The sequence below is a fragment of the Colwellia sp. BRX8-4 genome, assembly GCF_014077345.1.
Lineage (GTDB): Bacteria > Pseudomonadota > Gammaproteobacteria > Enterobacterales > Alteromonadaceae > Colwellia_A.
The window spans coordinates 1-57,671 of sequence record NZ_JACGVS010000002.1; the positions used below are offsets into that span (position 1 = coordinate 1).

56 protein-coding genes and 1 riboswitch are annotated in these 57,671 nt (G+C 38.2%); of the genes, 35 read left to right on the forward strand and 21 right to left on the reverse strand.

The genetic code is table 11. The features are described from left to right. Positions 1-89 precede the first annotated feature (89 nt). Both H4J56_RS01800 and H4J56_RS01805 read left to right on the forward strand, forming a co-directional pair. Positions 90-1,244 (forward strand): acyl-CoA dehydrogenase family protein, encoded by a 1,155-nt coding sequence (locus tag H4J56_RS01800; protein WP_070374843.1) that lies wholly within the window; start codon positions 90-92, stop codon positions 1,242-1,244. Between the two features lie 145 nt (positions 1,245-1,389). Further along, positions 1,390-2,238: a tetratricopeptide repeat protein gene (locus tag H4J56_RS01805; protein WP_310733497.1), complete on the forward strand. Its 849-nt coding sequence runs from the start codon at positions 1,390-1,392 to the stop codon at positions 2,236-2,238. A gap of 99 nt (positions 2,239-2,337) precedes the next feature. Here the strand turns inward: H4J56_RS01805 and msrA are convergent, their stop codons facing one another. Further along, the gene (msrA, locus tag H4J56_RS01810; protein WP_182241780.1) at positions 2,338-2,883 is read right to left on the reverse strand and encodes a peptide-methionine (S)-S-oxide reductase MsrA; all 546 of its coding nucleotides are present in this window, start codon (positions 2,881-2,883) and stop codon (positions 2,338-2,340) included. Positions 2,884-3,046: 163 nt separating this feature from the next. Between msrA and H4J56_RS01815 the strand changes: the two genes are divergently transcribed. Together H4J56_RS01815 and H4J56_RS01820 are read left to right on the forward strand one after the other, a co-directional pair. Beyond that, a complete protein-coding gene (locus H4J56_RS01815) occupies positions 3,047-4,309 on the forward strand; it encodes a HAMP domain-containing sensor histidine kinase (protein WP_182213213.1) in 1,263 nt (420 codons plus the stop codon). Next, entirely contained in the window at positions 4,306-4,878 is a 573-nt protein-coding gene (locus H4J56_RS01820; RefSeq protein WP_182221171.1) for a response regulator transcription factor, read from the forward strand. Before H4J56_RS01815 ends, H4J56_RS01820 begins: the two co-directional genes overlap by 4 nt. Before the next feature lie 3 nt (positions 4,879-4,881). On the opposite strand, the gene H4J56_RS01825 is transcribed toward H4J56_RS01820, so the two are convergent. Next, positions 4,882-6,000 (reverse strand): DUF3083 family protein, encoded by a 1,119-nt coding sequence (locus tag H4J56_RS01825; RefSeq protein ID WP_182258778.1) that lies wholly within the window; start codon positions 5,998-6,000, stop codon positions 4,882-4,884. A 127-nt stretch (positions 6,001-6,127) separates the two neighbouring features. Between H4J56_RS01825 and H4J56_RS01830 the strand changes: the two genes are divergently transcribed. Together H4J56_RS01830 and rmf are read left to right on the forward strand one after the other, a co-directional pair. Next, complete coding sequence (locus H4J56_RS01830) at positions 6,128-6,370, forward strand: DUF3820 family protein (RefSeq protein WP_070374839.1); 243 nt, start codon at positions 6,128-6,130, stop codon at positions 6,368-6,370. Between the two features lie 245 nt (positions 6,371-6,615). Further along, positions 6,616-6,792 carry a ribosome modulation factor gene (rmf, locus tag H4J56_RS01835; RefSeq protein WP_070374838.1) on the forward strand — a complete coding sequence of 59 codons (177 nt, stop codon included), beginning with the start codon at positions 6,616-6,618 and terminating at the stop codon, positions 6,790-6,792. A 75-nt stretch (positions 6,793-6,867) separates the two neighbouring features. Here the strand turns inward: rmf and ung are convergent, their stop codons facing one another. The 12 genes from ung to moeA all read right to left on the reverse strand — a co-directional run bounded on the left by ung (position 6,868) and on the right by moeA (position 19,848). Then, positions 6,868-7,557, reverse strand: coding sequence for a uracil-DNA glycosylase (gene ung, locus H4J56_RS01840; RefSeq protein ID WP_182258779.1), 690 nt, complete (start codon positions 7,555-7,557; stop codon positions 6,868-6,870). A 66-nt stretch (positions 7,558-7,623) separates the two neighbouring features. Next, entirely contained in the window at positions 7,624-8,919 is a 1,296-nt protein-coding gene (gene thrC / locus H4J56_RS01845; RefSeq protein WP_070374836.1) for a threonine synthase, read from the reverse strand. A 39-nt stretch (positions 8,920-8,958) separates the two neighbouring features. Beyond that, complete coding sequence (gene thrB, locus H4J56_RS01850) at positions 8,959-9,906, reverse strand: homoserine kinase (RefSeq protein ID WP_182213220.1); 948 nt, start codon at positions 9,904-9,906, stop codon at positions 8,959-8,961. Further along, positions 9,906-12,362 carry a bifunctional aspartate kinase/homoserine dehydrogenase I gene (gene thrA / locus H4J56_RS01855; protein WP_182213221.1) on the reverse strand — a complete coding sequence of 819 codons (2,457 nt, stop codon included), beginning with the start codon at positions 12,360-12,362 and terminating at the stop codon, positions 9,906-9,908. The genes thrB and thrA overlap by 1 nt, the downstream gene beginning before the upstream one ends. 323 nt (positions 12,363-12,685) lie before the next feature. Continuing rightward, the gene (locus tag H4J56_RS01860) at positions 12,686-13,633 is read right to left on the reverse strand and encodes a sensor domain-containing diguanylate cyclase (RefSeq protein WP_182213223.1); all 948 of its coding nucleotides are present in this window, start codon (positions 13,631-13,633) and stop codon (positions 12,686-12,688) included. Further along, a complete protein-coding gene (locus H4J56_RS01865; protein WP_070374833.1) occupies positions 13,634-14,242 on the reverse strand; it encodes a chemotaxis protein in 609 nt (202 codons plus the stop codon). Then, positions 14,239-14,604 carry a response regulator gene (locus tag H4J56_RS01870; protein WP_070374832.1) on the reverse strand — a complete coding sequence of 122 codons (366 nt, stop codon included), beginning with the start codon at positions 14,602-14,604 and terminating at the stop codon, positions 14,239-14,241. Before H4J56_RS01870 ends, H4J56_RS01865 begins: the two co-directional genes overlap by 4 nt. Positions 14,605-15,130: 526 nt before the next feature. Continuing rightward, positions 15,131-15,841 (reverse strand): M48 family metallopeptidase, encoded by a 711-nt coding sequence (locus H4J56_RS01875; protein ID WP_182258780.1) that lies wholly within the window; start codon positions 15,839-15,841, stop codon positions 15,131-15,133. A gap of 58 nt (positions 15,842-15,899) precedes the next feature. Then, complete coding sequence (locus H4J56_RS01880) at positions 15,900-16,265, reverse strand: YebG family protein (protein WP_070374830.1); 366 nt, start codon at positions 16,263-16,265, stop codon at positions 15,900-15,902. Positions 16,266-16,441: 176 nt separating this feature from the next. Beyond that, entirely contained in the window at positions 16,442-17,857 is a 1,416-nt protein-coding gene (dbpA, locus tag H4J56_RS01885) for an ATP-dependent RNA helicase DbpA (RefSeq protein ID WP_182213229.1), read from the reverse strand. Positions 17,858-17,878: 21 nt separating this feature from the next. Then, positions 17,879-18,577, reverse strand: a complete 699-nt coding sequence (locus tag H4J56_RS01890) for an alpha/beta fold hydrolase (RefSeq protein WP_182221166.1) — start codon at positions 18,575-18,577, stop codon at positions 17,879-17,881. 35 nt (positions 18,578-18,612) lie between these two features. Continuing rightward, positions 18,613-19,848, reverse strand: coding sequence for a molybdopterin molybdotransferase MoeA (moeA, locus tag H4J56_RS01895; RefSeq protein WP_182250610.1), 1,236 nt, complete (start codon positions 19,846-19,848; stop codon positions 18,613-18,615). A 229-nt stretch (positions 19,849-20,077) separates the two neighbouring features. Continuing rightward, positions 20,078-20,228: riboswitch (molybdenum cofactor riboswitch) on the forward strand. On the opposite strand from moeA, the gene moaA reads away from it, so the two are divergent. From moaA to H4J56_RS01945, 10 genes are all read left to right on the forward strand, one after another. Then, on the forward strand, positions 20,215-21,186 hold the full coding sequence (gene moaA, locus H4J56_RS01900; protein WP_182213234.1) for a GTP 3',8-cyclase MoaA: 972 nt from the start codon (positions 20,215-20,217) through the stop codon (positions 21,184-21,186). It overlaps the preceding riboswitch by 14 nt. Position 21,187: 1 nt before the next feature. Then, complete coding sequence (locus H4J56_RS01905) at positions 21,188-21,841, forward strand: molybdenum cofactor guanylyltransferase (protein WP_182250592.1); 654 nt, start codon at positions 21,188-21,190, stop codon at positions 21,839-21,841. A 57-nt stretch (positions 21,842-21,898) separates the two neighbouring features. Continuing rightward, positions 21,899-22,441 carry a molybdenum cofactor biosynthesis protein B gene (gene moaB, locus H4J56_RS01910; RefSeq protein WP_182213237.1) on the forward strand — a complete coding sequence of 181 codons (543 nt, stop codon included), beginning with the start codon at positions 21,899-21,901 and terminating at the stop codon, positions 22,439-22,441. Further along, entirely contained in the window at positions 22,441-22,980 is a 540-nt protein-coding gene (gene moaC, locus H4J56_RS01915) for a cyclic pyranopterin monophosphate synthase MoaC (RefSeq protein ID WP_070374824.1), read from the forward strand. Before moaB ends, moaC begins: the two co-directional genes overlap by 1 nt. A gap of 3 nt (positions 22,981-22,983) precedes the next feature. Next, positions 22,984-23,232 (forward strand): molybdopterin converting factor subunit 1, encoded by a 249-nt coding sequence (gene moaD, locus H4J56_RS01920; protein WP_182213240.1) that lies wholly within the window; start codon positions 22,984-22,986, stop codon positions 23,230-23,232. 10 nt (positions 23,233-23,242) lie between these two features. Then, positions 23,243-23,719 carry a molybdopterin synthase catalytic subunit MoaE gene (moaE, locus tag H4J56_RS01925; RefSeq protein WP_070374822.1) on the forward strand — a complete coding sequence of 159 codons (477 nt, stop codon included), beginning with the start codon at positions 23,243-23,245 and terminating at the stop codon, positions 23,717-23,719. A gap of 11 nt (positions 23,720-23,730) precedes the next feature. Further along, complete coding sequence (gene modA, locus H4J56_RS01930; protein WP_259367987.1) at positions 23,731-24,528, forward strand: molybdate ABC transporter substrate-binding protein; 798 nt, start codon at positions 23,731-23,733, stop codon at positions 24,526-24,528. Next, positions 24,521-25,222: a molybdate ABC transporter permease subunit gene (gene modB, locus H4J56_RS01935; RefSeq protein WP_182250594.1), complete on the forward strand. Its 702-nt coding sequence runs from the start codon at positions 24,521-24,523 to the stop codon at positions 25,220-25,222. Before modA ends, modB begins: the two co-directional genes overlap by 8 nt. Beyond that, the gene (gene modC / locus H4J56_RS01940) at positions 25,222-26,310 is read left to right on the forward strand and encodes a molybdenum ABC transporter ATP-binding protein (protein WP_182244161.1); all 1,089 of its coding nucleotides are present in this window, start codon (positions 25,222-25,224) and stop codon (positions 26,308-26,310) included. The genes modB and modC overlap by 1 nt, the downstream gene beginning before the upstream one ends. A gap of 24 nt (positions 26,311-26,334) precedes the next feature. Then, complete coding sequence (locus H4J56_RS01945) at positions 26,335-27,084, forward strand: HesA/MoeB/ThiF family protein (RefSeq protein WP_182221162.1); 750 nt, start codon at positions 26,335-26,337, stop codon at positions 27,082-27,084. 71 nt (positions 27,085-27,155) lie between these two features. On the opposite strand, the gene H4J56_RS01950 is transcribed toward H4J56_RS01945, so the two are convergent. After that, positions 27,156-28,976, reverse strand: coding sequence for a DUF885 family protein (locus H4J56_RS01950; RefSeq protein WP_182250595.1), 1,821 nt, complete (start codon positions 28,974-28,976; stop codon positions 27,156-27,158). Positions 28,977-29,274: 298 nt separating this feature from the next. Between H4J56_RS01950 and H4J56_RS01955 the strand changes: the two genes are divergently transcribed. Next, positions 29,275-30,846 (forward strand): aminotransferase class V-fold PLP-dependent enzyme, encoded by a 1,572-nt coding sequence (locus H4J56_RS01955; protein ID WP_182258781.1) that lies wholly within the window; start codon positions 29,275-29,277, stop codon positions 30,844-30,846. Positions 30,847-30,880: 34 nt separating this feature from the next. Here the strand turns inward: H4J56_RS01955 and H4J56_RS01960 are convergent, their stop codons facing one another. Continuing rightward, positions 30,881-31,486 (reverse strand): GNAT family N-acetyltransferase, encoded by a 606-nt coding sequence (locus tag H4J56_RS01960; protein WP_083277934.1) that lies wholly within the window; start codon positions 31,484-31,486, stop codon positions 30,881-30,883. Positions 31,487-31,594: 108 nt separating this feature from the next. On the opposite strand from H4J56_RS01960, the gene H4J56_RS01965 reads away from it, so the two are divergent. Together H4J56_RS01965 and H4J56_RS01970 are read left to right on the forward strand one after the other, a co-directional pair. Then, entirely contained in the window at positions 31,595-32,965 is a 1,371-nt protein-coding gene (locus H4J56_RS01965; RefSeq protein WP_182213249.1) for an FAD-binding oxidoreductase, read from the forward strand. Between the two features lie 102 nt (positions 32,966-33,067). Continuing rightward, positions 33,068-33,862, forward strand: a complete 795-nt coding sequence (locus H4J56_RS01970) for an ABC transporter substrate-binding protein (RefSeq protein ID WP_182213251.1) — start codon at positions 33,068-33,070, stop codon at positions 33,860-33,862. A 377-nt stretch (positions 33,863-34,239) separates the two neighbouring features. Here the strand turns inward: H4J56_RS01970 and H4J56_RS01975 are convergent, their stop codons facing one another. After that, a complete protein-coding gene (locus tag H4J56_RS01975) occupies positions 34,240-35,157 on the reverse strand; it encodes a hydrogen peroxide-inducible genes activator (protein ID WP_182213253.1) in 918 nt (305 codons plus the stop codon). A 310-nt stretch (positions 35,158-35,467) separates the two neighbouring features. Here H4J56_RS01975 and ahpC point away from each other — a divergent pair, with 310 nt between their 5' ends. Continuing rightward, positions 35,468-36,031, forward strand: coding sequence for an alkyl hydroperoxide reductase subunit C (gene ahpC / locus H4J56_RS01980; RefSeq protein WP_070374813.1), 564 nt, complete (start codon positions 35,468-35,470; stop codon positions 36,029-36,031). A gap of 124 nt (positions 36,032-36,155) precedes the next feature. Then, entirely contained in the window at positions 36,156-37,721 is a 1,566-nt protein-coding gene (gene ahpF / locus H4J56_RS01985) for an alkyl hydroperoxide reductase subunit F (protein WP_070374812.1), read from the forward strand. Positions 37,722-37,800: 79 nt separating this feature from the next. Here the strand turns inward: ahpF and H4J56_RS01990 are convergent, their stop codons facing one another. The 3 genes from H4J56_RS01990 to H4J56_RS02000 all read right to left on the reverse strand — a co-directional run bounded on the left by H4J56_RS01990 (position 37,801) and on the right by H4J56_RS02000 (position 40,510). Beyond that, positions 37,801-38,745 carry a D-2-hydroxyacid dehydrogenase gene (locus H4J56_RS01990; protein WP_182250596.1) on the reverse strand — a complete coding sequence of 315 codons (945 nt, stop codon included), beginning with the start codon at positions 38,743-38,745 and terminating at the stop codon, positions 37,801-37,803. Between the two features lie 132 nt (positions 38,746-38,877). Further along, complete coding sequence (locus tag H4J56_RS01995) at positions 38,878-40,080, reverse strand: NnrS family protein (protein WP_182244156.1); 1,203 nt, start codon at positions 40,078-40,080, stop codon at positions 38,878-38,880. 184 nt (positions 40,081-40,264) lie between these two features. Continuing rightward, on the reverse strand, positions 40,265-40,510 hold the full coding sequence (locus tag H4J56_RS02000) for a DUF2164 domain-containing protein (protein ID WP_182213260.1): 246 nt from the start codon (positions 40,508-40,510) through the stop codon (positions 40,265-40,267). Between the two features lie 297 nt (positions 40,511-40,807). On the opposite strand from H4J56_RS02000, the gene iscX reads away from it, so the two are divergent. The 13 genes from iscX (at position 40,808) to H4J56_RS02065 (ending at position 54,374) form a co-directional block, all read left to right on the forward strand. Further along, a complete protein-coding gene (iscX, locus tag H4J56_RS02005; RefSeq protein WP_070374809.1) occupies positions 40,808-41,008 on the forward strand; it encodes a Fe-S cluster assembly protein IscX in 201 nt (66 codons plus the stop codon). Positions 41,009-41,151: 143 nt separating this feature from the next. After that, entirely contained in the window at positions 41,152-42,861 is a 1,710-nt protein-coding gene (locus tag H4J56_RS02010; RefSeq protein ID WP_182258782.1) for an NAD-dependent malic enzyme, read from the forward strand. Between the two features lie 77 nt (positions 42,862-42,938). Continuing rightward, positions 42,939-43,103 (forward strand): invasion associated locus B family protein, encoded by a 165-nt coding sequence (locus H4J56_RS19865; RefSeq protein ID WP_182229949.1) that lies wholly within the window; start codon positions 42,939-42,941, stop codon positions 43,101-43,103. Between the two features lie 84 nt (positions 43,104-43,187). Beyond that, positions 43,188-43,619 (forward strand): nucleoside-diphosphate kinase, encoded by a 432-nt coding sequence (ndk, locus tag H4J56_RS02020; protein ID WP_070374808.1) that lies wholly within the window; start codon positions 43,188-43,190, stop codon positions 43,617-43,619. Between the two features lie 339 nt (positions 43,620-43,958). Beyond that, positions 43,959-45,131, forward strand: a complete 1,173-nt coding sequence (locus H4J56_RS02025) for a bifunctional tRNA (adenosine(37)-C2)-methyltransferase TrmG/ribosomal RNA large subunit methyltransferase RlmN (protein WP_070374807.1) — start codon at positions 43,959-43,961, stop codon at positions 45,129-45,131. Between the two features lie 122 nt (positions 45,132-45,253). Then, the gene (pilW, locus tag H4J56_RS02030) at positions 45,254-46,477 is read left to right on the forward strand and encodes a type IV pilus biogenesis/stability protein PilW (protein ID WP_182250598.1); all 1,224 of its coding nucleotides are present in this window, start codon (positions 45,254-45,256) and stop codon (positions 46,475-46,477) included. Further along, entirely contained in the window at positions 46,474-47,472 is a 999-nt protein-coding gene (locus H4J56_RS02035) for a RodZ domain-containing protein (RefSeq protein WP_182221154.1), read from the forward strand. Before pilW ends, H4J56_RS02035 begins: the two co-directional genes overlap by 4 nt. Before the next feature lie 68 nt (positions 47,473-47,540). Further along, positions 47,541-48,659, forward strand: coding sequence for a flavodoxin-dependent (E)-4-hydroxy-3-methylbut-2-enyl-diphosphate synthase (gene ispG, locus H4J56_RS02040; protein ID WP_070374804.1), 1,119 nt, complete (start codon positions 47,541-47,543; stop codon positions 48,657-48,659). Positions 48,660-48,843: 184 nt separating this feature from the next. After that, positions 48,844-50,118, forward strand: a complete 1,275-nt coding sequence (gene hisS / locus H4J56_RS02045) for a histidine--tRNA ligase (RefSeq protein WP_182250599.1) — start codon at positions 48,844-48,846, stop codon at positions 50,116-50,118. A gap of 9 nt (positions 50,119-50,127) precedes the next feature. Next, a complete protein-coding gene (locus H4J56_RS02050) occupies positions 50,128-50,766 on the forward strand; it encodes a tetratricopeptide repeat protein (protein ID WP_182221153.1) in 639 nt (212 codons plus the stop codon). Between the two features lie 17 nt (positions 50,767-50,783). Beyond that, a complete protein-coding gene (bamB, locus tag H4J56_RS02055) occupies positions 50,784-51,989 on the forward strand; it encodes an outer membrane protein assembly factor BamB (RefSeq protein WP_182221152.1) in 1,206 nt (401 codons plus the stop codon). Positions 51,990-52,122: 133 nt separating this feature from the next. Continuing rightward, positions 52,123-53,583, forward strand: a complete 1,461-nt coding sequence (gene der, locus H4J56_RS02060; protein WP_182176297.1) for a ribosome biogenesis GTPase Der — start codon at positions 52,123-52,125, stop codon at positions 53,581-53,583. Between the two features lie 107 nt (positions 53,584-53,690). After that, positions 53,691-54,374, forward strand: coding sequence for a PilZ domain-containing protein (locus H4J56_RS02065; RefSeq protein WP_182213275.1), 684 nt, complete (start codon positions 53,691-53,693; stop codon positions 54,372-54,374). Here the strand turns inward: H4J56_RS02065 and xseA are convergent. Next, positions 54,371-55,714: an exodeoxyribonuclease VII large subunit gene (gene xseA, locus H4J56_RS02070; protein ID WP_182221151.1), complete on the reverse strand. Its 1,344-nt coding sequence runs from the start codon at positions 55,712-55,714 to the stop codon at positions 54,371-54,373. The two genes, H4J56_RS02065 and xseA, sit on opposite strands and share 4 nt — an antisense overlap. Before the next feature lie 440 nt (positions 55,715-56,154). On the opposite strand from xseA, the gene guaB reads away from it, so the two are divergent. After that, entirely contained in the window at positions 56,155-57,627 is a 1,473-nt protein-coding gene (guaB, locus tag H4J56_RS02075) for an IMP dehydrogenase (RefSeq protein WP_182213278.1), read from the forward strand. Positions 57,628-57,671 lie beyond the last annotated feature (44 nt).

Below are 57,671 nucleotides of genomic sequence, written 5' to 3' on the forward strand. Positions count from 1 at the left end.
TAATAATAAATTTAAATATGCGATTTAATTTTTAAATACGCATCTAAATACAAATAAATACAAATTTAATATATAAAAGTGAGTAACGAATGAATTTATCATTAACCGAAGAACAGATGATGATTCAAGATATGGCAAAAAAATTCGCTGAAAGCGAATTAGCTCCTGTAGCGGCCGAACTTGATGAAACCCAAGATCAAACACTTTTCCTCAACAACCTTGCGCAGTTAACTGAACTGGGTTTTATGGGCTTAAATATTAAAGCAGAATATGGTGGCGTTGAAGCAGGCACGGTTGCTTTTAGCTTAGCGATAACAGAAATAGCACGCGCATGTGCAGCAACCGCAGTAACAACATCAGTGACAAATATGGTTGCTGAAGTTATTCAAGCGGTTGGTAATGAAGAGCAAAAGCAAAAATATTTACCTAAAATATGTAGTGGTGAATATAAAGCAGGTGCTTTTTGTTTAACAGAGAATGACGCCGGTTCAGATCCTGCTGGCATGAAGACCTCTGCGGTACTCGACGGTGATGCATACGTACTCAATGGCAGCAAACTCTATATTACCAGTGCCAGCTTTGCTGACATCTTTGTTGTTTGGGCGGTAACGGACGCGACCGCTCGAAAAGGTAAGGGTATTTCATGTTTCTTAGTGGAAGCAAATACACCAGGTATTACGGTCAGTAAACCAGAAGAAAAAATGGGGCAAAAAGCATCACCTACTAATGAAGTGAGCTTTAGTAATTGTCGGATACCTGCTAGTGCCATGATGGGCAAAGAAAATAAAGGCTTTGGCGTTGCTGTCGGCGAACTTGCGGGCGGTCGAATTGGTATTGGTTCATTAGCGCTAGGCATTGGTTTAGCCGCCATGGATTACGCTCGTGCTTTTATCACTGAACGTAAGCAGTTTGGCCAAGCATTATCAAACTTCCAAGGTTTACAATGGAAACTTGCCGAACGTTACACAGATTTAGAGGCAGCCCGTTTATTGTTAATGCAAGCTGCTTATACTAAAGAACAAGGGTTACCCTTTGGTAAAGCCGCTTCTATGGCGAAGTTATTTGCCGCAGAAAAAGCGAATACTGCTTGTTATGACGCTTTGCAATTAATGGGCGGTGCCGGCTATATTAAAGAATATCCGCTTGAGCGCATGGCTCGCGACGTACGTATTACCACTATTTATGAAGGCACCAGCGAGATCCAAAAAATCATTATTGCTCGTGAGTTATTAAACGAAGTCTAATTATTATTAGACTTATATGATACGAAAGCTGAACGTCCCTTTATTGATAGGCGTTCAGCTTTTTGTATTAAGGCACTTGCGCTTTTTATAATTGCCCCAAAATATAGATTATAGACGCTCATCAATAAACTAAATGGAAGTGAATGTGACTACAAATGCCATTGAAATTACCCTAGAAAATTTTCAACAAATTATTTTAGAAGAATCAAAATCGAAGTTAGTCTTAGTTGACTTTTGGGCGGCACAGGTCCCTGAAAGTTTGGAGCTAAAAGATAAGCTAGCCATCGGCTTGCAGGGTTTTGAGCAGTATATATTATACGCCACGGTTGATTGTCAAACTCAGCAACAAATTGCCCAACAATTTGGTATTCAAGGTTTACCTACGGCGATTTTAGTGAAAGATGGCCAACCACTTGATGGTTTAACTGGACCACAAGATGACGACAATATAAAAGAATTTTTAGCGAATCATTTACCTAAAGAAGAAGACTTATTACTCATTCAGGCGCAAAAGTTATTAGCTGATAATAATATTAATGATGCCTTCACGGTCATTAATAGTGCTTATCAACTTAATAGTGAACGTGCCGACATTAAATTAATGATGGCAGATGTTTATTTACAAACGGGTAAAATAAGCGAAGCAGAATCTTTATTAACCACTATTTTAATGGTTGACCAAGACAGTCACTATCAAGCGCTTATCGCTAAACTTGAGCTTGCCAGTCAAGCCGCCGACTCACCAGAAATTAAAGCACTAGAAGCACAGTTAGTGGACGACGTTGACAACATTGCTTTACAACATCAACTTGTTGCGCAATACAGCCAAGTCAACCGACATGAAGAAGCGTTGACGTTACTGTTTCGTTTAATGCAAAAAGATAGTAGTGATGCGGCGAGCAAAGATCTTTATCTTGATGTGTTAAAGGCTTTACCTGATGGCGATCCATTAGCCAATAAATTTCGCAGAAAACTGTATACCTTAATGTATTAAATCAGTACTGGCAGTAGATGCGTGACACTGATTATTTCAGTGTTACGCACTTTGTGAAAGGTGAGGTTTAATTCTCAAGCTGACGATATTGCTTTAAGTCTATGATGATTTTAATTTATCCACGAACGTTTTTCTAAATTTTGCGAGCTTAGGCGAAACAATCGCCTGACAGTAAGGATTACCAGGATTATTATTGAAATAGTCTTGATGAACATCTTCACCAGAAAAGAACTCTGACGCTTGAGTTACTTCGGTCACAACCGCTGAGCTATACATATTGCTGGCGTCGACTTCTTTAATAATATCTTCAGCAATTTGCTGTTGTTCTTTGTTGTGATAAAAAATCCCTGAGCGATACTGGGTTCCTATATCGTTACCTTGACGATTTAATTGGCTGGCATCGTGTAGCGTGAAAAACACTTCTAATATTTCACGAGAAGTGATCGCTGCGCTATCAAAAGTTAACTGCACGACTTCTGCATGGCCGGTTTGACCTGAGCAAACGTCTTCATAAGTTGCTAACGCTGCGCTACCGCCCATATAACCTGATACGGCAGATTTAATGCCGATTAATTGGTTGTATGCACCTTCAATACACCAAAAGCAACCGCCTGCCAGGGTGATTTTTTCTTCATGTGATGACATTAAAATAAACCTTAATAAATTTGATTAAAATAACTGTATAACAATAGACGTTTAGATGTCTATATGTTTTTATCTGAAATTTAAAATAAACTGTTTTTGATCAGTTAAAATTATAAAAATTAGCGTAACATCAACAAATACGATTAACCAATATAAAAATATTATGTCTTTATTTTTTAGAAAGTTTAACCAAGTTCGCACCGTTCTTTTATTGCGCAGTGCAGCAATTATTATTCAGCTGATATTAATACTTTTTGTTAATGGCGTTTTAAACTATCAGCTGCCTTGGTTACCGCTCATTATTGTTATTTCAATTGAAGCTTTATTTACGTTAGTCAGCTATTTATATTATAAATCTGGGAAAGAAGCCGATAAGCTCGCCTTACTTGGGCAGATTTGCGCTGATATCTTATTTCTCTCACTTATTTTGTATTTTAGCGGCGGAGCAACTAATGCTTTTGTCTCGTTATTACTTATTCCTATTGCTATTGCTGCTGTGACGTTAACACCGCTGTTACTTGGAAGTGTGGCACTATTAGCGATTGCTTCATACAGTGTTTTATTGTGGTTATTACCCATGTCAGTAATGCATGGCAATATGCAAAGCCACTTTATTGGTATGTGGATCAATTTTCTTTTTTCTAGCATTGTTGTTGCAACCGTTGTTGGCCAAATGGCACGAAGAATTTCTCAAAAAGAACAGGCAATAGCTGCTTTTCGGGAAGAGCAATTAAAGCAAGAAAAAATTATGTCATTAGGGGTCGCTTCTGCGCAAATAACTCATCAGCTCGCTACTCCGATAGCAACTGTACAGCTGCTTGTCGATGAACTCAGTGAAGAGCTACCAGAGCACCCTGCGATTGTTGACCTACAAGGACAGTTATTACGTTGTAGTAGAAGTTTAGCTGAGTTTCGTAAAATGGTTTTCGAGATTAAAGAGCAAAAGTCAAAAGAGGTACTTTGTGCTGATATTGTGCAAGAAATGCGTGATCATATTAACTTAAATTATCCTGATGTTAGGGTGAACTTTTTGTCTGAGACGCACCAATCAATACTCAGTGAAAACGCTAAAGTATTGGCTGATGCTTCATTATTGCCAGCGATTTTAAATTTAGTTAATAATGCGATTCGAGCCACTAAAGCCAGCGGTAGTGATAAAATTGAGTTATCTAGCTTGTTTGATGAAAAAAATTGGCAACTCAGTATTCGTGATTTTGGTTGTGGTTTTACCCAGTTAACACTAAGTGAGTTAGGCGTTAAACCCGTAAACAGCAAGCAAGGATTAGGTATGGCGGTATTTTTGAGTCATGCAAGTTTAGAGCGATTAGGTGTGACACTTACCTTAACCAATCACGTTGCCGGTGGCGCATTAGTAACGTTGAAGTTACCGTTAGTGGTTAATGATATGCAGGAAAAAAGTGAATGAAATTATTAATTGTTGAAGATGACAGTACCTTTGCTAATACGCTTAAAAGGCGTATGGAAAAACATGGCTACAGCTGTTGGTTGGCCGATAATATTAACGATGCATTATTAACCTGTCATCGTCAATTACCTGAATTCATATTGCTCGATATGAAACTCCATCATGAAAGTGGCTTAAATTTGATTAATCCGATGAGGAAGCTATTGCCAAAGAGTCGTATTATTTTGTTAACCGGTTTTGCCAGTATCGCTACTGCCGTTGACGCAATAAAGCTTGGCGCAGATGATTACTTAACCAAGCCGGTCGATACACAGACTTTATTATCGGCTTTAGCTAAAAACGCTAACAGTTCGTCGCTAAAAAAATCAACATTGGCTGCAAATTCAGCAACAAACATTATAAATGAGCCAACGTTGTCAACCGAGCAGGTTGAATGGGAGTATATTCAACAAGTCTTAAAATTTAATAATGGTAATGTTTCAGCAACGGCTCGTCAGCTTTCAATGCACCGCAGAACGCTACAACGCAAGCTACAGAAAAAACCAACCGTTAATGGCGAAGTTGATTAAAGATTAGTTTTCAAGATTATAAGCAATATGCTGGTGAAACCTTAACGTTAATTCATCTTTATTAATGGGGATTTCGAGTTCTGTCGCTAATAAACGCATTGCCTGTTCTATTTGGTTAATAAACTTGCCATAGCCGCTGTGCTGGGAGTCTTCTGCGGTAGCCACGAAGATAAGTTGTACGTTATCAACTAACTCATCGGCTTTCCATTTACTCACCAAGCCACAGGGACTCTGTTTAGGGTTATAACCTAACATTTGTAACTCACCCATCTTAGAAATTATTTCATGCAAACTATGTCGGACAATGGGGACTAAACCATTAGCGATTAACGCCCCATTATTTAAATTAAAGCGCTTAGCCACCAGTGAAAAAGTATCAGTTAAATAAGTATAAAGCGGATTGTATGGATCTTTAGAATTGGCATCAATGTCGACTAAACCCAATAAACGATTATCAATCGTTAGATTAATTACCGCATAACTTATTGCCGATGCGTTCGGTGTTATAACAACGTTTTGTGATTTATAGCGTTCATCAATCGGCCGTAATTTATGTGCTTGTGTGCCTAAGCAGCCTTTATTTTTAGCAAATAAATCATAGGTAAGATGTTGATGATCACGTAAACGTATCGCTTGGTTAGGTAATTTTGTTTGCTCGATAAAACTATGCAGTAACCGAGTCACTTTTTGATGAAATGCCGCGGCATTAAAACGAATGTCGTCGCCAGAGGCTAAAAACAGCAGGGTGATCTTTTTTGCGCGAATACTGGCATCAAAAAAAGAATTTTGTAATTGATGATTTTGAGGATCGTAATAAAATAAAATTTGCTGGCTGGTTTGCCATTGGTGCATTTCTTGACTGTAGCGAACGCGAACTAATTTATCGTTAGCAATAAATAAGCTACTTTGTATCGCATAGTCATTACTTAGCGTAAATAATAATTGTGATAAACTTTGATAAAAATCATAGTAAGGTTGAGTGCTATGCGTTGAAATATTTGGAGAAATTAACTCTATTAATTCATCGGTAATGGCAAACTCAGCTAAAATATATTGGTTATCTCGCGCATTTGAAGGAATATAAGCTTTGTGCGCCGCACTGCGTTTTCTTATTATAGACATGTTCGTTCCCTGTTTGAAGTTAGTCGATAAACTTAGGATGATTATAAATAGACCTTGTGACACTTTTATGATGTTAAAAGGTTTTGAGTTATTATCCCGACAAGAAAATTTAATAAGTAGAGAAACTATGTTTTCAGATCAACAAGCTTTGCTCGATGCTGTAAATCAAATAATGCCTTTTGGAAAATATGCAGGTAGACCCTTACTAAAATTGCCAGAGCCTTACTTAGTGTGGTTCAAATCAAAAGGTTTTCCTGAAGGTAAGCTAGGACAGCAACTTGAATTAATTTACGAAATAAAACTCAATGGTCTTGAAGGCATGTTAGAACCACTGTTACGCTCAAGTCGCTTAGGTATTCCACAACATTAAAATAATTTTTTATATAAAAATAACTTTTAATAATCATAGGTAATAACGCTTGTTGCTAACAAATTGTTTTATTTATTTAATCTTATAATTAGGATTTCTCAGCTCTCAATCATTAACTGTCGAACACTTTTTAATCGTAATTTTACTTGATTTAGCCTCTTGCTTATTCTTAACTGAATTGTCGACTGCTGTTTTATTCGACAAGTATTAATAAGTATCACCAAGACAATGATGGAGAGTTATCGATGCAAACAAAGAAAAGAGATCGTCTAGGCAGAGCACATTCCAATGGTTATAAAGCAGGCCTCACCGGAAAAACAAAAGAAAAATGTCCTTATCAAAATACGGATGCAAAATCAGAATGGCTAGGGGGTTGGCGTGATGCGTTAACGGATAAAAATCTAGGACTATTCAAGTTATAAGTTAACATCTTATTTTTAATAAAAAGGAGCCCTTTGCTGATGTTTACTAAGGGCTGTATCTTTTTTTAGTTAACCTTATGCTTGTTCAGGCAACTGCCAGTTTATCGGAGTCATATTTTTTGATTGTAACCATTGGTTGGTTTTTGAGAAATGCTGACAGCCAAAAAAACCGCGATATGCCGATAAAGGTGAAGGATGTGGCCCGTTTAATACAAAATGCTTTTCGGTATTAATGTTTTTTCCTTTCTTTTGCGCATGAGCTCCCCAAAGTAAGAATACACAACCGCTACTTTCTTGATTAATGTGCTTTATTACTGCATCAGTAAATGTTTCCCAACCTAACTTAGCATGAGAATGAGCCTGTGCTTGTTTGACGGTTAAAACCGTATTCAGTAATAGCACCCCTTTCTCTGCCCACTGCGTTAAGCAACCGTGGCTTGGCTTATTAAAGTCAGCAAACTCATTAACAAGCTCTTTATAAATATTGACTAATGAAGGTGGGACTTTAATGCCGGGTTGCACAGAAAAAGCGAGTCCGTGAGCTTGATCTTCACCGTGGTAGGGATCTTGCCCTAAAATAACCACTTTAGTGTCTTTAATATCTTGATAACAAAAAGCATTAAAAATATCGTTTTGCGCAGGAAAGATAACTTCGCCCTTTGCTCGTTGTTGAGAAATTACTTGGTTTAGTTCGATGAAATATGGCTTGGCTTGTTCTTGATTAAAAAGTTGTTGCCATTGCGGCTTAATATTTTGATTTATCATGAGGTATAAAAATGGCCGTTAATCTAAATTAACGACCATTATAAACGTGTTTTTAACTGAACGAAATTAGTGATCGTTTAATAATAAATAATCACGTAAGTCGCTAAAGTTAGCGGCCATATCTTTTGATAAAATGGTTTCGCTGGCGCAGTCAGCAAGCTCTTTTGGTAGACCGATTGGTTGTCCTAAAATACTTTCAACCACCTCTTTGAATTTTGCTGGGTGTGCGGTGCCTAAAAACACACCAAATTCACCTTCATCTGCATTGTACTGTAACGCTTTATAGGCAACGGCTGCATGTGGTTCACTGATGTAACCCAGCTTGGCTAACTGTAAAACAGTTGACTGTGTTTGTTCTTCATCAATTGAAACTGAACTAATACAATCGCTAGGAACTATGCCAGACTTTAGCATATGTTCAACGCGAGGCCAGTTGTTAGGATCGCTAACATCCATAGCATTTGAAATTGTCGCTACAGTAGCATTAGGCGTCCACTCACCTGTTTTTAGGTAACGAGGCACAGTATCGTTGGCATTTGTTGCCGCAATAAATCTTTTTATCGGTAAACCGAGTGCTTTAGCAAATAAACCAGCGGTTAAGTTACCAAAGTTACCACTGGGAATCGATACCACAACATCGTTTAATTCGCTTTTACACTTTTGACGAGATAACTGTGCAAACCCTTCAAAGTAGTAACATACCTGAGCTAATAAGCGGCTGATATTTATTGAGTTAGCTGAATTTAAACCTATAGTAGTAGCTAGCTCTCTATCATCGAATGACTTTTTAACTAACGCCTGACAATCATCAAAACTCCCGTCAATAGCGAGTGTTTCAATATTGCCGCCTAAGGTCGTAAACATTTTTTCTTGTAGCAGGCTGATTTTTCCTTTCGGATATAAGATCACCACACGAATATTTTCAATGTTATGAAAAGCATGAGCAACCGCCGCGCCTGTGTCACCTGAGGTCGCCGTTAATATAGTGATCTTTTTATCTTTGCTAAAAACTTGCAAACATTTAGCCATAAAACGCGCGCCAAAATCTTTAAAGGCGAGTGTTGGACCATGAAAAAGCTCTAATATAGCTCTGTCTTTATTGATGGGTTGAATTTGTGCTGGAAAGTTAAAAGCACTGGTCACAATCTCAGTTAATTGCGCTTTAGTTAAATCACCTTCTACAAACGGGTAGAGGACATGTACACTTCTTTCAACTAAAGGCATAGCGAGTAATTCATCGATATTATCTAACACTGGGATTGTTTCAGGAAAAAAGAGTCCCTGATTTTTTCCTAGTCCTTGCTTAACCGCACCAGCAAAACTGACTTGTTCATCGTTTTCTTTTAAATTATAAAATTTCACAACATATTCCTAATAAATTTGGTATTTTTAATAAAGTGATTAAGCGGGCAATCTCTCAGCACCCGTTAAGTCAACCTGACAGACATGAACAAAACCTGAGTCTGTTTGTAAATAATTTTTTTGTAACCAAAGCGCGCTATCTTGGGCTTTTTCAAGCGAATCACAGACACAAAATAAGGTAGGCCCTGATCCTGAAATGCCTACAGCTAAATGACCTTGAGCGCTTAAATAGTCTTTAGCTTCGATAAATTTTGGTAACAAGTGCTGACGATAAGGCTCTGCAAGTACATCTTTGAGTACTGAAAATGCTTGTTGTTTATCATTACGGTGGCAAGCATCAACAAAAGTTGCTAAATTTTGTCCGAAAGTAATGGCGTCAGCACGACTGTATTGCTTGGGTAAAACATCGCGCGCAGCTTTCGTTGAGACATTAATACCTGGGTAAGCCATTACGTAGTAGCAATGATCAAATAGGGGCAAACTCTGGCTAATAAGCTGTTTGTCTGGCACCATTAATTGCAAACCACCTAAATAACATGGTGCGACATTGTCGTAATGCAAACTGCCACTTATTTTTGCCTCCATTTGACCCATCATAAATAACAGTGTTTTTTCATCAAAATATTGCTGATAGAATTCATTGAGTGCGACCAGAGCTGCGACTACAGAACAAGCACTTGAGCCCAAACCACTGCCAACCGGCATCTTTTTATCTAGTGTTAGTTGTACTTTTTTAACCGCTTGTTGCGCTTTTTCAAGTGCTAGGTTGTATAGCTCTAGACAATGCCAAACAATATTGTCTGTGGCCTTACCCGGTAGTTTATTGGCAAATTCACCAATCACAATCAGCTTATTCTCTGTGGCTGACTCTATAGTAACTACATCACCTAATAAAGTACCATCAATGGGCTTAACCGCTAGACCTAAAACATCAAAGCCAACGTTTAGGTTGCCTATTGATGCGGGAGCAAAAACAGATATAGTCATTAGTGCTGTTGCTCCCATGCTAATGTTCTTAATAGATCACCAAACACACCGGCGGCGGTAACCGCAGCACCTGCGCCATAACCGCGTAATACAAACGGTAGTGGTTGGTAATAACGGCTATGTATTGCTAACGCATTTTCACCATCTTTAACACTATAAAGTGGATGATCATTGGCAACAGCTTCAATGGCAACTTTACATTTTCCATCAACTATATTGCCGATATAACGTAAAACTTTACCTTCAGCTTTTGCGACTTTTACTCGTTGAGAAAATTCATCATCTATTTTCGCTAAGTTCTTCATAAATTCACTGACATCACCACTCGCATCAAAGTTTGCAGGTAACACTGACTCTATAGAGATATCTGATAACTCAAGCGGTATTCCTGCTTCACGCGCCATGATTAACAATTTACGCGCTACGTCCATACCGCTTAAATCGTCACGAGGGTCAGGCTCGGTAAAGCCATTTTCTTTGGCGATAGCGGTGGCTTGAGAAACGGTCATACCTTCTTCTAGTTTTCCAAACATATAGGAAAGTGAACCAGACAATATCCCTTCAAAACGTACTAATTCATCACCCGCTTTTAGCAAGCTTTGTAAGGTATCAATTACGGGTAAGCCAGCACCAACTGTTGTTTCATATAAGAAGCGACGGTTAGACTTCTGTGCTGCACTGCGCAACGCTTGATAGTATTGCCAAGAGTCAGTATTGGCTTTTTTATTTGGCGTTACAATATTAAAACCCTCTTCAAGGTACTCTACATAGCTCATCGCTAAAGACTCACTAGATGTTGAGTCGACTAATACCGGATTAATCAGATGATTCTCGCGGACAAAAGCCTTGATGTTTTCAACATTTACTGGAACAGCGTCACTTTTCATTTCTGCTTGCCAGTTATCTAAATCAATACCTTCAGTATTAAAAACCATACCTTTACTGTTAGCAATACCATACACCTTTAAAGAAATATTTTGCTTTTTAAGCTTAGGTTGTTGACGAGCAATTTGCGCAAGAAGCTCGCTACCAACGACACCACAGCCAACAAGGAATACATCAATCGTGGGTTTGTGGGTGAAGAAATTTTGATGACTGACTTTCATTGCATCAGTACATTTACGTTTTTCTACCACAACAGAAATACTACGCTCTGACGAATCTTGGGCAATAGCGATGACATTGACACGCGCTTGGGCTAATGAACTGAAAAACTTAGCAGCAACTCCTTGTTGATGATGCATACCGTCACCAACCAGAGAAATAATCGATAATTCATGTTGTAACTTCAACGGTTCAAGTAAACCATTGAGTAACTCTAGTTCGAACTCTTGTTGTAAGCTTAGTTCGGCTAATTCAGCATCGCTGGTGTGAATACAAAAACTGATACAGTATTCGCTGGAAGACTGGCTAATTAAGACTAAAGAAATTTTTTCTTGACTCATAGTGGCAAATACACGACTGGCCATGCCAACCATGCCTTTCATGCCCGGTCCTGATACATTGACCATGGTTAAATCATCAAGATTAGATATCGCTTTAACTTTTTTAGTTTGATCATCCTCGTTAGATATTAAGGTTCCTGGCGCAGCAGGATTACCGGTATTTTTAATCAAACAAGGAATATGAAATTGAGCGATGGGGCCAATCGTTTTTGGGTGTAGCACGCTAGCACCAAAATATGAAAGCTCCATCGCTTCTTGATACGACAAATAATCAAGTAATTTTGCTTCCTTTATTAGACGAGGATCTGCGTTAAACACACCATCAACATCCGTCCATATTTCACAACACTCAGCTTGAGCACAAACCGCGAGAACAGCGGCAGAGTAATCAGAACCATTGCGGCCAAGCGTTGTTACTTGTCCTTGTTTGTTAACACCGATGAAACCCGGCATTAAGGCAACTTTATTGAGATTGTTGTAATGGTTTTCGAAGTTTTCTTTTGATAAGACTAAATCAGCGACTGCATTAAGAGACGCATCGTTGGTGATTAAAAATTTTTCTGGTTCAATAACAGACGTTTTAATACTTTGTGCGTTCAACACAGATTCGAGCAAGGCAACACTTAAACGCTCACCTATGCTGATAATTATAGCGCGGATATGATCCGGGCAATAAGACAACATAGTCGCACCCTGTAGATAACGTGAAAGCTTATGCTCCCAGTTTATAAGGACTTGCTCTGCATGTAATGGGCTGAATTTTGGTAAACTGGCACCAAGATCATCAATAATGGTTATAATAGCTTTTCTGAAGTGTTCTAAATCATTCTGTAATTTTATTTCATCACTAATATTCTCTGCCATAGCCACTAAATGGTTGGTTACGCCTTGTGGGGCGGAAACAACGACGGCAACGGCAGAATCGTTACTTTTGTCAGCTATAATTTTGGCAACTTGCACAAAACGTTCTGCTGACCCTAGAGATGAACCGCCAAACTTTAATACACGCATTTTACTTCCTTTTTATTGTAAATTCTTTGCGAGCCAAAGAACTTGCAATGATTAAAACCTTAAAACAAAAAAAAGCCCGGAACCTAAGGGGTCACGGGCTTTTATTTATGTGTTTTTTACACGTCAGCCGATGACAACCATCCCATTGAGGGTGGTAGTGATAATAATAATGGTAATACGACGGACAAATGTTTTCATGGTTATAAAATGCCTGAGCAGTGTTTTACTGTCAATAGTTATTTATGAATAAAAAGTTATATTTTATTCATAAATAAGCAGTAAGAGGGTTTTATTTGGATAATAAAGCGAATATATTCAGTTTTTTAGGCTGGAATAGTCTCTTTTGCAGCGCAAACTATGTTTCTTCCAGAAGCCTTAGCGTCATATAAGGCAAGGTCTGTGCGGGATATTAAGTCTTCATAACGGGTGTCTGCTTCGGTGATGACTGCAACACCAACACTGGCGGTAACATTTATTTCGACTTCTTGAAAGTTAATGATATTTTTGCTGATCGCAACACGGATCCGCTCAGCAACATCTAAAGCGCCAACAAGATCGGTATTAGGCAGAATAATTGCAAACTCTTCACCGCCATAGCGACCGAATAAGTCACCTAAGCGCAGTAGTTCACTGATCACTTTAGCGGTTTCTATTAATACTATGTCGCCACCTAAATGTCCGTAAGTATCATTAAGTAATTTGAAATGATCTAAATCGAACATAATAAGCGCTAAACCATGCTGATAACGACGTGCGCGCGAAAATTCTTTTTCGAGACACTCTTCCCAATGCTTGCGGTTAAAGACTTGTGTTAAGCCATCGATACGATTGGCCTGTGCAAGCTCTTCAAGTGTTTTGTTTAGCTTACTTTGGTAATGGCATACATCGGTAACATCTTCGATAAGAATACAAACGTGCTCGTTAGCCTCTTTATTTTCAAGCGGCAAAAAGGTACAGTTTTGAGCCATAAAGTGACTGTCTGTCGTCATAGGGCGGGTATGAGGCAATTCAAAAAGGTGATGTCTTTGTTCCCATGAGCAAAAAGACTGGGTTTTTAGTTGAAAGACACTTTCAATTTTTCTTTTGAACCACTTTTCTGGCAGCTCGGGAAAGACAATAAAAATATCTTGTCCGATAACATTTTCAGGCTTTTTGTTAGCATGAATTTGTAAATACCGATTCCAAAATACGATATTGTATTGACTATCTATGATGAGAATACCGGTATTTAATTTGTTGGCAATATCAGGACAAATATCATCAGCAAGCATTTAGAACTCTTCCAAAATTCTGTCAATAACTGTTTTTATATTAATAATTGCTGACTCAGGAATAAACAAAACCATATCGCAATTAAATGAATAGTCAGTAACTTGATAAGTTATTTTAACTTTTAAAGCTAAGTCCCAATTAAATGATTGTTGGGCAAGATGATCGGATATTGCACTTTGTGAACCCGCTAATAAACGCGGCGCACTGTAAGACATTTGATTATCTATTTGTTTAGCAAAAACATTTAAGAAGGTGGTGGTTAAAATAGAGCTTAGGTCGATAATTTGTTCTTCAACAGATAATTCATCAGGCTCATAGCCCAGTAAATCTGCAAGTCGATCAGAATCTTTTGGCTTGTACATAAGCAGTGCTTCACCGCGAATGCCTTCGTAACCAAAGAAGCCTTGACTTACTACCGCAGCAGAATTTTCATCACTGTTTAACGAGTTAAGCAGGCTTAGCGTACTGACTTGTTCAATACTAGGTACTTTTAAATAAACAAAGGTATTTAAGTATCGGGCAAGTTGGTCACTTGCTTGACCCATAGCAACATTAATTATTTCTTGTAAACAATCTTGCTGATCTTCATTTAAGTTGAGGTCGCTCATAAAAAACCATGATTTCTTAGGTTAGTGTTAAGGACTTCTAATTCAACTGGTTTACGTAAAAAAGCTTTGGCACCGAGTTCAAGGACTTTACTTTGCATTTCTGGTTGTATATCGGCTGATATAACAAAAATTGCCGGTGTAATGTTTTCATCTTTTAGGGTTTGGAGTACACCTAAGCCATCTAGAACAGGCATGGTAAGGTCTAGAAATAGAATGTCAAATACTTGACTGCGTAAAAGTTCAACAGCTTCTTGACCATTTTTTGCTAATTGTGCATTAGCTGATAGTTGCTCTGGTAAGCTACGTAAAACTTGTTTACGGGCCATATTAGAGTCATCACAAACAAGAACTGAAAAGCTCATGTAATGGGTAATCCTTTATTTTTTTTATTTTATGGCGTTAATCTACCTTAAATTAGCGGTACTGTTAATTAATAAAGTACAAAATGCTGATTTTTTATGCTTTTAATGAAGATCTCTCTAATAATTGCACAATATAACAACAAGCTAATAATAATACGGTCAAAAATTAGTGATAATTTTACCGTGATACTTTTATTTTTTTACCTAATTAGAAGGTGATTATTAGGTTAATTAACACGATAGACATTATTGTCGAAAGGGTATAAATCGCAATAGCTTTCCAGCTGTATGTTTTGAATTTCATCATTTATCTCTTCATCTATTGATTATAACAATGGCTAATAAATTGTCATATCCTGTGAATTTAAATTAGTATTCAAATACTAAGCGATATTCGTGCCACAATATAATGTAAGTTGAAGAAATTGTTGATAATTTTATTAGTCTAATACTGAGTTGATTTTATCTTCTTTATAAAAAGATTTATTTGTTCGCTCATTTATCCCCTACGAGGATATTATGACCATTAAAGAGTCGGCCATTGTAATTGGTTTTGGTGGGATTTTAACCACGTTTTAGCTGAAGCGTAGTTAGGGTAGTTAAGCGCAACTAATTGCCAAAACTTAGTTGAATGATTCATGTGCTTAAGATGACAAAGCTCGTGAACTATTACATAATCGATAATCCATTTAGGCGTCATGGCTAATAAAGAACTGAAACTCAGTTCACTTCTACTATTACAGCTGCCCCATCTAGACTTATATAATCTGACTTTAAACGATTTGGGTAAAACACCAATTTTTTCCGCATAATGAGATAAGTTTTCATCAATATAAGCATAAGTTTGCTGCTTTAACCAAGCTTCAAGTTGTTGCTTTACATATTTATCTTGGTTCTTTATATCATCAGCTACTTTGATTTTTAATTTACTAGCGAGAGTCGCTATGATGATATCTTGATGAAGCGTTATTTCTGGAAATAGACCATAATGAATATCAAGTGTTTTAAGTTCGCCATTAATAAGCAATTGGCTATCTTTTTGATAATGATTATTTTGAGTTGCAGGTTGTGCGTTTTGCTCGGCAATTTTTCTGTGCAGCCAAAGGCTTTTTGATTTAACAATGTTCGCTATATCATCTTCAGAAACATATTTTGGCGCACGGATTATAATTTTTCCGTGCTTAACTTGTAAGCCAACCGTTTTTCTTTTAACGCTACGAATGAGCTGATATGACAACATAATTCAATATTATCTAGTGTTAAGTAAAGATAAATTCAAACCCGTACAGCGCACTTTATTTACTTGTGCTCGCTTTAGCCTTACGTGGCGCTTTTACTTTTGCTGTTGCTTCAATTTCTGGCGACGAGTCAGTGCTATTTACTGTTTCAACTGGTGCTGTAACGTTCTTTTTAGCAGCAGTCTCTGGCTTAGCTTTCTTAGCTTGCAAAGCAACAAGCACATCTTCACGATTCTTAGCTAGATAAATACAGAGTTCTTCACGCACTTTTTCATCAATATTAAAGCTGCTGGCTTCAAACATCTCGGCTAAGCTGTCAGCCATATCAAGCATTTTGTCATACTCGTCTGCTGCTTTTTTATCCATGAATGTTTCTACCTCCACACCTTGTCTAATGACGACAAATCGACTTTCAACTGCCATTTTTTTTCCCTTATAGGATCAATATTACGCTTGATGGTTTTATCATATACGATTTAAAACCGCTTATACAATCAAAATTAACTGTACAAAACAACAGTATCATACGAGGTTTTCATTAAAATACAATCATTTTATAAAACCTCGTTATTGATAAATACTGTTTTAACCGATAGTAACTATAGTAATCTCACTCTAAATTTACGACCTTTTAACTTGCCATCACTGAGTTTTTTAAAGGCTTGTTTGGCAAACTTTCGACTTACAGCTACATAAGCCCAGTTATCTGATAATTGAATTTTTCCCACTTCGCTAGCTGAAATAGTTTTATCGCCAGTTAGAGCGCCAAGGATATCGCCCGCACGTACTTTTTGCTTTTTACCGCCATCTATTTGTATTGTTGCCATTTTCGGAGAATACACCGAGGCGTTTAATACACTAGCGTCTGGCAGTAATTCACCTTCGATAGTTCGGTCAAGGTAATCTTCTAATAAACCTATTTTGTAGCTTTCTTTTTCACTGAAAAAAGAACAAGCAATACCTGTGCTACCCGCTCGGCCTGTGCGGCCAATACGGTGTACATGAATTTCGCTATCACGAGCGATATGATAATTAAATACTGCATCTAGCGCATCAATGTCTAAACCACGCGCGGCAACATCGGTGGCGACTAAAATTGAAATACTCTTATTGGCAAAGCGAACTAATACTTCGGTACGATCTCTTTGCTCTAAATCGCCATGTAAATCTTGAACATTAAAACCGTAATTACGTAGTTCATTGACAACAATTTGTACGTCTTTTTTGGTGTTACAAAAAACGATGCTTGATTCGGGTTGATGCTTTAATAACAATAAACGGATACCGTCGATACGCTCGCTGTCATTCTCTACCTTATAAAAATGCTGTGATATGGTGCTTTCTTCGTGATTCCCCTCAACGGTTACCTTGGTCGGTGATTGCATTATTTTTTTAGCAATATCGGCAATTTCTGCCGGGTAAGTTGCACTAAATAATAAGGTTTGTCGTTGTTGAGGAATTTGGCTAATAATAAAGTCAACGGAGGCTTGGAAGCCCATTTCTAGCATACGGTCGGCTTCATCGAGCACTAGCATATTCACATCGTCTAATTTCAATGTGCCTTTACCTAAATGATCTTCAATTCTTCCTGGCGTGCCAACAATGATATGAGCACCATGCTCTAAAGAACCGACTTGCGGGCCAAAAGGCATACCGCCACAAAGGGTCAATATTTTTATGTTATGGATGGCACGGGCTAATTTACGAATTTCTTTCGCTACTTGGTCGGCTAATTCACGTGTTGGACAAAGGATCAGTGTTTGAATACGAAAACGTTTTACGTCTAGTTTTTCTAAAACACCTAGGCCAAAGGCAGCGGTTTTACCAGAGCCTGTTTTACCTTGGGCAATAACGTCACCACCGGCAATAATAGTTGGCAAGCTTTGGGCTTGAATGTCGGTCATCTGTTGATAACCCATAGACTCTAAATTTTGAATTAACTCAGGTTTGAGTTGTAAGGTGGAAAAACTAAGCTGGCTCAACGGGAATTCCTTGGCATAAAAATAATACGTCATTTTACCTTGTTTAAATGCTTATTACTCGATAAAAAAACGAATCATATTGCCAGCACACTTTTCTGGTTGTTCAAGCGGTAACATATGGCCGGTGTCGGCAAGTGTTATTAAAGAAATCAGCGGCGATTGCGTTAAAATAGCGGTAATGCGCGTTAACTTAACCAGCGAGTCATTATCACCAATTAAGAACTGAATGGGGATGGCAAGCGTAGGAAGTTTTACTAATAAATTCTCGCGTTGGGTGGTCACTGTTAATTGATGGATAAGTGTATCCTTACCCAACTCAATATCCATTGCTCTAATACAGTTAATGATGCCTTGATTGTTGTGTTTGCTTGCATGCAGCAGGGCAGTTATACGTTTGCTGGTGATGCCTGAGTAACCATGCAATTTAACATAAGCAATCGTGCGGCTGCGCTCTTTTAATTGAGCAGGTGGCAACAAATAAGACATATTAGAAATAAGCAGTAGTTTGTTAATTTTATTAGGATATTTCAGCGCAAAAGCCGACGCGATATATCCCCCTAAAGAAAAACCCGCTAAATTTATTTTTCCTACTGGGAATTTTTGTTCAAGCGCAGTGACTATTTTATCAATACTATTTTCTACGGGGATGGCAATGTGGATAAGCTCCACATTTTCAGGTAAGTAAGTGATGCAAGCCTGCCACAGACGTTGATCGCACATGGTACCCGGTAGGCAATATATTTTAATCGTCATATTGTGTGTTCATAACAAGCTAAAAATAGATAACGCTACTGAATAACATCATCAAATAGTTGCACGTTAACCATTTCATTAGCGGGAACGTTGCCTTGGTTTGCCGGTAAAACAATATAACAGTTGGCCGTCGACATGCTGGTTAAAATTCCTGAGCCTTGACTACCTGTACTGGTAACTATCATCTCGCCTTGGTGATTGGTTGACAATATCGCCCGTTGAAAGTCCATGCGTCCGGCGCGCTTATTTAATTGGGTGGCTGTTTTTACTTTTAATAGCGGTAACTTTTTAGCTTGAGCATGCTGTAATTTTAACAATGCGGGTACAGCCAATTGATGTGCGGTGACCAAGGCTGAAACAGGGTTGCCGGGTAAGCCAAAAAAGTAACTATTAGGTAATTTTCCAAAAGCAAAAGGCTTACCGGGTTTCATGGCTATTTTCCAAAAACCAATTTCGCCTAATTGTTCAAGTATCAACTTAGTATAATCGGCGTCACCTACAGAAACACCTCCTGAGGAAATTACAACATCGGCTTGCTGATCGGCTTGTTCAAATGCAGTGCGTATTGCTTGTTCATCGTCAGCGATAATACCAAAATTAATCACCGTAACATTCAGCTTAGTCAACATCGCAATTAATGCATGGCTATTACTTTCATAAATATCACCGTCATTAAGGACTTCGCCCGGAGATTTTAATTCATCGCCGGTTGCTAATACAGCAACAGTAATTTTACGATAGACTTCTACTGTTGGTACACCTAAAGATGCCAGTACACCAATATCTATCGCCGAAAGTTTTTTACCTCGGCTAAAAACGGGTTGGTCTATTGCGATATCTTCACCGGTAAAGCGAATGTTATCGTTAAATTCTCGGTTTTCTAGGAATGTAATGCCGGTATCTTTTGCTTGGCAGTTCTCTTGCATTTCAACGGTATCACAACAACTTGGTAATTTTGCACCTGTCATTATACGAATACATTCACCGATTTTACATTCACCTTGAAAAGGCGCGCCAGCCATTGACCGGCCAATCATAGTTAATGTATCGGTCGTTTGTAAACTTGCCCATTTAAAGGCATAACCGTCCATAGCTGAATTATGATGAGGAGGAACATTTAATGGGCTCGAAATGTTGAGAGCTAACACACGATTTAAACCTAATGCTAAAGAAACCGACTCAGTTTTATCGATCGGCGTAATCGCCGACAACATTTTTTCCATCGCTTGTTCGAAAGGTAATAATCCAGGAGCAGAACAACAATCAACCATAAGTAACTCTTCTTTTATATTTATTTTTACACGGCAAATTAGCACCGCCTGCTTGTTATTCCCATTCGCGTCTATTGCAATTTACTTAACGGCATAGGAATACGTTATTATGACGTAAATTTACTCATCAATAATACGTGTAAAGTGATGACTTTTTGATGCAAATCAAAATTACTTATCGTCTAGCCGTATTTTAATAGTGAAATAGTTTACTATACTTGTATTCATTAAATGAATTATTCGCCGAGCTTTTCTAGCTAAATCTTTTTTTAGAATGCTATTTAAGCCGTGGTTAATAGTAATTTTGCTATAACCACCAGGGTTAACAGGGAAACTTGTTAGCCTCCCTACATTTGGAAAGGTGAGATGTTAACAGACAACTTCGGTCGCAAGTTTTATTACTTGCGCCTCTCTATTACTGACGTTTGCAACTTCCGTTGCACCTATTGCTTGCCTGATGGTTATTCATGCGACCATGATCGTGATTTTCTATCCTTTGACGAAATTAAGCGTGTTGCCAACGCTTTTGCTCAAATGGGTACAGAGAAAATCCGTATTACCGGTGGCGAACCTTCATTGCGTAAAGACTTACCTGAAATTATTGCTGCTTGTAAGCAAACGCCCGGTATTAAAAAAGTCGCGATAACCACTAATGGTTATAAATTACCTGAACATCTGCAAGGCTGGCTAGATGCTGGAATTGACGCGATTAATATCAGTATTGATAGTCTTGACCCGCGCATGTTCCATTCAATCACCGGTCATAATAAGTTACCCCATATTTTAAAAGGCATAGATATGGCGTTGGCAGATGGTCGTGCAACAATTAAAATTAATACCGTATTAATGCGCGAATACAATGGTCACGACATTAAAACCTTTCTTGATTGGCTGAAAGTGACTCCGGTGACTTTGCGCTTTATTGAATTAATGCAAACGGGTGATAACCAAGAATTTTTTGATGCACAACATGTACAAGGTGCACGTATTAAGCAAAATTTAATATTAGATGGTTGGTTACCTGTAGTTAACGATAAAGCAGCAGGCCCAGCACAAGAGTTTTATCATCCTGATTATCAAGGTAAAATCGGTTTAATTATGCCGTACAGTAAAGACTTTTGTAATACTTGTAATCGTTTGCGGGTCAGTTCATTAGGTAAATTACATTTATGCTTATTTACCGAAGAAGGTTTACCGTTAAAAGAGTATTTACAGCAAGATGATATTGAGCCATTGAAAGCACAGATTCGCGCGATGATGACCGATAAAAAAGCCACACATTTTCTGCAAGATAAACTCACCGGTGCCACCAAAAATCTTGCGATGTTGGGTGGCTAAGATGAATGCAGCTTTGTTTAATCAAGGATGTTTAGGCGTAGTGCTAGCGGGTGGGAAATCTTCTCGTATGGGTAGCAATAAAGCTTTGTTAATGCGTAATAAGACTGCAGTAAATGGCAAAGAAAATATGCTCAGTTTTAGTAAGAACTTGCTGAAAAATATTGGTATAAATAACATTGTCGTCAGTGGAAACATTGATGGGGCTGATGTTAACAGCGAAAATTTTGTTACTGACCAATTTGCAGAACTTGGCCCAATGGGGGGTATTTACAGTGTTATTAAAAAATACCAACCTAAATCATTATTGATATTACCGGTTGATTTACCTTTAATGACCAAGGAAACACTTGCGCAGTTAAAAATAAAAGGTGAGTTAGCTCAAAAAGCCTGCTTTTTTTCTGATCATTTTTTACCACTTTATTTACCTAACAATGCTTTTGTTGAGCAATTCTTTACCACGCATTTTCTCCAGTATTTGCAAGGTAATAAAGGTGCGTTAAGCGAAAAAAATAACCCTAAGAAAAATGGTCCGTCTATTCGTTCGATGTTTGCACAAGTGCCACATCAAGTTTTAGCTGTAAAGTCACCACAGTGTTTATTTAATACCAATACACCGCAAGAATGGCAACAAGCGCAGCAACGCTTTTCTGTGTGAATTTTTGCGTTTTTTATTTAACAATCAACAGAAAACTAATAAAATTTAGGAAAAATCATGAGCTCTTTACATAGCGGTAACGCTTTTATTCCCTTATCAATTGCGGTATTAACTGTTTCTGATACCCGTGATGAATCAAATGACACATCAGGGCAAGTACTTGTTGAACGCTTAACTGAAGCGGGTCATAAACTTGCCGATAAAGTGATTGTTAAAGATGATGTTTATCAACTACGCGCCATTGTTTCAAAATGGATTGCTGACGATAATGTCCAAGCGATAATTTCGACCGGCGGCACCGGATTTACTGCTCGTGATAATACTCCTGAAGCCTTAGTACCTTTATTTGATAAAAATGTCGAAGGTTTTGGTGAAGTTTTCCGGGCTATTTCGCTTGATGAAATTGGCACGTCGACAATTCAGTCGCGAGCGTTTGGCGGCATTGCTAATAGCACAGTTATTTTATGTGTGCCGGGCTCAACTAATGCCTGTCGTACTGCTTGGGATAAACTCATTAGAGAGCAACTTGATGCGAGCCATCGCCCTTGTAATTTTGTACCTCATTTAAAAATGGCAGAAGTTTGTGAGACGCGCGACTAATGACTACTTTAGCAAATAATAACCATGTTAGCGCCTTAAGCCATGTCAACAAACGTGGTGAAGCAAATATGGTTGATGTCACCGATAAAGCGCTGACGTCACGGTCTGCGACGGCCGAAGGTTATATCCAAATGTCGGCACATACCTTGTCGTTAATTACCCAAGGTGATAATAAAAAGGGTGATGTATTTTCTGTCGCTCGCATTGCAGGTATTCAAGCAGCAAAAAAGTGCAGTGATTTAATTCCTCTTTGTCATCCGTTGATGTTAACTAAAGTAAATGTTGATTTCACCATCGATGAAGAACGTAGCCAAGTGCATGTGACAAGTTTATGTAAACTAACCGGACAAACGGGTGTCGAAATGGAAGCCCTAACAGCGGTTGCTGTTGCGTGTTTAACATTATTTGATATGTGTAAAGCCGCTGACCCTTTAATGGAAATTCACGGTATTCGTGTAATGACTAAGGAAGGGGGTAAATCAGGCTCTTGGCAAGCAAAAGCAGAGCAAGCTTTAGAAGATTCAAAGAATAAAGGATAAGCTATGATCAAAGTAATATTTTTTGCCGCGTTGCGAGAACAGCTCGGCTCTGCGGGTACTGAAATAAGTGCTGACCTTGCCACTACCGTCGCTGAAGTTAAAGTGGCGTTAGGTGAAAAAAATAATGATTGGCAACATTACCTCACCAATAATTCATTACTTTGTGCGGTTAATCATCAAATGGTTAATAATGATTTTTTGGTGAAAGCAGGAGACGAAGTGGCTTTCTTTCCACCCGTCACCGGAGGATAAAATAGTTAATATGGCGAGTCTCAATAATAAGTACCCAGAGATCAGTATTCAAACCGAAGACTTTGATCACGGTGTTGAAGTTAATCTGTTAGAGAATGATAATGTTGAAGATGGTGCCGTTGTTACCTTCAGTGGTCGAGTGCGCAATAATAACTTGGGTTTGAAAGTTAAAGGATTATTCCTTGAGCACTACCCTGATATGACTGAAAAGCTATTAGCTGAAATCATTGATACGGCAAAAAAACGCTGGGATATTGGCCGTGTAAAAGTCATTCACCGAATCGGCCAGTTAGCCATAGGTGAACAAATTGTTTTTGTTGGTGTAACTAGTAAACATCGTCAAGATGCATTTGCTGCTAATGAATTTATTATGGATTTTTTAAAAGTGGCCGCGCCATTTTGGAAAAAAGAACTCACTGAACTTGGTGAAACCTGGTTAGCAGCGAAAGCCAGTGATAAAGAAAAAGCACAGGCGTGGAGTAAATAGCTTTGGCATTAATGCTGGCGAGTATATCTACTCGTTTTTTATTGATAGCGCTACTTATGTTACCGATAACTTTAGTTGCGGCTAAAGACACGGTAAGTGAGAATGAAGCACCCTTGCGCATTGCCGTTGCTTCGAATTTTGCACCGACATTAAAACAGTTACTAGCTCGCTTTAATTCAAATCAAAAACAATTTTTATCACCAATTCTTATCGCGGCATCCAGTGGTACTTTATTTCTACAAATTGAACATGGCGCTACTTTTGATGTGTTTTTATCTGCTGACAGTGAACGACCACAATTATTATCAACAAGCGGCTTAGCGGTGAGTGGAAGTCTGCAAACCTATGCTTTTGGGCAGCTAGCTCTCTGGTCTGCAAAGGGTAATATTGACAGCGATCTCTTGGTAGCCCTTAATAATAATAAACATCGTCTTGCCATTGCTAACCCCAGGATTGCGCCCTACGGTAAGGCTGCTAAGCAAGTATTAGAAAATTTACAACGTTGGGATGATTATAAAGACCGATTAATTCAAGGAATTAATATTGGCCAAACGTTTCAGCAAACACGTTCGCAAGCGGTAAACTTAGGCATTGTCAGTAATAGTCAATTAGTGCTCAATAATTTTAAGGGAGTATTGATCCCCTCACATTTACATCAACCAATAAAACAGCAATTAGTTATTTTAAAGCACAGTAAAAAAATAGCCCAAGCCGAACGTTTTGTTACCTTGTTGATGAGTAAGCAAGCTCAACAGTTTATTACTGAATCAGGTTATGCATCGTCGAATGAGATCAATGCCAATGAGTAATACCCACCCAGATATGCTGGCGCTGATCACTACATTAAAAATGGCGGGCTTAACCACGGTTATTTTAATGTTAATTGGCACGCCACTCGCTTGGTATCTCGCTAAAATGAAAAGCCGTTTGAAAGTTTTTATTGAAGCATTAGTGGCTTTACCTTTAGTGCTACCACCGACAGTACTGGGATTTTATTTATTATTGTTGTTTTCTCCACAATACCTTCCAGGACAAATTTGGCAACAGGCAACCGGTCAACAACTAGCGTTTAGCTTCTCTGCTATTGTTATTGGCTCTGTTTTATACTCTTTACCCTTTGTTGTGCAACCATTACAAAAGGCATTTGAGCAATTGGGCGATGACTTATTAGAAGCAGCAGCTATGCTTGGTGCTAGCGCTTTCGATCGATTTTTTACTGTTGTTATGCCAATGACTAAAGCCAGTTTTATTACCGCAGCCAGTTTAGGCTTTGCTCATACGGTTGGTGAATTTGGTGTGGTCTTAATGATTGGCGGTAATATTCCAGGTGAAACCCGTGTGCTGTCAATTGCCTTGTTCGATCATGTTGAAGCGTTCGATTATGCACAAGCACACCTTATTTCAATAAGTTTAGTTATCTCATCGCTTGTTCTATTATCTTTAATTTATTTACTGAATCGGCCTGCTAAAAATAAACGAGTTAAATCAAAGAGGTTTAATTAATGGCTGAGCTAGCACTAAATTTCACCGTTGAGCATGACGAGTTTTCATTAACAATTGATGACAAAATATCTTTAACCGGTATCACAGGGATTTTTGGTCATTCTGGCTCTGGAAAATCAACCTTATTAAAAGTGATCGCCGGATTAGAACAACAAGCACATGGCAAGGTATTACTTGATGATGAATACTTATTTAATAGCGAGGCAAAAACGTTTGTTGCGCCACATCAACGTCGCATAGGTTTAGTTTTTCAAAATAGTCGCTTGTTTCCTCATTTAAATGTCGAAGAAAACCTACGTTTTGGGCAAAAGCGACATAAGAATTGTCGGTTAAGTTTTGCAGAAATAGTTGAACTCACCCAGCTTGAAAGCTTGCTCGATAAAGCGGTTACTCAACTCTCTGGGGGCGAGCAACAGCGTGTTGCATTAGCGCGCGCCATATTAGCTGAGCCAAGATTGTTATTACTTGATGAGCCCTTGAGTGCACTTGACGATAAAAATAAAATTATCTTGTTAGCTTTACTCGACAGGGTCAAGAGACAGCTTGATTTACCAATGTTATATGTCAGCCATTCTTTAGATGAGCTTCAACAACTAGCCGATAAGCTATTGGTTATTTCTTCAGGAAAAGTGAGTCATCATGGTGATATTCACCACGTTATTCATCAACTAACCACCAATAACGAAATATTGCATCAAACCAGCTTATCATTGATGGTGAAAGAGCATTTACCCGAATACGGCTTAACAAGTTTACGTTTAGGCGAGCAACAAATATTTATTGCTTGTGACAGTCCATCAGACAAAAAGAAAAAAGTGCGCTGCATTATTGCCGCTAGTGATATTAGCATTACTTTACATGAACCTATCGAAAGCTCTATTGTTAATCACTTACATGGCGAAATAACAGCAATTAGTCATATCATATCGTCTGATGGCGCTAATGCTCAAATGCTAATAACGGTTAATTGCTCAGCACAACCCTTTTTTGTCACCATTACGACTTGGTCGGCTAAGCGCTTATCGTTAATGCTGGGTCAAAGTATATTTATTCAATTTAAAGCGAATGCAGTACGTTCACTGCGTTAACTTTCTTTAGGAACTATTTAGCTGATGTTATCTCAACACGAACAACTACGTTACAGCCGTCAAATTATGCTCAATAAAATAGGTGAGCAAGGGCAGTTAGCCCTGCGTGAAGCCAAAGTACTAATCGTTGGTGTTGGTGGGCTAGGTAATCCGGCCAGTTTATATTTAGCGGCCGCCGGAGTAGGAACTTTATTTATTGCCGACGGTGATAAGGTTGAGATGACCAATTTACAGCGACAGATATTATTCACTGAAAATGATATCGGTAATAATAAAGCTGATGTTGGTGCTGAGAAATTGCAACAGCATAACAGTGACATTACTATTGAAGTCGTTGATGAGATGCTTGATGAAGAATTAGCAAACTATTACATTGAACAGGTCGATGTGGTCCTTGATTGCACCGACAATATCACCACACGTTATTTATTAAATAAAATCTGTGTTGAGCAAAAAACACCATTAATCGTTGGGGCGGCTACGGGGTTTGACGGTCAGCAATTAGTCATTGATCCTCGAAATCCAGCAAGTGCTTGCTATCAGTGCTTATTTCCTGAAAGTGAAAAAGCGCCGACCCAAAATTGTCAAACCCTTGGTATTGTCGGTCCGGTATTAGCGATTATAGCCGGTATGCAATCGTTACAGGCCATTAAATTATTAACAGGCAACACCATACATATTAATCAGTTAAATCTCTTTGATGGTTTATCAAATCAATGGCAACAATTTACCCTAAATAAACAGGACGATTGTCCGGTTTGTCGAACGAGCTAGATAATTCATGCTCATTAACGACACTGAGTTAAATGAACTAACTCAGTGTCGCTTCATATGGCTATGAGTGTCTACTCACTTGCGATGCTTTTTTTCTTATCTTCTGCTGCGATTGTTAGTAACGTTGTGGCAATATAGGCGTTAATTTGGTCTTCAAGTACGTTTAGAGGGACGGAACCATTTTTCAAAATTTGATGATGAAATTCGCGAACATCAAAATTTTGTCCCAATTCAGCTGCTGTTTTTTTACGGAGATTTCTGATGGTTATCTCACCAATTTTGTAAGATAACGCTTGTCCAGGCCATGATATATAACGATCAATTTCTGTTTTCACATTGTGTGATGAAAGTGCGGTGTTATCGGTCATAAAGTTTATGGCACGCGCTCTTGACCAGTCCATAACATGCATGCCGGTATCAACAACAAGACGGGCTGCCCGCCACATTTCATAGGTCAGGCGACCAAAATTACTATAGTGGTCTTGGTATATGCCGGCTTCAATACCTAACCATTCAGCATACAAGCCCCAACCTTCACCAAAAGCTGAAATATAGGCATTTCTTCGGTATGAAGGTAGGTTATCTAATTCGCCATTTAATGATATTTGCAGATGATGCCCAGGGACACCCTCATGTAAGGTTAAAGCGGGTAATACATAAAGTGGACGTTTGTCTAACGCGTAGGTATTAACCCAATAATAACCGGGCTGAGTATCATTTTGCGCACGAATGTAGCGCCCAATAGTATACTTAGGTGCGATGCTGTCTGGTACTGGTGCAACGCCATAAGGTGTGCGGGGTAAATGCTTAAAGAGTGCGGGTAATTTAGCATCCATTTGTTTGGCAATATACGCAGCTTCTTTAAGTAACGCTAACGGCGTTTTTGCATAAAACTGTTCATTAGTTCGTAAGAAATTGGTGAACTCAGAAAAAGTCCCTTTAAAACCAGTTTTTACAATGATTTCAGCCATTTCTTGACGAATACGTTTTACTTCACTCAAACCTAAGGTATGAATTTGCTCAGGTGTCATATCTGTTGTGGTGTAGTGTTTAACTCTATTGCGATAAAATTCATTACCGTTAGCTGTCGCTGAAACGCCAATATTTTTACGGGCATTTGGAAAATACTCTTTGGTAAAAAATTGATAGTAGTGCTGATAAGCAGGAATAACTTTAGTTTTTAATAGCGCAATAAGCTGGCTTTTTTTATCAGAAAGCACGTCAGGTGCAATTAAATTTGACGCTGTGCTAAAAGGCTTAAGAAATTCAGAATTTTCAGCATGCTCAGGAATAAAGGCAAGTATTGACTGTTCATAGCCGATTAATACCGCTTGAGGTTGAGTGATCCCTGTCGATAATCCCTGCTGCATCCAATAAATGTTTTGATCAAAATATAGCGGAAGCGCCGATAATTTATTCAAATAGAAGTCGATATCTTTTTCTTTATTAAATGCTGTATTGTTGATGAAAAAACTTAAATTAGAGTGAAAGCCTGATTCAGCATTGAATGGCATGTAATGAGCTTTAAAATAATACTCAGCAATACTATTATCAAGTTGGGCTTTAATAATTGCATAATTAATTTTATTATCGTCTGACAGTGACGTTTGATTTATCTTTTCAAATGCTGCCGCGATAGTGAGGCGTTGTTGGTATTTTTTTTCCAACATTTCTGGTGATAAATCAGGCCAATAGCTTTCTTCGTTTAGTGCTGCACTTTTTTGATAAATACCTTTACTGGCACGATGATCTAACAGGGCTTTAACCGTACTATCAAATTTTTCGTTAGCGGTGGTCTGTGGCGAGTTTTTGCTATTCATGGTGAGTTGACAAGCGCTAAGTGAAACAAGAATAGCGGGCACGACCAGAAACTTACACAAAGAAAAATTCATATTTTATTAAATTCCTACGGTTATAAACAGCTAATAAAGTAACGTAATTTTATCCAAGTAAATAGTATTGTACGACGAATTGTTCTTCTTATCCGATCAAGCACCTGACAAGTACAGCATTTGCGCGAAACTGAGTTTTCGTTATCTTAACGAAAAGCAGTTGAGTTTAGAGTATTTTTCTATAAATTGCTTTTATATGAATTAATTTTGCGTATTGGTTGTTTTAATTGGTTTTTGATTGCTCATTAGTGCGGTTTTGCTAGAATTATTTATCGAAACAACGTACGAGCCGTCAATCATGTCACTTGAAAATCACTTTCTTCCTTTTAGAAATAATATCATTGGTCAATCATTAAGCCATGAAATCAATGGTAAGCAATTAGATATTGTTTATGCTGATTGGACTGCAAGTGGTCGACTTTATGCGCCAATTGAACATTATATCAGCCATACCTTAGGGCCTTTTGTCGCTAATACCCATACCGAAACTAATTTAACCGGGTGTGCGATGACGAATGCATATCACGATGCGCAAAAAATAATAAAACGCCATGTAAATGCCTGCGATAATGACGTATTGATCACGGCAGAAGCAGGAATGACCGGTGTTATTAATAAGTTTCAACGTATTCTAGGTCTACGTATTCCTGAGCGTATGCAAGAGCAAGTGAAGTTCGATGACTGTGATAAACCCGTTGTTTTCATTACCCATATGGAACACCATTCAAACCAAACTACTTGGTATGAGTGTGATATCACGTTAGAGATTATTGACCCTGACAGCCATGGTTTACCATCGCTTGAACATCTACAATTATTGTTAGAAAAGTACCAAGCTAGAAAAGTAAAAATAGGCTCGTTTTCTGCTTGTTCCAATGTCACTGGCATTAAAACCCCTTATCACTTGTTAGCAGAAAAAATGCACGAACACGGCGGCTTATGTTTTGTTGATTTTGCTTGTTCAGCTCCTTATGTTGATATTGATATGCATCCAACAAACTCCAAGCAAAGTTTAGACGCCATTTATTTCTCTCCTCATAAATTTCTTGGTGGGCCTGGCAGTTCGGGAGTGCTTATCTTCAATAAAGCGCTCTATAAAAACAGAGTACCCGATCACCCCGGAGGTGGAACAGTCACTTGGACCAACCCATGGGGAGAGCACAGCTTTTTCAATAATATTGAAATGCGTGAAGATGGCGGAACTCCTGGGTTTTTACAGTGTATTCGTACTGCCTTAGCGATAAAAGTAAAGAACGCTATGGGCGTTAACAACATTACCGCCCGTGAAAAAGAAATTACTGATTATGTAATGACTGAATTAGCCAAAAATGACAACGTAGTGATGCTAGAAAAGAATGTTAAAGACCGTTTAGCTATTGTTTCTTTTTACATACCTAATGTTCATTATAATTTAGTGGTACGATTGCTCAACGATAAGTTTGGTGTTCAAACGCGTGGTGGTTGTTCATGTGCGGGCACTTATGGTCATATATTATTGAATGTTGATCATGATACGTCTAACAAAATCACTGAAAAAATTAATAGGGGTGATTATGCTGAAAAACCTGGTTGGATACGTGCGTCATTTCATCCTACGACCTCTGATAAAGAAGTCAGGTATATTGTTGAAGCGATTAATCAAGTCACTGAAAATATTGTTGAATGGGCGAAAGAATACCGTTTTAACCCTGCTACAGGAGACTTTGAACATAAAAATTCTGCGGTTGAATATCCAAGTCTCAATGACTTTAATGCCTTAGTGCTACCCGATGTTGCAAGGATAGACACTCAATGTCAGGGGGATCTAGTACAAAATCACGTGGCTGAAATTAAAACACCAGGTTCATTATTTAAGAAAATATTTGGCTAGTTACTGAATGTCATCCGAATGAGTGGTGTAATGATTATTTTTCAAAGTGAATGATCATTTCCGCAGCCACACAATGACATTCGTCTGGGCATTCTGGGCATTCATAGCCTTGCTTACTGAGTTCATTCCAGCGTTCTGGATGTTCTTTAATTAACACGCCACCACATTTAGTGAAATATTTTACTGCGCTATTACCGGGGCTTTGTTTCCATAAATGACTAACACCCGCATTTGCACCTTGTTTAATTGCTGCTTGTGTTGATAATTTGAGTAGCTGACTGCCAACACCGTAACCACGATAATTCTCATCAACGGTATTACATTTGAAATAACAAACTTTTTCGCTGGGTTGTTGCCATAATTCAGGGCTGCACCAAGCGTCAATTTCCCATTGATTAATGGCGTAAGTTAAGCGAAAACCTATCAGTACGTTATCTAGATAAGCGACAAAGTTTGCATTGATTTCGCTACTATCAGCTATTTTTAATATACCTTTTCTATACCAGACGCCCATGTTTGAGTCGTCAATATAACCAGCACCATGAACAGCTGTGCCTAAGGCAATTATTGCTGAAAAATCGCTGGGTAACATTTCACGATATAAGACTTGAGACTTTACTGAATTAAACTGTTTTTTCATTTTTTATATTTGTTTAAATAAAGTGATTTTTAGAAAATTGATCTTAGCAAATTTCCTATAAATACGGTAAAGTTTCTGTGGTTTTCTTTCTTAAAGTAGTTTTGAAAAATGTACGATCCTTTACACGATAAATCTCCTGGTTGTGGTGCCCCATACCCTAAAAGTTACTGGGCTGAAAATGCAGATGTTGAAACAAATGCCCCAGCAAGTGATGGACAAATTAATCAAGACGTAGATGTTGATGTTGCTATTATAGGCGCTGGTTATACCGGGCTTTCTTGTGCGCTACATTTAGCGCGTGAACATGGTATTAAGGCGCATGTGTTAGAGGCAAATCAAACGGCTTGGGGTTGTAGTGGGAGAAATGCTGGCTTTATTCTCAAGTCTTCAGGACGTAAGTCTTATAGCGATATGGCGCAAAAATGGGGTGAAGAAGTGATGCGCGGCATTTATGATGAAATGTGCGCTGGCGTTGAAACGGTAAAATCACTGATCGCTGAAGGTATTGACTGTGACGTACAAACGCGTGGTTTTTTAAAAGTAGCGCATAAGCCGAGCAAATTAGCTGAGCTTATTAGCCAAGCAAAACTGCAACAAAAAACCTTTGCAGGTATTAAAAATAGTGATGTGGAGATTTTAACGAGAAACGAAGTTCGTCAACAATACATGGACGATAAAAATGCTTATGGCGCGATTCGCTATCAAGACGGTTTTGGTTTAAATCCGTTGAAACTGGCCTGGGGCTATCAGCGATTAGCACGTGAAGCAGGCGCTAAAGTTCATACCAGCTCTCCAGTGTTAGATATTTTAGATGAAGGGCACCAACAAAAATTGATAACACCTCAAGGTGTTGTTACGGCTAAAAAGATTGTTATTGCTACCAACGGATATACACCTAAAGGGTTTCATTCATTAACAACCGATCGAACGTTGCCGGTACTTTCACAAATTATTGTCACCGAACCTTTGTCAGAGCAGCAGTTAGCCGATTGTAACTTTTTAACGTCGAATGTAGTGATGGATACACGAGCGCTAAAATACTATTACAGAAAGCTGCCCGACAACCGCATTCTATTTGGTGGGCGTGGCGCAATAACGGGCAAGTCTGCTGATGATCCTTATTACGCACAGCGTTTGTTGGCAGTGTTAAAAACAAGTTTTCCACCGTTAGCTAAGTTAAACTACCAGTATGCTTGGTCAGGTTGGATCTGTATGTCGCTAGACGACTTACCTCATATTTATCAAAATCCTAAGAAAAATGTTTTTTATAGCATGGGTTACTGTGGCTCTGGCGTGTCATTTTCGGTGCAAGCAGGTAAGCGGTTGGCTGAAAAAGTCGCTGAAAAAGCTATTGACCCTAAAATAGAAAACTTGCCTCTTTATAATTGTCAGTTACCAAAATTTCCATTTGCACCATTGCGACGGGTTGGCCAATGGGGATATTTTCATTATGGAAAGATTAAAGATGAGTGGCTCTAGCCATTTTTCTTTGCAAGGTACTCAACTATAATAACGGGTAGTTAGCCAATATTTATAATCCAGTCGCTGGAAACACAAAAAGAAACCGTTATACTTTTACTTATGATGATACTTAAAAAATTACTATTTTTCTTTTACCTTTTTCCGTTCTTTATTTTAGCCGACAACCGTCTAAAGACAGACGGTAATCATCTAGGTAAAGCTAGAGTTACGCTGAAAGTCGCTATAGAGGAAATAGGTTATTCTCCCTATAATTATAAAGAAAATGGAGAAATAAAAGGTTTTACTATTGATGTTCTCGATTATATTAAAGCAAACTCAAAATATGATTTTGAGTTTGTCACTTTACCTTGGCCAAGAGCACTTTATCTCGTTGCAGAAGGTAAAGTTGATCTGATACTTACATTATTTAAAAATAAAAAGCGTGCAAAAACATATCACTTTATTGAACCCTCTTACGGTTATGAGATTAATCAATTATTTACGCTTGCCGATAATAATTTTCAATATAATGGGCGATTAAAGCAATTATTACCTTATTCAATTGGAACCAAAAGAGAGTTTTCCTATGGAAAAGCTTTTGATAGCGCTAACTATCTCACCAAATTACCAGCATTAACTGAAGAAGTATTATTAAAGCTGTTACTGACCAGGCGCATCGATATGGCTATATCTAATCCATATGTTTTTAATCAATTGATTAAAAAAAATAATGTTATCTCTAAAGTTCAGGCGATGGAGCCTTATGTTGCGAAAACGCCAGTCTACCTAGGATTAACCAAAGCTAGGGCGGATTCGAAAGAAATAAAAGAAACACTAGGACAACTCATCAAAAAATTTAAAGCAGCACCTTATTATCAAGTCCTTTTAAATAAATACCAACTCAATTTTAAATAACACACGTTAATTCGGTGAAGTGGTTTACTGGCACAGTAATGTCATGCCGCTAATATATTTCTAACTGATTTATAATGTTTATTACTCAATATTGGTGTGCAAGGGCTAGTTTTTTATAAACACTTACTAGCGCCTAACCTCATCCATACTTTTATTTTTTCTGCGTCTGACAATACTGATCGCCATAGTAATTATTTGAGTAGTTACAATTAACCACAGCTTTTTTATCTGTTGGTGTATTAAAAATTGTCTTGATGTTATTAATAATATTTTTCATCTGAGTTACCTGATTTATTTTCGATAAAACGATTGTCACCTAACATTATCATTCAGTAAATTTCATAAAATTAAATATATAATTCTATAAAATGAAACGATTATTTAAGATAATGATCACTGCACTTTTCAGTAAGTTGTGCGGTAAAAATATTTTTGAGGATAGTCAGCTCATCGGTCCTTACATAATTAGGTCTAATGATTAACGCGATTGTTCTGTGTGGCCCCGGTTCATTTAAATGAATAGCCCGAAGTTCAGATTCGTTATAAGTCAATTGATCTAAGGCCATTTGTGGTACGAGCGTTGTTCCTAGTTTACCGGCAACCATTTGGATCAGTGTATGCAAACTAGCAGAGCCAAAATCAGCACTTTGTTTTGGGTTTTGTAATTGACAAGCCGCTAGTGCATGTTCCTTTAGGCAATGGCCATCTTTTAACAACATTAGTTTTTCTGTCGCTAACTCTTCACTGGTAATTTCTTGGGTTTTCTGTGGACATTCATCCTTATGGCAGACTAAATAGAAGTCTTCTTGCCAAAAACTGAAACTCATTAAACCCTCTATAGGATAGGGTAACGCCAATATCGCTGCATCAATCGCTCCGGTTCGCACCATATCAACTAAGGTATGTGATTGTTCTTCTAGTATCTTCAATTTGAAATTTGGATATTGATGCCTAACTTCGGGCAACACCTTAGGCAAAAGGTATGGACCTATAGTTGGGATGACACCTATCGACATCGAACTAGAAAAAGGTTGATTGTCGCTTTTCGCAATTTGCAATAATTCATCTAGTTCTAGTTTTACTTGGCGAGCCTTATTAAGGATCAGCTGCCCCTTTTGAGTGACTAAGACTTGTTTGTTATTGCGCTCAAATATCATCATTCCCAACTGCTTTTCAAGCTCATTAATGGCCGTACTTAGCGCTGATTGAGAAACATTACATGCCTCTGCAGCTTTTTTAAAGTGTAAAGTCTTTTCGATAGCGAGTGCGTAATGAAGCTGTTTTATTGAAATCATATTTATAACGATAATTTATATTGAACATAGATGTCATCCTAATCGAATTTATTGAATTAGTCATCTTGTTCGCAGGTAACTTATTTTGATATTGATATTCTCGATGGATAATGTGAAACCGACATTCGCATAATCTCTTGTTTAGTTATCATAATAAATATTTGGTAATTCTGTTTTTTAGAATATTAAAATCTATTTAATCAAATTTATTTATCGTTCAACAGAATCTACTATACCCACATCGAAAGCAAACATGCTTTTAAAACAAAACCATTTAACTAAACATTTTTAAATAACAGAGGTAATACCCATGGCTCAAATAGGCAAAACTATCCCAGAATTTAAAGCTCAAGCATTTCATAACGATGAGTTTGTTGAAGTAACATCTGAGAGTACTAAAGGCAAATGGTCAATCTTTTTGTTCTACCCTGCAGATTTTACATTCGTTTGTCCAACTGAATTAGAAGACATGGCAAACCAGTATGAAGAGTTGCAAGGTCTTGGTGTTGAAGTTTACTCGGTATCAACCGATACACATTTTTCACATAAAGCATGGCACGATTCTTCAGAAGCGATTGGTAAAATTAAATTTCCGATGATTGGTGACCAAACTGGCACAATTACTCGTGGTTTTGATGTGATGATTGAAGAAGATCATATGGCACACCGTGGAACATTTTTAGTCGACCCAGATGGTGTTATTCAAGTTGCCCATATTCATGCGGGTGGTATCGGTCGAAGTGCAAAAGATATGGTGCGTAATGTAAAAGCTGCACAATATGTGCGTGAAAATGACGGTGAAGTATGTCCAGCAGCTTGGGAACAAGGTGAAGCAACCTTAACACCAAGTTTAGACTTAGTTGGTAAAATCTAAGGCAGCAGTCTCGTTATGGGTGGAAGTCGTTATTCTGGTTAACCAGACTTCTTCCTCCTTATTTCAACCAACAAAATGACAGCTCTTATGTCAAATTCAACAAGATAAATAATGAGGTAGCCCCATGTTAAGTGAAGATATTTTAAATGCAGTAAAAGCTTATACCCAAAATATGACCAACAAAGTATCACTAGTTTTACAGACGGGTGAACATCAAAAACGCAATGAATTAAAAGAATTTTTAACACAGTTAACATCAGTATCAGACAATCTACTACTTGTTGAACGCGATGATGGTTTACGCAGCCCTATTACGTTCTACTTAGAAATTGACGGTAACAATAATGGCATCCACTTTTCTGGTATTCCCAGTGGACATGAATTTAATTCGTTGATATTAGCTATTTTACAGTCATCTGGTACCGAACTGAAATTAGACAGCACCTTGACTAAAATGGTGCAAAAAATCAAAGAAGATTTGCACTTTGAAGTATTTATTTCCTTAAGTTGCCATAACTGTCCTGATGTTGTGCAATCGTTGAATCAGTTTGCCTTATTAAACGAAGGTATCAGCAGTGAAATGATTGATGGTGGCTTATTTAAGCACTTAATAGACGAACGTAATATCCAAGGTGTACCGAGTGTTTACCTTAATGGCGAATTATTTGCGAATGGAAAAATAGACACAGGTCAATTAGTCGATAAACTTATCGAACGTTTCCCTTATATTGTCGGTGGCGATGACAACGAGCAGTTACCGTTACAAGATATTACCGTTATAGGCGCAGGTCCTGCCGGTGTTGCTGCTGCTATTTATGCCGCTCGTAAAGGTTTGAAAGTGACTATTATTGCTGACCGTTTTGGTGGTCAGGTCAAAGATACCGTAGGTATTGAGAACTTAATTTCAGTCTCTAAAACGACCGGCACACAACTAACGGGTAATATGCAAGCGCACTTAAATGATTACGAGATAACGACAAGAGAGTTTGTACGTGTTGAAAAAATAGATAAAGGTGAGCCCGAGAGCAAAGTACCGAAAAAGCTACATCTTTCTAGCGGCGAAGTTATCGAATCTAAAACGGTGATCATTGCTACTGGGGCTAAATGGCGTGAACTTGGTATACCAGGAGAAAAAGAAAATATTGGTTCTGGTGTCGCTTATTGTCCGCATTGTGATGGCCCATTTTTCAAAGGTAAAGATGTTGCTGTGGTTGGTGGTGGTAACTCAGGAATAGAAGCGGCATTAGATTTAGCAAGTATGGTTAATCATGTTACCGTCTTCGAATTCTTACCTGGCTTGAAAGCAGATAAAATATTGGTAGAAAAAGCAGAAGCGCATAAAAAGATCACCATCATTAAAAATGTTGCTACTAAAGAAGTAATTGCTGAAGGTGGTAAAGTTGTTGCTCTGGCTTATGAAGATAGAGCAACAGGGGAGATGAAGCAACAAAGCTTGTCGGGAATATTTATCCAAATAGGCTTATTACCCAACAGTGATTTTTTACAGGGTGTTGTTGAATGTACTAAATATGGCGAAGTCATCATTGACGAAAAATGTCAGACCTCTGAGCCGGGTATATTTGCTGCTGGAGATGTTTCTACCGTGCCTTATAAGCAAATTGTTATTGCGATGGGTGAGGGTTCAAAAGCATCCTTGTCAGCATTCGATTATCTTATTAGAGAAAGTTAATCAACATCAACCACACATCTGAACTTATAGTATAGCTATTCGTTTAGATGTGTCTTATCAAAAGCCGTATACATAAACCTTATACGGCTTTATAGTTTTTAATATTTAAAGCGACTAAATCAATTAATCGCTGCTGCGACTCGATACTGGCCCAAGCAATATGGGCAGTTATCGACAAGTTATCGATTTCTTTTTTCATTAATGCACTAATTAACGGGTGACTCACTGTTGGCGGCTCATGTTCTAATACATCGAGCACGGCGTGAGATATGATTTTATTCTTTAATGCCTGCAGTAAATCCGTACTATTAACCAGTGCACCTCGCGCCGTGTTAATCAGTAACGCCGAGGGTTTCATAAGCGCTAAAGTTTCACTATTTATTAAGTTTATCGTCTCCTCGGTTTGTGGGCAGTGTAAGCTGATAACATCGGCTTTATTTAATACTTCAGTAAAGCTATGACGGTTTTCTCTTATTTTTATCGCATTAGGACGTTCAGCAATCATGACGTGCATATCAAAAGCTTGAGCAATTTTCGCTACCGCTTTACCTAAGTTGCCAAAACCAATGATGCCGATGGTTTTTCCTGCTAATTCTTGACTTCCTTTGCCATGAAAACAAAAAGTAGCACTGTTTTGCCAATGTCCTTGTTGAGTATTGATGTTGTGGTGTGCGGTATTACTGAAATATTCAAGCATTTGCGCAAAGACATATTGACTGACTGAGGCTTGTGAGTAACCACTGACGTTTTTAACCGCAATGTTAAGTGCTTTAGCAGCAACTAGGTCAACATTATTCATACCTGTTGCGGCAATGCACACTAATTTTAGTTGGGGTAATTGCTCGAGTATATTTTTAGATAACAACACTTTGTTGGTGATAATAATCTCAGCCGTTTTACAACGTTCAATAATTTGACTGTCAGTGGTGGTGGCATAACAGCTTAATGTACTGACCTCAGACTTTATACGGGTCAAAGAAATGCTGGCACTAAAGGTTTGTTGATCTAAAAAAACGGTTTGCATAGCGAGTAGTCAAAAAGAAATTATGTTGTTAGCTTAATAGAAATCAAGATAAAAAAAAACGGCAATCAGCGTATATTTCTGTTTACCGTTTTATCATGTGATATTTATTTTATGGCATGAGTGTTACTTAGTTTAACCAGGACGACCATCTTCTCGTGCTTTTAGCAACATTGGCCCGTAGTAAAAAGTAAAGAGTCCAAAAGCAACCAACCAGAAAAAACCACTTATATCGACAAAGAGTAAAGTTTTCTCTGGTACTAACCAAGGCCCAAATACCCGAACCATAGCCGAGAGGGTAATAGATGCAAAAGCGACTGACATCATTTTAGGTGGGGTTAATGGTCGACCAGAATGCCCTAAAGAAACACGAGAAATCATTGCTAAAATAATCCCCCCCATGCCACCAATGGTTAATAGATGCCAAACATGATTACTGGGGATTTCATCAATAATGTAGCTAAATCCTAATAAGATAAGACCAAACCAAATAAATTTAATAGCGAAATGTAATGACCATAAAAGTGGTACGCCCAGTGTTATCCAAGGTCGCCATCTCAACCAACGAATTAACTGAAATAAACCAGCAAAAATTAAGATAATGCCAAAAAACATCGGCACAAAACCCACCAATGGATGTAACAACAACATCAGCATAGCAAGCAGTAAACTGCCATTAGCAAGTTTATCAAGTAAAGGAGCAGGGGTTGTTTTTGTGGTTTGTGTTCCATTAGCGGTGAACATTGGCACAACACGTCCAGACATAACGGACATTAAAAATACCACTAATAAAACACCGGCATAACCTGAGTAGCTCAACGAAAAACTTTGTGGGTAAAGGGTTGCTAAGTGCATTTCTCCATTGGCGATGGTAAACATCACCAATAGTGGTACAAAAAATAAATTTCGATACTGCTTTATCGCTAATATAGGTTTGGCGAGTGTATAAGCGATAGCTAATAAGAAACTTAAATCTATCAAAGCGCTTAATGTTGCCCCTAATAAGTCGGGCATTAACATGACCACTCGGCCTAATAACCATAGCAAGAATAAAGCGGCGAGGGGTTTGCCTTTAACACTGGCAATACCTGTCCAATTTTGCACTGCGGTGAGTAAAAAACCAACAATGATGGCACTGCCGAAACCAAAAATCATTTCATGAATATGCCACCAATATCCACCACCGTAAGGTGAAAAGCTAATGGTCCCTTTATAGATTAACAACCATAAAGTAATGGCAATTAAACTAAAAACAGCGCCACCTAAAAAAAAGGGTCGAAAGCCTAAGCGAAATATTGGCAGAATTTTCTGCTCTTCATTTAAATCAGTAATTTGCATTATAGTTTGTATTTCAAATAATCAGTAAAGCCATATTAGCGTATTTATCAGAATAATCGTTGTGATAAATCAACTCTTATTATAATTGCCGCTTGATAATACAATTTAAAATTAATCTTGCAGATAAAGGGTAGAGAATATTGTTAAGGCTCAAGTTAATTAATCTATTTTTGCTCAGTGGTCATTAGTTGGCTGGTTTTTCTAATTGATACATTTCATCAGAAATATAATCAAGTTTTTCTGTTAATAATTGCTGGGCATCATAAATACCTTGATTATAATAATGATTGCCCATTTCCTTAGTAAAAAAATCAAGCAAAAAGTCAGCGTCAAACTGAGCGAGCTCTTGATCAAGTTCGCTTGCAAAATAATGCTGTAGTTTTTGAACCAGTAACTCTTTTTGTGCGGATGAAAACTTAATTTCACTCATATTATTCTCTGCTCTTTTAATAAAAATTCTTGACGAGATTATAACCATAATATTTCAATCAATTCTATCTTAAGGGATTATATTTCCTGCTGAAGTAGCGCCTTTGATGTATCATAGGTATATACTTATGACCAAGCGTTAAGGTGGGTGGTTTAAGTGAAAGAGACATTGAAAAAATGGTGGCAAACTGATTGTCAATTTTGCCTTAAATACCGAAGAATGTTTATTTGGTTAATTATCATGATTGCAATAGATGCATTGTGGTTTAATCTTTTATTTTAAAAGTTGGAGTTATATATGGGATATCGTTGGACAGACTCATTAGAGTTAGCATTAGACTTAATGGAAGAGCATCCGGATGCTGATCCACTTAAATTACATTTTCCAGAATTGATGCAATGGGTGATAGCCCTCGATAATTTTGATGATGATCCTAAGCATTGTGGTGAAAGAGTGCTTGAGGCCATTCAATTAGCGTGGATTTCTGAAGTCGATTAGCGGCAGATAAATTTAAGGGTGATTTTTAGTCTTGTTTAGGTAATTGATTGTTTTATAAACCTCATCTGGCTTATACTACCGCATATATCACTACCATGAATTTTGACTATTCATCAACCATATGGTCTACATCAAAAATTATTATGACAATAAAAATTAAACGTCCGTTATATATCCACTATGCTGGTCCAAGTCTTTTAGAAACCCCCCTATTAAATAAAGGTAGCGCTTTTGACGAAGAGGAGCGCACTAATTTTAACTTAATGGGCTTATTGCCGCCCCGTTATGAAACAATAGACGAGCAAGTTGAACGTGCTTTTATGCAATATAATAAGTTTCGAACCAACTTAAATAAGCATATTTATTTACGTACAATTCATGATAACAACGAAACTTTATTTTTCAGGCTCGTTCAGGCGCACTTAGCTGAGATGATGCCGATTATTTATACGCCGACAGTAGGTGATGCGTGTGAGCAATTTTCAGATATTTATCGTAGCTCGCGTGGATTATTTATTTCTTATGAAGATAGACATCACATGGATGATATTCTTCGTAATGCGACAAAAAATAAAATAAAAGTCATTGTTGTTACCGATGGCGAGCGTATTCTTGGTCTGGGTGACCAAGGCATAGGTGGAATGGGTATTCCGATCGGCAAGCTTTCACTTTATACCGCTTGTGGCGGCATTAGCCCCGCGTATACTTTACCGGTAATGCTCGATGTTGGTACCAATAACGAAAAGTTATTGAATGACCCTATGTATATGGGGCGTCGTCATAAACGTATTAATCAAGAAGAATACAACGAGTTCGTTGACATGTTTATTCAAGCAGTGAAACGTCGTTGGCCACATGTATTATTGCAATTTGAAGATTTTGCTCAACCCAATGCCACACCATTACTTAATAAGTATCGTGATGAAATTTGTTGTTTCAATGATGATATTCAAGGAACCGCCTCAGTGACTGTCGGTACTTTACTAGCAGCATGCCGCATTAAAGGGCGTAAGCTTGCTAAAGAAACCACATTATCACAGCAAAAAGTTGTCTTTGTTGGCAGTGGCTCTGCCGGTTGCGGTATTGCCGAACAAATTATTGCGCAAATGGTCAGTGAAGGTATTTCTGCAAAACAAGCACGCAGTCAAATTTTTATGGTCGACCGTTTTGGTTTATTAACCGATGGTATGGCTGATTTACGAGACTTTCAGCAAAAACTGGTGCAATCACCTCGTACAATTTCTACGTGGGCTGTTTCAGGGCGATATGCGACATTATTAGAAGTGATGAATAATGCTCAGCCAGATATTTTAATCGGCGTGTCAGGTGTGCCGGGTTTATTTACCGAACCTGTGATTAGAGCAATGAAATCACACTGTCCAATGCCGATTATTTTCCCGCTTAGTAATCCTATTAAACAAGTTGAAGCTACGCCAACACAAGTCATTAATTGGACGCAAGGCGAGGTCATTGTTGCAACCGGCAGTCCATTTAAACCCGTTGAATATCAAGGTAAAACTTTTCCTATCGTGCAATGTAATAATAGTTATATTTTTCCTGGTTTAGGTTTGGGTATTGTTTCAGCCAATATTAACCGTGTTACCGATGAAATGTTAATGGTTGCCAGCGAAACTCTTGCTAAAGCTTCACCATTAGCCAACACCGGGCTGGGTGAACTCTTACCTCCACTCACTGAGATTGCCAGTTTAAGTCGAAAAATAGCCTTTGCTGTCGCGAAAGTAGCTTTTGATCAAAACTTAGCTTTACGCATCGATGATGAAAGTTTACTCGCAAAAATAGAACAGAACTTTTGGCAACCAGAATATCGACAGTATCGTCGAAGCAGTGTGTAGTTAGTATTTTGTTACTCATATAAAAAAACTGACTCAATGTCAGTTTTTTTATATCTGCTTATTTTACACCTTAAAGTATGATTAAAATCGATGATGTTTTACTCAAGGAGATGAAAAACGCTAAGGTCGGTATGATCGCTTTTGCTTTAGAGAGTAAAAAGCAACTTACTTTACCCATATCTCTAGAAGGATTCGAGGCTGGGTTCAAGACATTAAAATCAAAAAGAGTACTAAGTGAATAATATTAGTTTTTTTGTTCAAATTCGTCTATAATCGCGCCAAAATTTATACACCTATTTTATCTAAAATATATATAAGGGCTTATCATGGCTATCGAACGTACTTTTTCTATCGTAAAACCAGACGCAGTTGCTAAAAACTTCATTGGTCAAATTTATAACCGTTTTGAAACTGCTGGTTTAAAAATTGTTGCTTCTAAAATGATTCACTTAAGCCAAGAAAAAGCTGAAGGCTTTTACGCTGAACATAGCGAACGTCCTTTCTTTGGCGCTTTAGTTTCATTCATGACTTCTGGTCCAGTTATGGTTCAAGTTTTAGAAGGCGAAAACGCTGTTCTTAAAAACCGTGAAATCATGGGTGCTACTAACCCAGCTGAAGCACTTGCTGGTACTATCCGTGCTGATCTTGCTGATAGCATCGACGAAAATGCTGCTCACGGTTCTGACGCTTTAGAATCTGCTGCACGTGAAATTGCTTACTTCTTCTCAGATGACGAAATTTGCCCACGCACTCGTTAATCTGATATTAAACGTTGTTAATGGCGAAACTTCTGTAAGAAAAGTGCTCACTTACTAACGTAAGCTCCGCGCTATCCTTTTTGAATTTTCATCATTAACTTAGTTTAATCTAGAAATAGAATATTAAAGGGTTTTACTGTTTCCAGTAAAATCCTTTTGTTATTTTTAGAGTTATAATAAACCTTAAGCTTTTTAATTTACTAACTCTCTGTTTTACAAAAAGAGAAATTTAATTAAAAACGTTAAGGTTTGATATAATTTGATCTGTAAATTGTCATGTTTTGTATGAAAGCTGTACAATTGTTTTTTGTAATTTTGTTGTTTGAGAAGTAGTGAATCATGAGTGAAGTGACTGAAGTTGTAAGCCCGACCGTATCTGCGGTAAAGAAGAAAGTAAATCTATTAAACTTGGACCATCAAGGGATGCGTGAATACTTTGCTTCAATTGGCGAAAAGCCATTTCGTGCCGATCAAATGATGAAATGGATATATCATTTTGGTTACTCTGATTTTGAATTAATGACTAATTTGAACAAAAAATTACGTGAAAAATTACAACGTGAAACAGAAATTAGCGCACCAGAAATATCTGAAAAGCAAGTATCAACTGACGGCACGATAAAATACTCTTTACGCCTCGAAGGTGGTCAAGAAGTTGAAACAGTGTGGATCCCTGAAAACGATCGCGCAACATTATGTGTATCCTCGCAAGTCGGTTGTGCACTTGAATGTACGTTTTGTGCCACGGCGCAACAAGGCTTTAATCGCAATTTGTCTATGAGCGAAATTATTGGTCAAGTATGGCGTGTTGCTAATGATATTGGCGCGACACGTATCGCTGGAAAACGTCCCATTACCAATATTGTTATGATGGGAATGGGCGAGCCGCTTTTAAATATGAAAAATTTAATTCCAGCGCTTGATACTATGTTAAATGATTTAGGCTACGGCCTCTCAAAACGTCGAGTAACAGTGAGTACTTCTGGTGTAGTACCGGCGCTTGATATGTTAAAAGAAAAAATAGATTGTGCATTAGCTATTTCAATTCACGCGGGTAACAACGAGCTTCGTGATGTATTGGTCCCAATAAACAAAAAGTATCCTTTAGAAGAGTTTATTGCGGCAGCTGGACGTTATATTGATGGTTCAAAAGCTAACAAGCAGGCAACGATTGAATATGTGATGTTAGATCATGTTAATGACAGTACTGACCAAGCACATGAACTTGCTATCGCTTTGAAAGATTTACCGAGTAAAATCAATCTGATCCCGTTTAATCCTTACCCTGGATCGCCTTATAAACGTTCAAGTAATTCACGTATTGACCGTTTTGATAAAGTACTGCAGTCATATGGTTTAACCGTTATTACTCGCCGTACCCGTGGTGATGATATTGATGCAGCTTGTGGCCAATTAGCCGGTGATGTTTTTGATAGAACAAAGCGAACAGCAATGAACTCTTCAAAAAATGACGAGTCTAAAGCCCAAGAGATTTCAGTTAAACTGGTCTAACACTTTATTCTCGAGGTATTTATACCCGTTCGACAGCATGCTAGTTCAACAAGCATCTTGAAGTAGATCGGGTATAGGTATAATCTGTAATTATTACATTACGATAAGTGACATTCTGCCATATGATTAAATTTCTGCCGCGGTTATTTATAACGAGCGTTATCGCTTTGTTAATTGTCCTTTCTGGGTGTGTAACACAAAATTATGAGAACGACAGTACAATACCTGTAGTAGAAAGTGACTCAAGTAATAATGAAATGGCGATGACTCGAATTTCATTAGGCCTTGGCTATTTAAAAATGGGAAATACTAGCCAAGCGAAATTAAACTTGGAGAAAGCAAAGCGCTTTTCACCGAACTTATCCCAAGTTTATACGGCCTTTGCTCATTATTATGATGTGGTTGGCGAATCACAGCTTGCTACCAATGCTTATGAACAAGCGTTATCAATCGATGAAAAAAATCCAGATACCTTAAATAATTATGGGGTTTTTCTTTGTCGACATGAAAAGTATGCTGACGCTGAAAAATACACTTTAAAAGCGATAGCAATCCCAACGTACTTAATGGTCTCGCAAAGCTACGAAAACCTGGCGCTTTGTCAACTAAAAGCCGGTGAATTTGTTAAGGCTGAAAAATACTTTACAAAATCTATTCAGCATAGTCCTAATCGTGCATCAGCTTTATTACAAATGGTTCGCTTACAGTACGCTATTGGCGATTATAAATCCGCGCAACGTTATTTGAAACGTTATGAAAAAGCAACTCGTCGCTTTAGTCCTGAAGCACTTTCATTGGCTTATAAGGTTTTTGAAAAGCAGCGCAATTATCGTACAGCTAAAAATTATGCCAGTATGTTGGTAAAAATGTTCCCAACTTCTTACCAAGCTAAGCAATATATTTTAAATGCGCTTGAGCATACTGAAGCGGATGACTTAGCAAAGATTTATCAAGCATCGATATTAACAACTAGTGACGCTTTACCACCGAAACGTGTCGTTGTTTTGTCACCGAATAAGCCCCAAAAAAAACGGCTAAAACAACAGGCTAAAAAAGCAACAGTTGCTAAAAGTACTAACGTAGAGACGATGAGTATCAAGGATACCCAAGAACAGTTAAAGGATGACCTTGAAGCAAAAATACATATTATTGTCAAAGGCGACAGTTTATTTAGCCTCTCAAAAAAATACAATATTCATATGAAGACACTAGAGCGCTGGAATAATATTACTCGTAGCGATATTTTAAAGCTAGGCCAAACGTTCTATGTTTATTTACCAGAGCATACTGATACTATGCCAACCAACAATGCTACTAATAAAGTTGAACAAGAGAAAACCCAATGACCCATGTTGAAACGCCTAATAATATCAAAAAGGCACAAGCTACTGCATCATCAGAACCCTTGCATAACAGTTCCGAAGACGACCTTTCTGACAATAGTAAAATCATTGGGCCGGGACAAATTCTTAGTGATGCTAGAAAAAAAGCAGGCTTAACTCAGCAAGAGGTTGCGAGTAAACTCAATTTTCGTCTTACTTTAGTTAATGAGATAGAAAGTGAGCTGTTTAATAGTAATTTGCCGGAAACTTATAATCGCGGCTATTTACGTAGCTATGCAAAATTAGTTAATGTTTCTCAAGATGATGTATTGGTAAGCTATGAACAATTAAATATAGCTAAAGCACAAGTTTCTAAACTACAAAGTTTTTCTAAAGGCACGGAAAAGTTAGCAGAAAGTAATCGTATTATGTGGATAAGCTATATCATTTTAGCCATTCTCATTGGTTCTACTATGATGTGGTGGTTGCAAAATAATAAAGAACAAGCTCAAACGCTGGCTGAAGATATTGAGATAATTACTCAAAGTGCTGACGATGTTAACGAAAATCAAACGAGTGATCTTTCGACAGTTAACATTGATAACGTGACTAAAACTATTACTGAGGCACCTTTAGCTACTGCCGTGTTAGAGCCGCAAAGTAATGATATTACACCCGCAGCGGTTAATGTAGAAAATAGTCAAGTGAGCGAAGCTGACATCATTGCAGTTGAAAATACCCCAACAGCAGAGGAAGCATTGACTGAAGTGCCTTTAACTGAAGTCATTTTTACTTTTTCTGGTGACTGTTGGGTAAATATTTCAGATTCAACAGGTGAGCGCATTGCTTGGGGTGTGAAAAAATTGGGTTACGTTATGACAATATCTGGGCAAGCACCTTTTGATGTTACCCTAGGAAGACCTGAATTAGTGGCAATAAACTTTGCCGATGAAGTCATTGATATGAGTCAGTTTAACAGTGGTAATATCGCTAAATTTACTTTGCCTGTTACCAATTAGTCATTAGCATTTTGTATAAATAACGTTTGTTGCGCTTAAGTGACAAACCACCAAAGTTGTGAATTATTATGTTTAAAGAATCTCCAATCATCCGCCGTAAATCTCGTCAAATAATGGTGGGTAATGTTCCTGTTGGTGGCGATGCACCGATAACTGTGCAGTCAATGACCAATACGTTGACGACTGATGTGGCAGCAACCGTTGCACAAATTAAAGCATTAGAAGGTGTGGGTGCTGATATTGTTCGGGTGAGCGTACCGACGATGGATGCAGCCGAAGCCTTTCGCGAAATTAAAAAACTAGTGAAAGTTCCACTGGTTGCTGATATCCATTTTGATTATCGAATCGCCTTAAAAGTTGCTGAGTATGGCGCAGATTGTTTACGTATTAATCCTGGCAATATCGGCCGCGAAGACCGAGTGCGTAGTGTTGTTGAATGTGCACGTGACTTAAATATTCCTATTCGTATTGGTGTAAATGGTGGTTCATTAGAAAAGGATATCCAAGAGAAATATACTGAACCAACGCCAGAAGCACTTTTTGAATCGGCAATGCGCCATGTTGATATTCTAGATAGGCTTAATTTCGATCAGTTTAAGGTTAGTGTTAAAGCCTCAGATGTATTTCTTGCGGTCGAATCTTACCGTTTATTAGCAAAGCAGATTGATAACCCACTTCACCTTGGTATTACCGAAGCAGGTGGCTTGCGCTCTGGCTCAGTAAAGTCTTCTGTAGGTTTAGGCTTGTTATTAGCTGAAGGAATTGGCGACACGTTACGCATTTCTTTGGCAGCAGATCCCATAGAAGAAATTAAAGTCGGTTTTGATATTTTAAAGTCACTAAAATTACGTAGTCGAGGTATCAATCTTATTGCTTGTCCAAGCTGTTCTCGCCAAGAGTTTGATGTTATCGCCACCGTTAATGCGTTAGAACAACGTATTGAAGATATATTAACGCCAATGGATGTTTCTATTATTGGTTGTATCGTTAATGGTCCGGGTGAAGCGATTATTTCTGATTTGGGCTTAACGGGTAGTAGCCGAAAAAGTGGTTATTATTTAGATGGCATCCGCCAAAAAGATCGCTTTGATAATAATAACTTAGTAGACCAGCTCGAAGAGCGAATTCGTGCTAAAGCGAAACTTCTTGATGCGGCTTACAAAATAAAATTTAAAGAAATAGAGTAATAAAATAACTTTAAAAAGAGCGAAACGTTATAGCGGTGACAGTTCAGTTGAAACCTGCATTTTGAGGTATCACAGCTGTACTATTTACGTTTCGTCTCAAACTGCCTATAATGCGCGCTGCACTTAATTTTTCCCGTTTTATATAAATATCTATTTTATACAATAGATGAAAGAGAGCCTTACTTTGAGCAAAACATTACAAGCCGTCAGAGGGATGAACGACTGTTTACCCACTGAAACTCCTATTTGGCAAATGGTTGAATCAGTTTTACGCCGAGTTGCTAGTAGCTATGGTTTTGCTGAAATACGTATGCCGATTGTCGAGTCTACTGGACTTTTTAAACGATCTATTGGTGAAGTTACTGATATCGTTGAAAAAGAGATGTACACTTTTGATGACCGTAACGGTGATAGCTTAACACTGCGACCAGAAGGTACAGCATCATGTGTGCGTGCAGGCAATCAGCATGGTTTATTATATAACCAAGAACAACGTTTATGGTACATGGGGCCGATGTTTAGGCATGAACGCCCACAAAAAGGTCGTTATCGTCAGTTCCACCAATTCGGCTTAGAAGCCTTTGGAATTGGAACACCTGACATAGACGCAGAAATTATTATGCTAACTTCTCGTCTTTGGCGGGAACTTGGCATCAATGAGTTTGTCACACTAGAGCTAAACTCGTTAGGTTCAAATGAAGAGCGTGCAAATTATCGCGATGCTTTAGTTGTTTTCTTAACAGAAAAAGAAGATCAGCTTGATGAAGACTCTAAACGCAGAATGCATACCAATCCATTACGCGTTTTAGACAGTAAAAATAAAGATGTACAAGCCGCTTTAGTGGGCGCACCAAAATTAAGTGATTATTTTGATGATGAATCTAAAGCTCACTTTGCGGGTGTTTGTCAGCGTTTAGATGCTGCGGGTATTAACTATATTATTAATGACCGCTTAGTTCGCGGTTTAGATTATTACAATCGTACGGTATTTGAATGGGTGACTGACAGCTTAGGCGCACAAGGTACTATTTGTGCGGGTGGTCGTTATGATGGCTTAGTCGAACAACTTGGTGGCAAAGCAACACCAGCATTTGGTTTTGCCTTAGGTATTGAACGCTTGGTACTCATGTTAACGAGCTTAGAAAAAGCTAACAATATTCGTGCACAAGTTGATGTTTATGTTATTGGTTTAGGTGAGGGGGTTGATATTCAAGCAGCGCTACTCAGTGAACAATGGCGTGACCAAGTTAAAGATATTCGCATACAAAACCACTGCGGTGGTGGTAATATGAAAAAACAAATGAAACGGGCAGATAAATCGAGTGCGCAAGTAGCAATTATCATCGGTGAAGATGAACTTGCTGAGCAAAGCGTGACGATAAAATATTTGCGTGGACAACAAGAACAACAGAAGGTGTCGCTTGAACAAGTGCCAGCTTTATTAAACAGTTTAATTTAAGGTGAAGTAGTGGACGTTTATCAAACAGAAGAACAACAAGTCGAAGCCATCAAAGGTTTTTGGAAAGAAAATGGTACTGCAGTTATTGCCGGTTTAGTTTTAGGTTTTGCTGGTTTTATTGGCTTTAACGTATATAAAGATACCCAACTTGAGAATGAAGTTTTAACGTCTGATGCTTATCAAACAGTGATGGAAAGTGCTGGTGTAGACGGAAAGGCTTTTTCAGCAAGTGCAAGTAAATTTATTGCTGAAAATAAAGACTCTAGCTACGCATCATTAACGGCGCTTGCGCTAGCAAAAGAAGCGGCTACTCATAAAGATTGGCCACAAGTTGCTATTCACTTGGCAAGTGCTATTGAAAGCTCTACCAATCAAGGTATTAAAGCTATCGCAAGTGTTCGATTAGCGCGTGTGCAAATTCAACTTGAGCAATACACTGAAGCATTGGCAACCCTATCGGTTACACTGCCAGAGTCATTTAAAAGTGCGATTGAAGAAACTAAAGGCGATGCATATTTCAAGCAAGGTAAAGTAGAACTTGCTCGTAATGCTTATCAAGCAGCACTTGACGTTGAAGGTCAAACAAATAATGGTGCCTTACAAATGAAATTAAATGATTTAGCCCAATTATCATCGATTGCTAAATAAAGAGGCTAATCATTCATATGTTAAAAAAATTACGCTTTAATAGAAAGTTATTAGTGATAGCGCTAGTGTCCTTAGGGCTTGTCGCTTGTTCTTCAACTGACGAAGAAGATGAAGCGACTAAAGTTGCTGAATTAACAGAAATCAAACAAGCTTTTGATGCTGATGTGCTCTGGGAAACCAGTGTCGGTAATGGTGTTAGCGATTATTTTTCACGTATTAAACCTAATGTTGCTTACGGCAAACTTTACAGTGCTAGTCGTTACGGTGATGTTGTTGCTTTGGAACTAGAAAATGGTGAAGAAATTTGGTCAACAGATTTAAGTGATGTAAAAGGCGAACGCGGCTTTTTTGAACGTCGACAATCTGCTTTATTAAATGGCGGCCCAATTTTAGGTATTCAAAAAGTCTTTATTGGCAGTGAAAATGGCGAAGTATTCGCATTAGATGCTGATACAGGTAAGCTTGATTGGCAAGGAAAAGTAAAAGGCGAAGTTATTGCAGCTCCTGCCATTGATGCTGGTATTTTAGTTGTCAATACTGCTTCAGGTGTCATCAAGGCTTTTAACGCTTCGAACGGTCAAGATGAATGGCAAATCGAACAAGAAGTACCAGCATTAACGTTACGTGGTGTTAGTTCGCCAGCGATTTCTTCTGGTGGTGTGATGGTTGGTTCAGCTAATGGAACCATGAGCGTCTATATTCTTGAAACTGGTCAACAAGGTTGGACAGTAGAAGTTGGTGAAGCCGGTGGCTCGACACAATTAGAGCGAGTCATAGATGTTGACTCTGCGCCACTTATTTATGGCGATAAAGTTTATAGTATTTCTGTAAAGGGTAATTTGACCGCTATAGATTTACGTACCGGTCGGATGATTTGGGAACGTCAGTATTCGTCATATCATGATATGGCTATTAGTGGTAACAGCCTATTTTTAACTGATATTAAAGGTCATATTTATGCGGTTGACCGTTTAAACGGTTTTGAAAAGTGGAGCCAACTTGCACTGACTAATCGTGGTGTTACCGGTCCTGCTATTATTAGTGATTATATTGTTGTTGGCGACTTTGAAGGCTATCTTCATTTTATCGACCAAACAACAGGTGATATCGTTGCACGTCATGAAGTTGACAGTAGCGGTTTAAATATAGCACCCACTGTACACGAAAATATTATTTACGCGCAATCACGTAATGGTGATTTGCAAGCGATAAAAATTCCATAAGTCTTTTTATCAGCTAGAATTAAACGGCTCCATTGCAGAATGCATTGGAGCCGTTGTTTGTTATTAAATAGAGTAAAAGTTTTGCATTTTGCATGACGTTGTTTACTCTACAAATGAATTTATAGAGGTAAACATGCTTCCAGTTGTTGCACTTGTCGGACGTCCTAATGTTGGCAAATCGACGTTATTTAACCGATTAACCCGAAGCCGAGATGCTCTCGTAGCAGATTATCCTGGCTTAACGCGTGACCGTCAATATGGTCAAGCGAAAGTAGAAGATCATCCATTTATTGTTATTGATACCGGCGGTATTAATGGTAATGAACAAGGTATTGACGCATTAATGGCCGAACAGTCATTAATGGCGATAGCAGAAGCCGATGCTGTTTTATTTATGGTTGATGCTCGTGATGGTTTAACATCAGCGGATATCGGTATCGCTGACTACCTTCGTAAACAAAATAAGAAAATATTTTTGGTTGCGAATAAAGTTGATGGTATTGATGCTGATTCTGCTGTTGCTGAATTTTATGAATTATCACTGGGTGATACCGTTCATAAAATTGCCGCCGCGCATGGTCGTGGTGTTACACAATTATTAACACTTGCATTAACACCTCATATAGAAGCACTTGGTGAAGCACGTGAAAATGATGAGTTTGATGGTGCACAAGAATTCTCAGCTAAAACTGATGAAGAAAAAATTGCCGAAGCACCGTTTGAAAATGATAAAATCAAACTTGCTATCATTGGTAAACCTAATGTGGGTAAGTCAACACTGACTAACCGTATCTTAGGTGAAGACCGCGTTGTTGTTTTTGATGCGCCAGGTACCACTCGCGATAGTGTATATATCCCGATGGAACATGATGGCCGTGAATATACATTAATTGATACTGCAGGTATTCGTCGTCGTAAAAACGTGACTGATGTTGTAGAAAAGTATTCTGTTATTAAAACACTACGTGCCATAGAAGATGCCAATGTTTGTTTGTTAATTATTGATGCTCGTGAAGGTATTACCGATCAAGATTTAAGTTTACTGGGCTTTATTTTAGAAGCAGGTCGTTCTTTGGTACTTGCGGTTAATAAATGGGATGGTTTAGAAGAGCATGTTAAAGATCGTATTAAAACCGAATTAGATCGTCGTTTAGGTTTTATTGATTTTGCACGTATCCACTTTATCTCTGCTTTACACGGTACCGGTGTTGGCCATTTATATGAGTCAGTTGAAGAAGCTTTCATTTCAGCAACTAAACGTATATCTACCTCAATGGTTACCAAAATATTAGATATGGCCACGTTTGATCATCAACCACCGATGAGTCAAGGACGTCGCATTAAGCTTAAATATGCGCATGCCGGTGGTTATAATCCACCTATCATTGTTATTCATGGTAATTTAGCCAAAAAGCTTCCTGTTTCATATAAACGCTATTTAATGAATTATTACCGTAAATCATTAAAAATAATGGGTACGCCGATTAGAATTGAGTTTAGAGAAACAAGTAACCCGTTTGCTGGCAAGAAAAAGTTAACTTATACCGAGCAAAAGAAAATGGCCAGAGCTACTGAAGGTTATAAGAAAGACTAAAAACTTACGTTTTTTTTGATAATAATTTAACATTACTGAAGCCAATCATTTGATTGGCTTTTTGCTAAGTGCTACATTTAAAATACTTATTCTTAAATGTTAACATTATGGCAGCCACTCCTAAAAAAATTGCATTGGTTAACCGCTTAGACAGAAACCTTGGCTTATTGCAGTCAGGCTCAACGATTACTATCGATATAGCCACACCAGCCGGACAAAAAGCAAAGTTTCGTAGCACCTTCATTGGCTACCTCCCCAAGCATTATGTTTTAGTGCAATTTCCTGATGCAAATAAATTAGGGAATTTTTCCCAATATATTACCCAAGGTGCTGGTATTACGGTGCGAGGTTTAATTGAAGGGCATGAGGGCGCGGTGGTTGCTTTTATCAGTAATGTTAAACAAACCTTACAAATACCTTCGAGATTAATTGTCCTTGATTTTCCACGTTCTGTTAGCTTACAAAGCTTACGTTCAGCGATGCGCATTGATACCGATATTGTTGCTAAGATAAATATTGCTAAAGAATATTGGCAAGCGACCATTATAGATATTTCTGTTAATGGCTGCCAAGTATTGATCACTAACGGCGAGTCGTTAGTGATGGAAAAAAATAAATCTGTCGAATTAATTGTCGAAGACTTTCAAGGATTAGGAAATTTAAAGTTTTCTGCAGAAACCTGTAGCTACAAATCACAAGCTAATGGCCTTTGTATCGGTTTAAAGTTTGAAGAAAAAAGTAAAGCATCAGTGATAAAGTTACTTCAGCATGCCGTTATTGCTGAAAATTAAATCTTATCAATAACTTGGCTTAAAATACGACCATCACTGACTTGAATAGATATTTCATCGCCAATACTCACTTGATCTTTTGTGCGAACAATTTGCTGATGACTATTTCGACTGACACTATAACCACGGGCAATAGTCGCGAGCGGACTGACAATATGGAGCTGCTCAATAATGCTAACAAAGTGCTCAGATTTATTTTTTACGCTAACGTCTAATGCCCGTTGTAATCTGTCATCTAAGTGGCGCAAGGTACTTTTATGTTGAATGATCACTTTTGTTGGATCTACGTGTTGTAAATCGCGTACTAACTTTTCGGGTTTTTGTTTGAAACGTGCCAATTCACGCTTTATTGCTTTATCTAAACGAATATTCAATTCATCTGATTTTTGTTGATGCTGCTGAAGTTTTCTTTCTGGATGAACTTGCGTTAAGCGATGATTAAGGTTTTGTAGGTCTGAGTTTTCTTGTTTTACTTTTTGAGTAAATAACTGCTGAGCCCGCTTTGATAATTCTTGTAAGCGACTTTGTAACTCACTATTGTCTTGTGAAACCAGTTCTGCCGCTGCTGAAGGTGTTGGCGCTCTTAAATCAGCAACGAGATCACTTAATGTTGTGTCTATCTCATGACCGACAGCGCTGATAATTGGAATGCGGCTATGAAAAATAGCATTCACTACGTCTTCTTCATTAAAGCTCCATAAGTCTTCTAGAGAGCCTCCTCCACGACCAACAATTAATACTTGGCATTCTTCACGTTGATTAGCGATATCGATGGCATGAACAATGTCATTCTTAGCATGCTCGCCTTGCACAAGTGCAGGGTATATAACGATAGTAATTGCTGGATTACGTCTTTGCAAAACAGATATAATATCTTTAACTGCAGCACCCGTTGGCGAGGTAACTATGCCAACCGTGTTAATATTTTTAGGAATGGCTTGCTTGAACTGCTGAGCAAACAAACCTTGTGCATTGAGCTTACTCTTTAATTGCTCAAATTGTTGTCGCAATAAACCTTCACCCGCATCCTCCATCATTTCAATAATTAATTGAAAATCACCTCGTGGCTCATACAAAGAAACCTTGGCGCGTACTAACACCTGTTGGCCGTTGCGAGGCGTTGAACCATCCGCTAACCTTACTCGTCGATTGTTGCCCTTAAACATTGCGCAACGCACTTGCGATTTACTGTCTTTGAGTGACAAATACCAATGACCCGAGCTAGCAGCAATGAAATTTGAGATTTCACCACACAACCATACGGTATTAAGTTCACTTTCTAGCATGAACTTTACTTTTCTCGTCAGTTCACTTATCTGTAAAATGTGCTGCGTAGCCATAAAATACTTACTTTATCTAATGTTAAGGCGATTTGAGTCGATATATCCGCTCTGCTTAAATATACGAGTTTCAGCAAACCTAAGCGAATCATAATCTAAGCACATATTTTTGTTAAAGGTTATTCCCTTAAATAAAATGTAACGACGCGTATTACTTGTTCCGATTCCCCGAAAGGGGCTTATGAACACTTTATTTTACGTTATTGATTTCAATAATAGAATAACTATTATTTTCAATCAATATCTTGCTTAAAGGCGTTTATAATTCCCTTTGGATCTTACCTATTAAAGTGGAACCAGTAAATTATATATTCCTTTAAACTCCCCAGAGATAATTATTTCAGTTTATCGTTAAATTTAAGTTGTTCTTAAACCACAAAACGGTTAAAATTCTGCCGCAATATTCACTCCCTAACCAACCTTTTTAGAGAGATGTTGCGATGCTAAGAATTGCCCAAGAAGCACTAACTTTTGATGATGTATTACTTGTACCTGCTCATTCAGAAGTACTCCCACATACGGCCGATTTAAAAACTAAATTAACCCGTAAAATTAATTTAAATATACCTATGGTATCTGCATCTATGGATACAGTTACTGAAGCACCTTTAGCTATTACATTAGCGCAAGAAGGTGGTTTAGGTTTTATTCATAAAAACATGACCATCGCTGAGCAAGCGGCTAACGTATTAAAAGTTAAAAAATACGAAAGTGGTATTGTTTCCGATCCCGTGACCGTCAATGCTAACTTTACTATTGAAGAAGTCATGCATAAAGCTGATGATCTTGGCTTTTCAGGTTTCCCTGTTGTTGATGAAAATGGCAATCTTACCGGTATAATTACTGGCCGTGATTTACGCTTTGAAACAGACCTCACTAAACCTGTCTCAGCGTTAATGACGACTAAAGAAAAATTAGTCACGGTTAAAGAAGGTGCCGCGCGTGAAGAAATACTTGGCTTAATGCACAGTAACCGTATTGAGAAAATTTTAGTGGTTGATGATGCCTTTAAATTAGTGGGTTTGATCACCGCTAAAGATTATCAAAAAGCTGAAAGTAAACCTAATGCTTGTAAAGATAAATTAGGTCGTTTACGAGTGGGCGCCGCTGTCGGTGTTGGCGCGGGTACTGATGAACGTATTGACGCGTTAGTTGCCGCAGGTGTTGACGTCTTATTAATTGATACTTCACATGGTCATTCCCAAGGTGTTCTTGATCGAGTAAAAGAAACCCGTCAAAAATATCCTGACTTACAAATTGTTGCTGGCAATGTGGCGACAGGGGCTGGTGCAAAAGCATTAGCCGATGTTGGCGTAGATGCGGTTAAAGTTGGTATAGGCCCAGGTTCAATATGTACTACGCGTATTGTAACTGGCGTTGGAGTACCACAATTAACGGCTATCTCAAATGCAGTAGAAGCGCTTAAAGGTACTGGCATTCCTGTTATTGCCGATGGTGGTATTCGATTCTCTGGTGATATTGCTAAAGCACTGGTTGCTGGCGCGCATTGTGTGATGGTTGGTAGTATGTTTGCTGGAACCGAAGAAGCACCTGGCGAAGTAGAACTTTATCAAGGTCGCTATTACAAATCATATCGCGGTATGGGCTCTTTAGGCGCAATGAGCCAGAAAGAAGGTTCAAGTGATCGTTATTTCCAGAAATCTGATGGCGAAGCTGACAAGTTGGTACCGGAAGGTATTGAAGGTCGTGTTGCTTATAAAGGGCCTGTTTCTGCAATTATCCACCAGCAGATGGGCGGATTACGCTCATCAATGGGTTTAACCGGCAGTAAAGATATTGAGACCATGCGAACTAAACCCGAGTTTATGAAAATTACCTCGGCAGGTATGGGTGAGTCGCATGTTCATGACGTAACCATCACCAAAGAAGCACCAAACTATCGTATGGGGTAGTAATATTGGTTGAGTTATTTTAGCTCGATTTCTGCGTTGCAAGT

Coding starts and splice junctions, on each gene's coding strand:
- H4J56_RS01800 (WP_070374843.1), top strand. CDS start 90: ATGAATTTATCATTAACCGAAGAACAGATGATGATTCAAGATATGGCA.
- msrA (WP_182241780.1), bottom strand. CDS start 2,883: ATGTCATCACATGAAGAAAAAATCACCCTGGCAGGCGGTTGCTTTTGG.
- H4J56_RS01815 (WP_182213213.1), top strand. CDS start 3,047: ATGTCTTTATTTTTTAGAAAGTTTAACCAAGTTCGCACCGTTCTTTTA.
- H4J56_RS01820 (WP_182221171.1), top strand. CDS start 4,306: ATGAAATTATTAATTGTTGAAGATGACAGTACCTTTGCTAATACGCTT.
- H4J56_RS01825 (WP_182258778.1), bottom strand. CDS start 6,000: ATGTCTATAATAAGAAAACGCAGTGCGGCGCACAAAGCTTATATTCCT.
- H4J56_RS01830 (WP_070374839.1), top strand. CDS start 6,128: ATGTTTTCAGATCAACAAGCTTTGCTCGATGCTGTAAATCAAATAATG.
- rmf (WP_070374838.1), top strand. CDS start 6,616: ATGCAAACAAAGAAAAGAGATCGTCTAGGCAGAGCACATTCCAATGGT.
- ung (WP_182258779.1), bottom strand. CDS start 7,557: ATGATAAATCAAAATATTAAGCCGCAATGGCAACAACTTTTTAATCAA.
- thrB (WP_182213220.1), bottom strand. CDS start 9,906: ATGACTATATCTGTTTTTGCTCCCGCATCAATAGGCAACCTAAACGTT.
- thrA (WP_182213221.1), bottom strand. CDS start 12,362: ATGCGTGTATTAAAGTTTGGCGGTTCATCTCTAGGGTCAGCAGAACGT.
- H4J56_RS01860 (WP_182213223.1), bottom strand. CDS start 13,633: ATGCTTGCTGATGATATTTGTCCTGATATTGCCAACAAATTAAATACC.
- H4J56_RS01865 (WP_070374833.1), bottom strand. CDS start 14,242: ATGAGCGACCTCAACTTAAATGAAGATCAGCAAGATTGTTTACAAGAA.
- H4J56_RS01870 (WP_070374832.1), bottom strand. CDS start 14,604: ATGAGCTTTTCAGTTCTTGTTTGTGATGACTCTAATATGGCCCGTAAA.
- H4J56_RS01880 (WP_070374830.1), bottom strand. CDS start 16,265: ATGGCAGTTGAAAGTCGATTTGTCGTCATTAGACAAGGTGTGGAGGTA.
- dbpA (WP_182213229.1), bottom strand. CDS start 17,857: ATGACGTATTATTTTTATGCCAAGGAATTCCCGTTGAGCCAGCTTAGT.
- H4J56_RS01890 (WP_182221166.1), bottom strand. CDS start 18,577: ATGACGATTAAAATATATTGCCTACCGGGTACCATGTGCGATCAACGT.
- moeA (WP_182250610.1), bottom strand. CDS start 19,848: ATGGTTGATTGTTGTTCTGCTCCTGGATTATTACCTTTCGAACAAGCG.
- moaA (WP_182213234.1), top strand. CDS start 20,215: ATGTTAACAGACAACTTCGGTCGCAAGTTTTATTACTTGCGCCTCTCT.
- H4J56_RS01905 (WP_182250592.1), top strand. CDS start 21,188: ATGAATGCAGCTTTGTTTAATCAAGGATGTTTAGGCGTAGTGCTAGCG.
- moaB (WP_182213237.1), top strand. CDS start 21,899: ATGAGCTCTTTACATAGCGGTAACGCTTTTATTCCCTTATCAATTGCG.
- moaC (WP_070374824.1), top strand. CDS start 22,441: ATGACTACTTTAGCAAATAATAACCATGTTAGCGCCTTAAGCCATGTC.
- moaD (WP_182213240.1), top strand. CDS start 22,984: ATGATCAAAGTAATATTTTTTGCCGCGTTGCGAGAACAGCTCGGCTCT.
- moaE (WP_070374822.1), top strand. CDS start 23,243: ATGGCGAGTCTCAATAATAAGTACCCAGAGATCAGTATTCAAACCGAA.
- modA (WP_259367987.1), top strand. CDS start 23,731: ATGCTGGCGAGTATATCTACTCGTTTTTTATTGATAGCGCTACTTATG.
- modB (WP_182250594.1), top strand. CDS start 24,521: ATGAGTAATACCCACCCAGATATGCTGGCGCTGATCACTACATTAAAA.
- modC (WP_182244161.1), top strand. CDS start 25,222: ATGGCTGAGCTAGCACTAAATTTCACCGTTGAGCATGACGAGTTTTCA.
- H4J56_RS01945 (WP_182221162.1), top strand. CDS start 26,335: ATGTTATCTCAACACGAACAACTACGTTACAGCCGTCAAATTATGCTC.
- H4J56_RS01950 (WP_182250595.1), bottom strand. CDS start 28,976: ATGAATTTTTCTTTGTGTAAGTTTCTGGTCGTGCCCGCTATTCTTGTT.
- H4J56_RS01955 (WP_182258781.1), top strand. CDS start 29,275: ATGTCACTTGAAAATCACTTTCTTCCTTTTAGAAATAATATCATTGGT.
- H4J56_RS01960 (WP_083277934.1), bottom strand. CDS start 31,486: ATGAAAAAACAGTTTAATTCAGTAAAGTCTCAAGTCTTATATCGTGAA.
- H4J56_RS01965 (WP_182213249.1), top strand. CDS start 31,595: ATGTACGATCCTTTACACGATAAATCTCCTGGTTGTGGTGCCCCATAC.
- H4J56_RS01970 (WP_182213251.1), top strand. CDS start 33,068: ATGATGATACTTAAAAAATTACTATTTTTCTTTTACCTTTTTCCGTTC.
- H4J56_RS01975 (WP_182213253.1), bottom strand. CDS start 35,157: ATGATTTCAATAAAACAGCTTCATTACGCACTCGCTATCGAAAAGACT.
- ahpC (WP_070374813.1), top strand. CDS start 35,468: ATGGCTCAAATAGGCAAAACTATCCCAGAATTTAAAGCTCAAGCATTT.
- ahpF (WP_070374812.1), top strand. CDS start 36,156: ATGTTAAGTGAAGATATTTTAAATGCAGTAAAAGCTTATACCCAAAAT.
- H4J56_RS01990 (WP_182250596.1), bottom strand. CDS start 38,745: ATGCAAACCGTTTTTTTAGATCAACAAACCTTTAGTGCCAGCATTTCT.
- H4J56_RS01995 (WP_182244156.1), bottom strand. CDS start 40,080: ATGCAAATTACTGATTTAAATGAAGAGCAGAAAATTCTGCCAATATTT.
- H4J56_RS02000 (WP_182213260.1), bottom strand. CDS start 40,510: ATGAGTGAAATTAAGTTTTCATCCGCACAAAAAGAGTTACTGGTTCAA.
- iscX (WP_070374809.1), top strand. CDS start 40,808: ATGGGATATCGTTGGACAGACTCATTAGAGTTAGCATTAGACTTAATG.
- H4J56_RS02010 (WP_182258782.1), top strand. CDS start 41,152: ATGACAATAAAAATTAAACGTCCGTTATATATCCACTATGCTGGTCCA.
- H4J56_RS19865 (WP_182229949.1), top strand. CDS start 42,939: ATGATTAAAATCGATGATGTTTTACTCAAGGAGATGAAAAACGCTAAG.
- ndk (WP_070374808.1), top strand. CDS start 43,188: ATGGCTATCGAACGTACTTTTTCTATCGTAAAACCAGACGCAGTTGCT.
- H4J56_RS02025 (WP_070374807.1), top strand. CDS start 43,959: ATGAGTGAAGTGACTGAAGTTGTAAGCCCGACCGTATCTGCGGTAAAG.
- pilW (WP_182250598.1), top strand. CDS start 45,254: ATGATTAAATTTCTGCCGCGGTTATTTATAACGAGCGTTATCGCTTTG.
- H4J56_RS02035 (WP_182221154.1), top strand. CDS start 46,474: ATGACCCATGTTGAAACGCCTAATAATATCAAAAAGGCACAAGCTACT.
- ispG (WP_070374804.1), top strand. CDS start 47,541: ATGTTTAAAGAATCTCCAATCATCCGCCGTAAATCTCGTCAAATAATG.
- bamB (WP_182221152.1), top strand. CDS start 50,784: ATGTTAAAAAAATTACGCTTTAATAGAAAGTTATTAGTGATAGCGCTA.
- der (WP_182176297.1), top strand. CDS start 52,123: ATGCTTCCAGTTGTTGCACTTGTCGGACGTCCTAATGTTGGCAAATCG.
- H4J56_RS02065 (WP_182213275.1), top strand. CDS start 53,691: ATGGCAGCCACTCCTAAAAAAATTGCATTGGTTAACCGCTTAGACAGA.
- xseA (WP_182221151.1), bottom strand. CDS start 55,714: ATGGCTACGCAGCACATTTTACAGATAAGTGAACTGACGAGAAAAGTA.
- guaB (WP_182213278.1), top strand. CDS start 56,155: ATGCTAAGAATTGCCCAAGAAGCACTAACTTTTGATGATGTATTACTT.